The organism is Salegentibacter sp. 24, from assembly GCF_004362395.1.
Taxonomy (GTDB): domain Bacteria; phylum Bacteroidota; class Bacteroidia; order Flavobacteriales; family Flavobacteriaceae; genus Salegentibacter.
Window position 1 is genome coordinate 1 of sequence record NZ_SNWE01000021.1, and the last position, 57,671, is coordinate 57,671.

The window sequence follows — 57,671 nt, forward strand, 5'->3', positions numbered from 1 at the left end:
GGGTAAACTAAGGAACCGCCGTATACGAGAACCGTACGTACGCGTGGTGTGAGAGGACAGATAGGGAATTAATCCCTATCTTCCTACTCTATTTACATTTTATTCTCACTTGATATTTTTCAAATAGTAATTAGAAGGTTGAGAAGCTTTATACTCCAACTTTGTTACATTACATTGGATTACTTCTTTTTCTGCTGCTCAATCTCTTCATTTTTCTTGCGCATTGCTTCGCCAATCTGATTTGAAGCGGTAAATGATGCCACCATATTATTGAGCATATCGCTTCCTGCCTGGGGGGAATTTGGCAATAAGATAAGGTTACTATTGGTTTCTTCACCGATGGCCTGCAAAGTATCATAATGTTGTGTAACAACAATTAAAGCTGAAGCTTCCTGCGAATTAATCCCAACATTATTCAAAACATCTACGCTTTCTTCAAGGCCTCTAGCAATTTCTCTTCTTTGATCTGCGATACCCTGACCTTGGAGACGTTTACTTTCAGCCTCAGCTCGTGCCTTAGCTACAATACGTATTCTTTCAGCTTCACCTTCGTATTCAGCAGCCACTTTCTCACGTTCTGCTGAATTTATTCTGTTCATAGCATGTTTTACCTGCTCATCCGGATCAATGTCCGTTACAAGCGTTTTAATGATGTCGTATCCGTAATCCTGCATAGATTCATTGAGCTCACGGTTTACAGCGATGGCAATATCGTCTTTTCTTTCAAAAACATCATCTAATATCATTTTAGGAACTTCAGCTCTTACCACATCGAAAACATACGAAGTTATTTGATCTGACGGACTTTCAAGTTTATAAAATGCATCGTAAATATTAGTTCTTATAACCTGGAACTGGACAGAAATTTTCAACTTAACAAATACGTTGTCCTTGGTTTTGGTTTCTACTAGAACATCTAGTTGTTGGACTTTTAAATTGATCCTTCCTGCTATTTGATCGATTATAGGGATCTTTAAATGTAATCCGGAATTTTTGATACTTTTAAATTTCCCGAACCTCTCAAGAATCGCTGCTTTTTGTTGGCGAACCGTGAAAATTCCACTGAAGAGTATAACAAAAGATAATACTATTAAAATAGATATAATAACGTAGCTAAGCATATTTTATCGAATATGAGTTGATTGTATACCAAGATAGTGAAACTTTGCTTAGCGCTCTGCTTTACATAAAACAAAAAAGGCTATTTGAAGAGATAATTTCAACCCTTATTGAGGCTAAGAAACAATATCTGTATCAGACTGCTGCCTTGCCGGTGTAAGCCTACTTCCAAATTAAAAATAACCTGCTTTTATCAGTATAGGTCCAACAAATTAGCCTAAAGTATTTATCGCATTTTGTAGTCGGGAAATGGTTTCTTCCTTTCCAATCATTGCGGCAATTACATAAAGATCGGGACCCTGCATAGCACCCACCAGGGCTAATCTAAAAGGCTGCATAACTTTTCCAAAACCAATTCCTTTTTCCTCTATCCAGGTTTTAACTCTAACCTGCAATGCTTCGGCTTCAAAATCTTGCTGTTCCTTTAAAAGATCTATTAATTCCTGCATTATTTCGGAAGTTCCTTCTTTCCAGGATTTTTTAGCATTTTTTGGATCGTATGAAGTAGGGGCAACGAAAAAGAAATAACCCTGTTCCCAAATATCGTTTACAAAAACAGCACGCTCTTTCATTAATTTCACTACTTCTAAAACGTAGGCTGAAGAGGCTTTTATTTCTTTTTTCTGAAGAATATATTCCAGTTTTTCAGCGACTGGTTTTTCATCAGCTTCGTGCATATAATGCTGTTGGAACCACTTGGTTTTCTCAGGATCAAATTTTGCTCCACCTTTATGTACACGGCTTATTTCAAAAGCTTTAACCAGTTCGTCCAGCTTAAAAAATTCCTGTTCCGTACCAGGGTTCCAACCCAAAAAAGCAAGCATATTGATAACGGCTTCAGGAAAATATCCATCTTCCCTATATCCAGTAGAAATTTCTCCGGAACTGGGATCTTTCCATTCTAAGGGAAATACCGGAAATCCTAGTTTATCACCATCGCGTTTGCTTAATTTTCCTTTTCCCTGTGGTTTTAAAATTAGTGGCAAATGAGCAAATTTAGGAGCATCCCAACCAAAACCACGATATAACATAAAATGAAGTGCCAGTGAAGGCAACCATTCTTCTCCACGAATAACATGGGATATTTGCATTAAGTGATCGTCCACAATATTAGCCAAGTGATAGGTAGGCATTCCGTCACTTTTAAACAAAACTTTATCATCTAAGGTGCTGGTGTCAATTTCCATATCCCCGCGAATTTCATCTTTAATATGAAGCTTTTCGTCCTTAGGTGATTTAAACCTGATAACGTAATTTTCATCAGCATCTAATTTTTCTCTTACTTCATCCTCAGATAACGAAAGAGAATTTTGAAGTTTTTCCCGGTTATGCCAATTATAAATAAAGGTCTTGCCTCTTTCTTCGTGGTCTTTTCTATGGGCATCTAATTCATCAGCAGTATCAAAGGCGTAATAGGCGTGGTCAGATTTAATAAGTTGTTCGGCATATTTCCGGTACATATCTTTACGTTCACTTTGCCGGTATGGGCCATAATCTCCTTCTTTGCCGGGACCTTCATCAAAAGCGATTCCACACCATTCAAGGGATTCAATGATATAATTTTCGGCACCTTCTACATAACGGTTTTGATCCGTATCCTCTATACGCAATACAAAATCACCCTTGTGTTTCTTGGCAAACAAATAATTATATAAAGCTGTTCTTACTCCGCCAATATGCAATGGGCCTGTTGGACTTGGAGCAAAACGTACGCGAACTTTAGCAGACATATCTAATTTTATTTTTAGTGGCAAAGATACAACCTTATTAAACGAAACCTAATGTGTAGATTACCAATCCCGCAATAAATTACTCCGGTAAAATTATTGTATTTTTAATCCTCAATTATGGATAATTACCTACAGATTAAAAAACGACTGGAAGCTTTTATCAGGAAATTTCACCTGAATAAATTGCTTAAAGGGCTTGTTTTATTTTTAACCATTGGCCTTCTTTATTTGTTGGCAGTTTTGGCCATTGAATACTTTTTATGGTTGGATCCTTGGAGCCGTACTTTTCTATTCTGGATGTTTATTGGGGTAGAGGTGATGCTTTTGATATACTTTATCCTGTTCCCAATAGCCAAGCTTTTTAAAATGTCTAAGGGAATTAATGAGGAAGAGGCTTCAAAAATTATCGGTTCTCACTTTCCCGAAGTAAAAGATAAATTATTGAATATCCTTCAGCTCAAAAAGGATGGCCCAAATTCTGAATTATTACTGGCTAGTATTGAACAAAAATCGGCCGAATTAAATAATATTCCTTTTACCCGAGCGGTAGATTATAGAGAGAGCGGTAAATTTTTAAAATATGCTTTATTTCCCATAATGTTAATTTTAGGACTCTTAGTTACCGGTAAAATTAATCTGGTGGCCGCGCCCTTGGAACGTCTGACCAAATACAACATCGCTTTTGAAGCTCCGGCACCTTTTAGTTTTGTAATTATGAATGATTCTCTGAAAGCTACGGAGAATTCCGCCTTTAAAATTTTGGTGAAAACCGAAGGTAAATTAACTCCCGAGAAGGCTGAAATTTCTTATAACGGACAAACTTATTTTTTGAAAGAGATTGCTCCAGGTAATTTCGAATATGATTTTAAACGACTTCGAAATGATGTCAAATTTAACCTTGGAGCTAACGGAGTTTCTTCAAAAACATATATCCTGGAAACACTGAAAATCCCCAAGCTTTTAAACTTTACTATGGTGTTTGATTATCCTGATTATATTGGAAAAACATCCGATAGTTTGAGCGGAACTGGTAATGTGAATCTCCCGGAGGGCACAGAAATTACCTGGCGTTTTAATACCAGGAATACTGATATTATTAATTTTTCGACCAGTAATTCATCGGTAGATATTCCTGCTGAAAGCTTCGGTTCCCAGTATTCCCAGGCAGTCAATTCTCGTTTCAATTATCGTGTGAGTACTTCTAATAATACATTTAAGGATTTTGAGGCTCTTAATTATTCGGTTAGTATGATTAAAGACGAGTATCCACAAATGGAAGTTCAACAGAAACTGGATACCATAGATAATAGTACCCAATATTTCTACGGTAAAATTTCTGATGATTACGGCCTAAAGCGGTTAAACTTAGTTTATTACATTGATAGTAAACAAGATAGCATCAATAAAAAGCAAATTTCAATTACCAATGAAACTTTTGATGAGTTTCATTATACGTTTCCAGGGGATTTGAATTTAATCCCTGGAAAAACCTATAATTTCTATTTTGAGCTATGGGATAATGATGCCGTAAACGGTTCAAAAAATACTAAAAGTGTAGTTTTTAGTTTCAAAAAGAAAACTGCCGAAGATATTGAGGAAGAAAAGCTGGAAGAACAAAAGCGATCCATTGATAAATTAGGGGAAAGTTTAAGTAATATTAAATCCTCTCAAGAGGAATTGAATGAATTAAACCGCATACAAAAAGAAAACAAAAACTTCGATTATAATGAGCGCAGAAAGCTGGAGAATTACATAGACAGACAAAGGCAGCAAACTGAAATGATGCGTGAATATTCGGAAAAATTAAGAAAAACCCTTGAAAGTAAAAAAGAGTTTGATTCAAATCCTAAAGATAAGGAGCAATTGAAGATACGTTTAGAAAGAACAGAAGAACGCTTAAAAAAAGATGAGCTTTTACTGGAGGAATTACAAAAAATGGCAGAAAAGATTAAGCGGGAGGAATTAGGACAGAGGCTCGAAGAATTATCAAAAAGGAATCAAACTGAGGAGCGTAACCTGGAACAGCTTTTAGAATTGACTAAGCGTTATTATATTGAAGAAAAACTACAAAAATTAGCTGAAAATCTTAAAGGGCTGGCTGATAAGCAATTGAAATTGTCAGAATTTTCTGATAATAAATCTTTAAAGGAGCAGAAGGAGATCTCAAAGGAATTTGAGCACCTTCGAAAAGAATTGAGAATGCTTGAAAAGGAAAATGGAGAGTTGAAAAAACCTACTGAATTTCCTGTAGATAATGTAGCAGAAGAATTTATTCGAAAACAATTGGATGAAGCTGAAAAGAATCTAGAACGAGGGGACGAAAGAAGAGCAAATGAGAACCAGAAAGACGCTTCAAAGCAAATGGAAGAACTCAGTGCAAAAATGCAAAAGCGTTCAAACCAGCAAAGCCTTGAATTGTTAAAGGCTAATATTGAAAGTCTACGACAAATACTTGATAATTTAATTACATTTTCCTTCCAACAGGAAGAACTCCTTAAAGATTTTAATGAGATAGAAATCAATAATCCACGGTATGCGGTCAAACTCATTCGACAGAATGATTTGCGTAGCAATTTCAGACATATCGATGATAGTTTGTATACTCTTGCTTTAAGTAATCCAATGATTACAGAGGATATTACCAAAAGCTTAACGAACATTGAATTTAATATTGAAAAATCACTGGAGCGTCTTGCTCAAAACGAACTTCCTCAAGGTACGGCCAGCCAACAATATGTGGTAACCGGTGCCAATGATCTTGCATATATGTTGAGTAGGATTTTAACCATGATGGAACGACAGGCTAATCCAAAAATGGGAAGAGGTAAGGGGCAAAAGTCGGAATTTCAACTGCAGGATATTATAAAAGAGCAGCAGAGTATCATTAAGGAATTTCAAAAAAGAAGTAAAGAAGAACGTGTTAATCCTACTCAAGGAAAAAAACCTGGTGAAGGAATGGGAGAGGAGGAAATGAAAAATCTTTTTGAGATTTATAAAAATCAACAACAAATAAGGCAACGTTTACAAGAGTTAAATATGAAAAATTCTTCACAGGAAGATAGACAACTTGAAGAACAAATTAAAAAAGTAGAAGATCAGATGCTAAATAAAGGGTTTGATCGTTCTGTCCTTAAACAATTACACCAACTCGAACAGGAGTTGTTGGAATTTGAGAAAGCTCGTAATATGCAGGGAAAAAATAATAAACGGAATTCGAAAACCAATTATGAAATCTTTGATAACCCAGCTAAAGCTCAAAGTATTAAGGCTAAAGAATATTTCAATTCTATTGAAATTTTAAATAGACATAGCTTACCTTTGCGCGAAATTTATAAACAGAAAGTTAAATCTTATTTTGAGCGAACAAATAATTAATTTTTATTCCGAAAATGATTTTGAATTAGAAGATGAAAATTCTTTTTACAAATGGATCCTGAAAATAATTGCCTCTGAAGGGAAACACCTTGGTGAGCTGAATTATATATTTTGTGATGATCATTATTTGTACAAGATTAATTTAAAATTTCTTGAACACGATACTTATACTGATATAATTTCTTTTGATAATTCGGATGGAGATGAACTGTCTGGTGACATTTTTATTAGTATAGATCGTGTTAAGGAGAATGCTATGGATTATAATGTAGATTTTTCTGACGAACTTAAACGGGTTATGAGTCACGGAATTCTGCATTTGTGTGGATATGGTGATAAAACTGAAAGTGAAGCCAAAGAAATGCGACAGAAGGAAGAAGAAAAGATTGCATTGTTCCACGTGGAACAATAAATTAAGAAAGAAGGTTTTTATGTTCGAAAGTGAATACGATGTTATTGTAGTGGGAGCCGGTCACGCTGGTAGTGAGGCCGCTGCCGCAGCTGCAAATTTAGGTTCTAAAACCTTATTGGTAACTATGAATCTTCAAAATATTGCGCAAATGAGTTGTAATCCCGCGATGGGAGGAATTGCCAAAGGCCAGATTTTGCGTGAAATTGATGCCTTGGGGGGATATAGTGGTTTGGTAAGTGATACCAGTGCTATTCAATTTAAAATGCTTAATAAATCAAAAGGGCCGGCAATGTGGAGTCCTAGAGTTCAGAGTGATCGAATGATGTTTGCCGAGCATTGGAGGCTTAGATTGGAACAAACTCCAAATCTTGATTTCTATCAGGAAATGGTAGCAGGACTTATTATGGATGGTGACAGAATTACGGGTGTTAAAACTTCATTAGGATTAGAAATCCGAGCTAAATCCGTTATACTTACCAATGGAACTTTTTTGAATGGCTTAATTCATATTGGAGATAAAAATTTTGGAGGTGGTAGGGCAGGAGAAAGAGCTGCAACCGGAATTACCAAGGACCTAGTCGACTTAGGATTTGAGTCTGGAAGAATGAAAACAGGTACACCGCCAAGGGTTGATGGTAGGTCATTAGACTATTCTAAAATGACGGAACAACCAGGCGATGAGGAGCCATCTAAGTTTTCCTTTTTGGACCAAACCCAGGCTTTGAAGAAACAAAGGTCTTGTTATATGACCTATACATCTCCAGTGGTACATGAAATTCTGAAAGATGGGTTTGAAAGATCACCGATGTTTAATGGTAGAATCAAAAGTATTGGACCACGTTATTGTCCGAGTATTGAAGATAAAATAAATCGATTTGCCGATAAAGATCGCCATCAACTTTTTGTAGAACCAGAAGGTTGGAATACCGTTGAGGTTTATGTAAATGGTTTTTCTACCTCCTTGCCTGAAGATATTCAATTTAAAGCTTTGCGCTCAGTTTCCGGATTTGAAGGGGTTAAATTTTTCAGACCCGGCTATGCTATAGAATATGATTATTTTCCACCTACACAACTAAAGCATACTTTGGAAACCAAGTTAATTGACAATTTATATTTTGCCGGACAAATAAATGGTACAACCGGATATGAGGAAGCTGCATGCCAGGGAATAATGGCTGGAATAAATGCGGCATTAAAGGTGCAAGAGAAGGAAGAGTTTATTATAAAGCGGAATGAAGCTTATATTGGGGTGTTGATTGACGATCTTATCACTAAAGGAACGGAAGAGCCTTATAGGATGTTTACATCCCGTGCTGAGTACCGAACTTTGTTGCGCCAGGATAATGCGGATTTTAGGCTTACTGAACGTTCCTATAGAATAGGCCTGGCTGGTGAGGATCGTATGCAGAAAATGTCGGAGAAAAAAGACAAATCATCTAATTTTGTCGAATATCTACGAAATAAAAGTGTTTCTCATAAGGATTCCAATCCGGTTTTGGAAGCGAATAATTCCGCGCTGATGAAACAAAGTGATAAAATTTTTAAAATATTTTCACGTCCTAATATTTCTATGAAGGATATTAGAAAATTTCCTGGGGTGGAGGAGTATATTCAAGAGAATAATTTAAATACTGAGATTTTGGAGCAAACGGAAATTCAAATAAAATATTCGGGATATATTGAAAAGGAAAAGAATAATGCTGATAAACTCAATAGACTAGAAGATGTCAAAATACCGAAGGATTTTGATTATTCAAGAATCAAGTCCATGTCCTTTGAAGCACGTGAGAAACTGAATAAGATTCAACCCACTTCTATCTCACAGGCTTCTAGAATTAGCGGGGTAAGCCCAAATGATATTTCTGTTTTGTTAGTATATATGGGGCGATAAAATTGCAACGTTCCACGTGGAACAAAACGGTTCTATATCGCGATTTTGAATTTATTTTTTAAAATAAAACCCTACGGGTTTAGAGAAAAGATCATCTTGTGTGAAAAATTTTGACTTGTTAAAAAGCATTTCTGTGGCCTTTTAAATATGGTAATTGTGAATTCTAACAATTCATTGCCTCCACATAAATCCAACTTTTCAGTTAAAGTATGCAATCAAGTTGAATAGGTAATATATATTGATTTAATCCTTCTCAAAAATTCATCTATGCCTGATAAAGAATTTTATTTAAATTGTAAAGATCATTTGGTGTCGGGTGAGGAATTTCGTTTAGTAATGCGAAGCGATTTTGAAATTTTACAAACACTTCCGGTGCCCAAAGACCTATCAATTTACTATGATAGTGAAAACTATATTTCCCATACCGATTCCAAAAAATCTTTTACCGATAAAATATATCGAGGGGTAAAAAGGTATATGCTCGCTGAAAAGTTAAAATGGATTTCTCAAGTTTCAAGCGGAAAAAAAATTTTAGATATTGGAGCTGGGACTGGAGATTTTTTAATTGCTGCAAGGAATAAAAATTTTAAAATTTCTGGAATAGAACCAAATGCTGGTGCAAGGAAGTTGGCGTTAGAAAAAGGTATAAAATTGCAGCCAGATTTATCATTCTTTAAAGGAAATAGTTTTAATGTCATTTCTATGTGGCATGTTTTAGAACATATTCCCGATTTAGATTTTCAATTAAACGAATTATATCGGTTACTGGAACCAAATGGGATTGTGGTAATTGCCGTTCCAAATTTTAAAAGTTTTGATGCAAAATATTATAAAGAAAATTGGGCAGCTTATGATGTTCCAAGACATCTTTGGCATTTTTCCCAAAATGGTATTTCAGAATTATTTATGAAATATAATTTCAGGAAGCTTCAAACCAAACCACTTTTTTTCGATTCTTTTTACGTGAGTTTGCTTTCAGAAAAAAATAAAAATGGAAATGCTAGCCTTATAAAGGCTTTTAATATTGGTTTAAAATCAAATATAAAAGCTCGAAATACCTCAGAGTATTCTTCGCTAGTTTATTTTTTTCAAAAATGCTAAAAAACGCATTTTAAGGATATTTAAGGGAATTTCATTAGTAATATTAGCTGTTGGACTGTTCAATCTGAGAAGTGGTAGGAGAGACCTTCTAATTAAGTCAAAAATTATTGCTAAAACTTATTGAAAATTAATTTAGTATAGAATAGCGCTATTTCTGTTTTTTATTAAATTTTGCTTTACCTCGAAAATTTAACTTTCTTACATTTGTGATAAACAAACTCTAATTATGATGAAAAAACTTTTAATGATTTTTATGGTGGCTTTATTTTTAACTTCCTGCGACCAAGAAAAAACGGCTTATGTAGATACTTCTAAATTGATTCAGGAATACAAGGAAATGGAGGAGGTAGAGGCTGAGTTTTCTGCAAAATCTGATTCCGTAAAGCAACAACTGGATTCTGTAGCACGTGCTTTCCAGCAGGAAGTTCAGGCTTACCAGCAAGAAATGAATAGCCTGTCTCAGGCAGAACGCCAGGAAAAAGAACAGGCATTAATGCAACAACAACAGAGAATCCAACAGCAACAGCAAATGCAGGGTAATATGCTCAGAAAGCAAAGTGATGCTGTAATTGATTCTATTGTGAAAAAAGTAAAAGATTATGTTGCTGAATACGGTCAGGAGAAGGGTTATACCTATATTTTTGGATCCAATGAATCAGCAAATATTATGTACGCAAAAGATGGGAAGGATATTACCCAGGAAATCCTTGACAATTTAAATGAAACCTACAAGCAGAACTAATTGCATTTTATTTTCTGTTTCAAAATAAGCTTTTTCAAAATCGATTTGAAAAAGCTTATCTTTTTTTAGGACATTAAATAAACACCAAAAATTACCACAATAAAATATCCGGTTAATGTAAAAGCTCCCGCGTAATCTTTGGCAATTCTTTGCCCGAATAATAACATTAGAAGCGTCACAGCTGCCAAAATGCAAGTATAGAGTGCCATTGTCGGATCATTATAACCAAGTAACCAGATTATTCCTAGAATTGCTCCAATTCCTGTTATTATTTCAATTATCATGATAATACCAACCATTAAGGGCACTTGCCCTGCAAGAATGGTTTGTGAAAAATGATCTTTTAACCAGCCAATATTTCCTTTCCAATCCCCGGCTTTGTCTATTCCAGATTGTAAAAAAGTGATAAGAATAAAAAGCAAGATTAAGATTTCAGTAATATTTGCGTAGAGGTTTTCCATAATTTTATGCGGCTTTTTTATGTAAATATCGGGTTAATCTAATGGAAAGATCGGTAAGAATTATTTTCGCATTTCCATTTCGTTCAATATGGTAAATAGCTTCTTCAAGTGCATTAATAATATCCTGAATATTATTCCCGTGAACAAAGGGCGCGAATTTTTCCAGCTTAAATCCCGGCGTTACTGGTTCAAGATATACCAGGTTTTCTGCCTTATAATTGAGCATTAAAGCCTGCCTGAAAAACTCAATACAATACAATAAAAAGCTTTTTTGAGTTTCTCGTCCCATGGCGGCTATTTCCTCACTCCAGGAAATAAGCTTCAGAACCGTAGCTCGATTCCCTTTTGCCTTAAATGCTGTACGCACCCAGTTAATAAACCATGTTTCAAATTGTTGGTCTCCACTATCTTTTTGTAATAAATGCAAAGCGCGAGTATAACTTCCGTTCGCTTGGTGGGCAATTTTTAAAGCTTCTGACTGACTACAATTTTGATTTTTTTCTAAAAATGCTGCAATTTCATCTTCCGGTAGAGGTGGAAAATGGAGTTTCTGACAACGTGATCTAATGGTTTGTATAATTTGCTCTTCATCTTCGGTTATGAGAAGAAACAGCGTATTATTAGGTGGTTCCTCTATTAATTTTAATAGTTTATTGGCGGCGGCGGTGTTCATTTTCTCAGCCATCCAGATAATCATAATTTTAAAACCACCTTCATACGATTTCAAAGAGAGAGATTTCACCACTTCCTGCGCTTCATCCACTCCAATTTGACCTTGTTTATTTTCGATTCCCAATTTTTGGTACCATTCAAATAAACTTCCGTAGGGCGTGTTTTTTATAAATTGTCGCCATTCTTCTAAAAAGTGAGAAGAAACTGGGTGTTTTTTAATTTTCTGATTTGCAGCCACCGGGAAAGCAAAATGAAGGTCGGGATGTGCCAGTTTTTTAAATCGTTCATTACAATTTTTGTTTTCAGCTATATTCTCTCCCTGCTTGTTTTTACAAAGTACGTATTGCGCATAAGCGATTGCAAGTGGCAAAGTGCCACTACCGCTTTTCCCGATAAATAACTGTGCATGTGGCACTCGACCATTGTCGGCAGTAGTTATTAGGTGTTTCTTTAAATGCTGTAATCCTATTATTTCTTCAAAAAGCATAAGCAAATATAAAATTTATATACATCTTAATGTCTTCGGAAAAATTTATATTTGTAAATAGCGTATACTTAATAAACGCCGATAGAGCTTAAACTTAACCAACTAAACCAGATTTTGGTTTTAAAAAATGAAATGAAAATGAAGACTTTAAACGATTTTAATTTTAAAGACAAGCAGGCATTAATAAGAGTTGATTTTAATGTGCCTTTGGATAAGGACTTAAAGGTGACAGATGCCAGTAGAATTGAAGCTGCCAAACCAACAATAATCAAAATACTGGAAGACGGTGGGAGTGTAGTGTTAATGTCTCACCTTGGAAGACCCGAAGGTAGCGAAGATAAATACTCTTTAAAAAATATAGTAAAGAAAGTTTCAGAAGTTATTGGGGTAGAGCCGAAATTTGTGAATGATTGCGTTGGGGAAGAAGTTAAAAACGCAGCTGATAATTTAAAACCCGGGGAAATATTATTGTTGGAAAACCTTAGATTTCATAAGGAAGAAAAAGCGGGCGATGAAGATTTTGCAAAACAACTTTCGGAACTTGGCGACATTTATGTAAATGATGCGTTTGGTACTGCTCATCGCGCCCATGCTTCTACCACTATAGTAGCCAATTATTTTGAGAATAAATGTTTCGGATACTTATTGGAAAAAGAAATTAAAAACCTTGATAAAGTTCTTCATAGTAAAGAAAAACCTGTGACCGCGGTTTTAGGAGGTGCTAAGGTTTCATCTAAAATTACAGTAATTGAAAATATTCTGGATAAGGTAGATCACTTAATTATTGGTGGTGGAATGGCTTATACTTTTATACTTGCTAAAGGCGGAAAAATAGGAACTTCCATCGTAGAAGAAGATAAACAGGAATTAGCTTTAGAAATTCTTAAACAAGCTAAAGTTAAAAATGTAGAGGTACACCTGCCAGTGGATTCTATCATTGCAGATAGCTTTTCCGAGGAAGCTACTACCGATACTACTAAAATAACCGAAATTCCTGATGGTTGGATGGGACTTGATGCAGGCCCAGAAAGCATCAAAAATTTTGATGCGGTGATACAGAAATCAAAAATTATACTTTGGAATGGACCATTGGGAGTTTTTGAAATGGATAAATTTTCTAAAGGAACTATTGCTTTAGGAAATTCTATTGCTAAAGCAACTAGCAATGGCGCCTTTTCCTTAGTTGGCGGAGGAGATTCTGTGGCAGCCGTTAAGAAATTCGGTTTTGAAAATAAAGTAAGCTATGTTTCTACCGGTGGAGGTGCCATGCTGGAAATGTTAGAAGGAAAATCATTGCCGGGGATTGATGCCATCGGTAAATAAAACGTACTAAAATCTTAGATTATACGTTCTTTTTTAAATCTTGAATATTATGGGTAGGTATATAATTTTATCGCTGGTTTTTCTTTTTGGAATAAACCTTCATGCGCAGAAAGACACTGAGGAGAAGCAGGTCGAAAAGGCTAATTTTAGAGTTCAGATCTTCCAAAAGGTAGACAGTAGTGAAATTATTCTTACTCATCCAGATCCAGAATTTAAAGACAAATTACCAATTTCGGCTGTGATTAGGGATTCTGCCGCTGTCTCGTTGCAGGATATGCCTCGTGCAGCCGAAATTGATTCAGTTTGGAGAGCACAGCTTACCGATTCTGATCTTTTTGAGACGATGTATAAAAGTATCAGGGAGCAAGATTACAAGGAGGAAGTTTATAAAGAACTTCCTACAGATACATTAAAAGCGCGACTGGCTAAATTAAACGCCAGAACTCCATTTAATGTAGAATACCACCCGATACTTGAAAAGGTAATCAATTCCTACCTAAATAGAAATAAGAAGGCAATGGAGCGCCTTATGGCAATAAGTGAATATTATTTTCCGATGTTTGAACAGCAGTTGGATCGTTATGATATTCCTTTAGAAATAAAATATCTTGCTATTGTAGAATCGGCTTTAAATCCTCGTGCCAAATCCTGGGTGGGTGCTACCGGGCTCTGGCAGTTTATGTATAGAACTGGAAAAGCACACGGACTTGATGTAAGCAGTTATGTCGACGAGCGTATGGATCCACAAATGTCTACCGAGGCTGCCGCGAAATATTTGGCCACCCTATATCGGACTTTTGAAGACTGGGATTTGGTGTTAGCTTCCTATAACTCGGGCCCCGGTAATGTTTCTAAGGCAATTCGCCGGAGCGGCGGCTCTCACAATTACTGGGAATTAAGAAGATTTTTACCCAGGGAAACTGCAGGTTATGTTCCTGCATTCCTGGCGACACTTTATCTTTTTGAGTATGCCGAGGAACACAACTTTCAGCCACAACGGCCCGAAATCGCATTTTTCGAAACCGATACTATTAAAGTTAAACAGTTGATTACTTTCGAACAAATTTCTGAAGTAACCGGTGTAGAAAAGGAAATGCTTCAATTTTTAAATCCCAGTTATAAACTAGATGTAATTCCTTTTATAGAAGATGAGAATTATATGATTAGGCTTCCTACCACCGTTAGTGGGGCTTTTGTAAGTAATGAGGATGCTATATATAATTTTGCTGAGAAGGATATTCAAAAGGAAGAAAAGGCCTTCCCCGAATTTGTGAAAGCTGAAGAGAAATTACGATATAGGGTAAGAAGTGGTGATTATTTGGGAAGGATAGCCCAGCGTTATGGCGTTGGAGTTAGCAGCATTAAACGTTGGAATAATCTTAGGAGTAATAATTTGCGCATAGGCCAGTATCTAACTATTTATCCTAGAAAACCCGGTGTAGTTGCACAAAATAAAAAAGATACAAGTGAAGAAATTAGTAGTACAAAAACCTATACGGTAAAGAAGGGAGATTCGCTTTGGAGTATTTCCCGAAAGTTTCCCGGAATTACGGTACAAAATTTGAGGTCTTGGAATGATATGGGCAGTAACAGCCTTAAACCCGGTATGGAACTTAAACTTTTCAAGGGTTAATTATTGCAAACCAAACTAAAAACAATGAAAAAAACTTTAATTCTAATCTTCAGTGTATTTTTTCTGATCTCCTGTAATGAAAATGGCGATAAAAAAGCGGAACGTATCCTTTCTGATTCTTCAGGAAATATTAATCAAATTACCGTTGTTATGGAGAACAACCTATGGGAAGGCGCTGTGGGGGAAGCCGTAAGAAATAATTTTGCTGAAGCGGTAAAAGGACTTCCGCAGGAAGAACCTATGTTTTCTTTAAGTCAGATTCCACCTGAAACATTTAGCGGATTTGTACGTAGAAATCGTTCTTTTATCTCGGTTCAAGAAGGTAAAGAGGCTGATGCGCGCATCATCAAAGATCTTTATGCAAGACCCCAAACTGGTGTGATAATTTCTGGTGAAGATCCAGAGGATTTAATTAGGGTAATAAATGAGAGTTCTGAAAAATTAATTTCTGCTTTTAAAGAAACCGAAATGAAGGAGAAACAACGCCGAATGAGAAAATCGCTGAAGAGTGATGAAAAGTTAGAGGAGAAATTTGGCTTGTCTCTTGATTTTCCTACGGCTTATAGATACGCACTAGAAAAGGAAGATTTCATGTGGATAAGGAAAGAAATTCCAAAAGGGAATATGGAAATTCTTATTTATGAGGTACCAATTAGTCAGATTGAATCTGATACCAATACTATAGGGAACATAATTAAGATGCGTGATTCAATAGGAAAAGCTCATATACCTGGACCAACAGAAGGTAGTTATATGATTACTGAGGAAGCCTATGCACCATATCTGTTTGAAACCGAAATTGATGGTTTTCCGGCTTATGAGACGCGCGGGACCTGGGAAGTGAAAAATGCTTTCATGGCGGGACCTTTTGTAAACTACGCCATCAAAGATGAAGCAAATGAACGTTTTTTAGTTTTAGAAGGCTTTGTTTTTTCGCCATCCAAAAGTAAACGAGACAATATTTTTGAGTTAGATGCAATACTGCAAACGGCAGAAATTCAATAAGACTTAATTCAAATAAAAAAGCCCAAACTTTTAAGTTCGGGCTCTTTTATTATAGGTAGCTATCTTTTCTATTTCTTTTCCTCAGAGAAATTCTTATCATCAGAAGGAACTGTCTTTTCGCCATTCTCATCCTTAGAGGCATCTTTAAATTCTTTAATTCCACTACCTAAACCTCTCATCAATTCCGGAATTTTGCGACCTCCAAATAATAGCAATATTACCACAACAATTAATATAATTTGTGGAGCACCAATGGCTAATGGTAAAATAAATGCGTTCATAATGTATGTTTTAATATTACAAACTTAACAAGAATAAAGTAATTACAACGTTAATATAGCTTAAATTTAAGTTATACTTAAGGGATTTTTTGATTCCTGATAAGCCTTATTTATTTAAAAGTTTTGCTTGTTTTTCCGACGACCCAAGTAAGAACTAAGTTTGAGAACTTAAATATCAAGCTAAAATTTTAATTTATCTTTGTAACCGAATTATGGCTGAAAATAAAAAAGACAAAAAAAAATTCACCAAAAAGCTACTTCATAAATACCGTATGGTAGTTTTAAATGAAGATACCTTTGAGGAAAAACTTTCTTTTAAATTAACCCGGCTTAATGTATTTGTTACCCTCACCTTAAGCGTAATAATTCTTATCGCAGCCACAACATATATAATCGCTTTTACGCCGCTTAAGGAATATATTCCTGGCTATTCTTCAGCCCAATTGAAGCAAAAGGCTTCCCAACTGGCTTATAAAACTGATTCGTTACAACAGGTTTTAAAGCTTAATAATCAGTATTTGGGGGCTATTAAAAATGTATTGACTGGCAAGGCCGATACTGCTATGCTACATAGGGATTCTTTAATTGAGGATCCAGTAATGGGGCAAGAAATTGAACCCATAGAGCCTTCCCGGGCCGATTCCCTGTTGCGGGAAGAAGTTGCTCAGGAGGATAAATACAATGTATTGCCATCGGCTACGGATAATATAGATTTTTCTTTATTCCCACCGGTAAAAGGATCTATATCAGCAGGTTATGATGCCAAGGAAAAGCATTATGCTGTAGATATTGTGGTTCCTAAAAATACTCCGGTTAAATCGGTTGCAGATGGCCGCGTGATTTTCTCAGAATGGACTACGGAAACCGGTTATGTCATTATTGTTAAGCATAATTATGGTTTATTATCAGTTTACAAACATAATGCTTCCCTTGCCAAAGAACAGGGGGAAAATGTTAGAAGGGGAGAGGTTATTGCCACGGCTGGTTCTACCGGAGAGTATAGTACCGGCCCACATGTTCATTTTGAACTTTGGAACGAGGCCGTCCCGGTAGACCCTACAGATTATATTGATTTTGACTAATAAATCACGACCTTTACAGCCTTAAAGGTTATGCTGAAGTCAATAGTTAGCCTTATAATTTCAAATAAGATTATGTCTTTAAAGTCGTTTGGAGCAAAAATTTTTGCTAAGAATATTCGTAGAAAAATAGATACTTGGGCTTCTAAACCTGAAGCTACACAAAAAAAGGTCTTCCAGGAGCTTATAGAAAAGGCCAAAGACACAAAATTTGGAAGGGACCATGGTTTTAAGAATATTAGATCTCATACCCAATTTGTTGAAAGGGTACCTGTGCGTGATTATGAAGAACTTCGTTTTTATGTAGATAAAATGGTCGCCGGGGAGACCGATGTTTTATGGCCGGGAAAACCTTTGTATTATGCAAAAACTTCCGGAACCACCAGTGGCGCCAAATATATTCCACTTACTAAGGATTCTATGCCATCTCATATAAATGCGGCAAGAAACGCTATTCTATGTTATATCGCCGAAACTGGTAATGCCAGATTTGTTGACGGGAAAATGATCTTTCTACAGGGTAGTCCTGAAATGGAAGAAATGAACGGTGTAAAAATGGGTCGTTTATCCGGTATCGTAGCACATTATGTACCTTCTTACCTTCAAAAAAATAGAATGCCTAGCTGGGAGACAAATTGCATTGAAGACTGGGAAACCAAAGTTGATGCAATCGTTCAAGAAACCCGAAATGAGAATATGAGCGTAATTAGCGGTATTCCTTCCTGGGTTCAAATGTATTTTGAGAGGCTTCAACAGAAATCCGGAATGAAAATCGGTGAGCTTTTTCCAAACTTCGATTTGTTTATTTATGGCGGCGTAAATTATGAGCCGTACCGTAAAAAGTTTGAAAACCTAATCGGCAGAAAAGTTGATAGTATTGAACTTTATCCAGCTTCAGAAGGTTTTTTCGCTTTTCAGGATAAACAAACTGAAAAAGGAATGTTACTCCAACTGGATTCAGGAATGTTTTACGAGTTTATAAAGGCCGATGAATTTGGTGAGGAGAACTCAAAGCGTCTTACGATCGGCCAGGTAGAAACTGGTGTGAATTATGTGATGCTTGTTTCTTCTAATGCAGGACTTTGGGCTTATAATATTGGGGATACGATTCAATTTACCAGTACAAAACCTTACCGTGTTATAGTTTCAGGTAGAATTAAACATTTTATTTCTGCTTTCGGAGAGCACGTGATTGCCAAGGAAGTGGAAGAGGCGATTCAGCAAGCAACTTCAGCTACTAATGCGCGTATAAGTGAGTTTACCGTGGCTCCGCAAATAACTACTGTAAATGCAGAATTACCATATCACGAATGGTTTATAGAGTTTGAAAAGGAGCCTGATGATTTAAAGAAATTCGGAGCATTACTCGATAAAAGTCTTCGGGAGCAAAATTCTTATTATTTTGACCTTATTGAAGGCAAAATTCTCCAACCCTTAAAAATTTCGAAAGTTCCGGTAAATGGTTTTCAGGAATATATGAAATCAATAGGTAAATTAGGTGGACAAAACAAGCTACCGCGTCTTTCTAACGACCGGAAAATAGCCGAAGTTCTGGAAAAAATTATAAAAGCATAGCAAAAAATGATAAATCTAAAATTACTCGGTCGTACCCGTGCTCAAGAAAGTACCCACGCTATAGAACGCATGTATATAACGATGCGTCATCTTTTTAACCGTGGATTTTATAAACCTATGGGGGTTTCGGGAGAAACGCTTCGAGAAGCATTATTAATTCTTCGCCCCGAAATCTACGGTTCAATTGCCGATGATAAGGCAGAATTAAGTGGGTTACTCTACGTGGTAGATCGATTACCAAAAGGAATTGAAGAATGTCGGTTTATTAATCTTACCAGCGATGAAGGTTATGGAAATTCACATTTTAAGCCCATTGTTCCGCCCAAACGTCGTCGTAATTGCTACAGGATTGACAATGAACAAATGAATATCGAAATCACGCGTGGCCGTTCTGAGATCTATGATATTCTTACCCATCTTACATTTTTATTTGTAGAATCACATAAAATAATGCGTCGGGTTATAATAGATGAAGAAGGTAGTGTGACCCGTGACTGGCAGAAACTGGAAAAAGCTGTGTTGCAGGAGGAACCTCTAGACCAGGCGCAAAGGGAAATCGCTTTAACCCATACAGCCAATATTTTAGGCCGGACGTTTTATGAGGTTCAGGATATCTATCCAAAATTTTCTTTACCTGGGAATCCAGAACGCTTTTTAAATATAATTTACTGGTTAGGAAAACTTGCCATTGCAGAAACAGTTGAGAATAATAAAAGGATTATCACTTTTAGTCCGGTTCTACGTGAACGTTTGGGTCACCATATTCACGGTGAGATCTGGGCCGATAATATTAAGCAACATCTCATTAAAGAAAATTTAATGCACCGCCCGCTGCATATTATTAGTGCGAACATGCATAGTGTAATGAATACCCTTTATACTCCTTTAGCCTTAAAGGCCGATCTTAAAAAGAAGAAACCGCTGGAGATTTACGAAACCCTTAGTAATAGTGTTAACGGAGATTTACGAAGTAAAGTAATGAAGTCGGCTTTGGATAACGGGATGACGTTTTTGGAAGACAAAAGTGGTACCAATATAGATGTCCAAATTTTTGATACTGCTAAATTAAACGGTAAATATGGCACATGGGATATTAAAACCGAAGAAAAAGCACCCGTAATTATCGTGATGGATTATGCATTTGGAGAACAGGCTTACGAAACCATGGATGAGCTGCTAAAGCCATACAATTTTGAAGGTAATGAGATTAAGATGAACGTGGAATCGATTTCCATTATGGGAAAAGCGGGTATTCTGGAAGGAGGGAAAGGCGATATTATGATCCCCTCTGCTCATTTGTTTGAAGGGACTGCAGATAACTATCCATTTAAAAATGAACTTAGCCGTGCCGATCTGGAAGGTAGTGGAATTGATATTGTAGACGGTGCCATGATCACTGTGTTGGGAACCTCACTTCAAAACCGCGATATTCTTAAATTTTTTCACGATTCTACCTGGAATGTTAGCGGACTTGAAATGGAAGGTGCGCATTATCAGAAAGCCATCCAGGCCGCTTCCAAATTAAGGGGTAGTATTAATAGCGAGGTAAAAGTGAGGTATGCTTATTACGCCTCTGATAATCCGCTAGAAACCGGTAGTACACTGGCCTCTGGCGGTTTGGGAACTACTGGTGTAAAGCCTACTTATTTAATTACCGAAAAAATTCTTGAACAAATTTTTAAATCTTAGTTTATGCACATTGAAGAATCTCCTCTACAAGACTGTTTTATTATTAAACCCGATATTTTTAGGGATAAACGCGGTCTTTTCCTGGAGAGCTATCACAAGAAGAAATTTATTGAATTGACAGGAATCGAAAAAGAATTTGTCCAGGATAATCAGTCAATTTCAAAACGTGGGGTTATACGCGGGTTGCATTATCAAATAGGAGAATTGGCACAAACAAAACTGGTGCGTGCAATTTATGGAAAAGTGCTGGATGTGGTTGTAGACCTGCGACCTGAATCCCCCTCTTTTAAGCAAAGTTTTAAGATAATTTTGGACGATGAGAATCTATATCAACTTTATATTCCTAAGGGTTTTGGCCACGGTTTTGTAACCCTTTCAGAAACTTCTGTTTTCGCCTATAAGTGTGACCAGTATTATTACCCAGGTTCTGAAGCTGGAATTCTTTACAACGATCCTGATTTGGCGATCGACTGGGAGTTTCCGGAGGAAGAAATGATAATTTCTGATAAAGATTTAAAACAACCTCGACTAAAAGAAGTTTTTGGATGAAGAATATTCTAGTTACCGGTGCTAAAGGACAGTTGGGAACTTGTTTTAAAATGGGTTCCGGGAATTATCCTGATTTCAATTTTGACTTTAAGTCTTCATCGGAAGCCGATATTACCAATAAGCCTCAGTTGAAAGAACTTTTTTCCGAAATAAAATACGATTGGGTAATTAACTGCGCAGCATACACAAATGTAGATAAAGCCGAATCTGATAGAGAAAAAGCTTTTGAAATAAATACAAAAGGCGCTAAAAATATTGCCGAGGTATGTAATGAAAACAAAGCAAAATTAGTGCATTTTTCCACCGATTATGTGTTTGATGGAAAAGCTGAGGAGCCTTATAAAGAAAGTGACCCTACAAATCCTATTAATGTCTATGGTTTATCAAAATTTAAAGGAGAGCAAGCTATCACTGAAGTTTTAAAAGGGCATTATATCTTCAGAACCTCCTGGTTGTATTCAGAATTCGGACATAATTTTTACAAAACTATACTTAGAAAAATAAGTGAAAAAGCGGATTTAAACATTATTACTTCACAAGTTGGAACACCAACTAATGCTAATGATCTCACAGATTTAGTTTTGAAAATAATCGCATCGGGAAAGAAAGATTTCGGACTATATCATTTTAGCAATCTTGGAGCAGCTACTTGGTACGATTTTGCTAAAGCAATACTGGAATTTTCAAGGAATTTACATACAACTCAATTACACAAAAGCAATGATTTTAGAAGCATTGCCAATCGGCCAGCATACAGCGTGCTGGACAAAACTAAAGTTCAACAAATATTCTCAACACCAATATTGCATTGGAAAGAGAGCCTAAAAGGATTGATAAATACTTAATTCTGTAAGAATTTTATTAATTTCAGATCAAACTTACCCAATGGCAAAAAGAATACTTATTACCGGTGCAGCTGGATTTCTGGGCTCCCATTTATGTGATCGATTTATTAAAGATGGTTACGATGTTATTGCCATGGACAACCTGATTACCGGCGATGTAAAAAATATTCAGCATCTGTTTAAACTTGATAATTTTGAATTTTTTCATCATGATATCACTAAATTTATTCATGTCCCCGGTCAATTAGATTATATTTTACATTTTGCTTCTCCTGCCAGCCCGATAGATTATTTAAAGATTCCTATTCAAACCTTAAAAGTTGGTTCAGTAGGGACTTTACATTGTTTAGGTTTGGCTAAAGAAAAGAATGCCAGAATTTTAATTGCTTCCACTTCTGAAGTTTATGGGGATCCCCAGGTACATCCACAAAGTGAAGAGTATTACGGAAATGTGAACACTATTGGTCCGCGTGGGGTGTATGATGAAGCCAAGCGTTTTCAGGAGTCTATTACGATGGCATATCATCGTTTTCATGGTTTGGAAACCAGAATTGCACGTATTTTTAATACCTATGGTCCCAGAATGCGTTTAAATGATGGACGAGTGATCCCCGCATTTATTGGTCAGGCGCTCCGTGGAGAGGATCTTACCATTTTTGGAGATGGTTTGCAAACACGTTCCTTCTGTTTTGTAGACGATCAAATTGAAGGAATTCACCGTTTGTTGTTGAGCGATTATTCCGATCCTGTGAATATTGGTAATCCAGATGAAATTACCATCAAAGATTTTGCACAAGAAATCCTGATGCTCACAGGAACCAACCAAAAGATTGTTTACCAAAGACTTCCGGAAGACGATCCGCTAAAAAGACAGCCTGATATTAGCCGGGCAAAAAAAGTTTTGGGATGGGAACCCAAAATTTCACGAAGTCAGGGCATGAAAATCACCTACGATTATTTTAAAAACCTGAGTCCTGAAGAACTGGAGAAAAGCGAGCACAAAGATTTTTCAAATCATATTAGGCGTTAAACTGAGTTTATGGAAAAACCATTGGTTTCAGTAATAATGCCTGCTTATAATGCGGAAAAATTTATTGAGGTTGCTGTAAATTCTATTATTGCACAAACATATTCCAACTGGGAATTGTTTATAATTGATGATTCTTCTTCGGATTCCACCCTTTACAAAGCGAAAAATCTGGCAAAACTAGATTCACGAATTAAAATAATTCAGAATATAAGTAATTTAGGCGCGGGGATAAGCCGGAATAAGGCCATTAAAGAAGCGCAGGGCGATTTTATTGCATTTTTGGATGCAGATGACCAATGGAAGCCAAAAAAGCTGGAAATTCATCTTGAAGTAATGCTAGGGCAAGGTTATGCAGTTTCTTTTTCCAGTTATTTGCAAATAGATGAAAACGGCAATTCTCGTAAAGAAATCATAGAAGCTTTACCCATTTTATCCTACCATAAATTGTTGAAATCAAATTATCTGGGCAACTTAACTGGTATTTATAATGCTAAGAAACTGGGGAAAATTTATGCTCCGGAACTCAGAAAGCGCCAAGATTGGGGCCTTTGGCTGAAAGCTTTAAAAAAGGGAGGGCCGGCCATAGGAATTCAGAGATGTTTGGCGAAATACCGGGTCAGAAAAGGATCGATTTCAGGAAATAAGTTTGAAATGATAAAATACAATTTCCAAGTCTATCATAAGGTTCTAGACTTTAGTGTATTCAAAAGTACTTGTTTTATGCTTATTTTTCTAAAAGAACAATTTTTCGTGAAGTCAAAACAGGTAAAAAGAATTTGAAAAATTCTTCAAAGTATTACCCAAGCCTTTCACAGTAGTTTGGGAAATTTTCCATCTTATTTGCACACTTCAGTGATTAAAGATTATTTAGAATTATTAAAGAATTGGAATAATTCCTATATATCTGAAGTAAACTGCTTTAATTTTCCGCTTTTACTTCGTATAAGCCGGTCTTTTCTTTGAAACACAACTGTTAAGTTTTTACCCACATAGGTTTCAATGGCGCGCAATATTTTCTGTTGCTGGTTTTCGGAAAATTTCTTTTGGCTCACATATTCAATTTTAAAAGAATCGGGAGCGGTTTGATTTATAATAAACTCTTTAATACTTCCGGTGTCTTCAATAATGCTTTTCGTTACATAATAAAATGTAAGGCCGGGGACTACTTTTCCACCGGGAAGTATAGCCACATCATTAGCACGTCCAATTAATTTTTTCAAAACTGGCTTTTTGGCAGTACTTTGTTCTGAAAGAATTCCGGTATCGCCAATATCGTAGCGAATCATTGGATGAGCCTTGTTATAAAGTGAAGTAATTACGATTCGGCCTTCAGTACCGTTTGGGACGCAATTACAATTTTCGTCAAGAATTTCTACCAAGAGATCCTCGGCATTAACGATCCATTCATTTTTTAAGTTTTCGAAAGCGATAAGTCCGACTTCACTGGCGCCATATTCGTTCACTACAGTAACACCGAAAACCGCTTCCATCAAGCTTTTGTCCTCTTCAAACAATCTTTCAGAAGTAACAATACAGAGTTGCAAGCTGGGACAGACCTCTTTCAAAATTAAATTCCTATAGTCCAGAAATTTCGCAAAAAGTAAAACCGCGCTGGTATATCCATTAATATAACTGAAATTAGAATTTTGAAAACGTTTCAGAAAATTCTCCATTTTCTGTTCGCTAAGGTCAAAAATGGGAAACCTGCGACGTAGACTAATTCGGTCTTTTATTCTTTCCTGCATGTTTCCGTAGAAATCCAGGGGGATACCATAGAACCTGGCTTGCAAAGATTTGTTAAGATCAATACCGTGCCAGTGGTAGCGATCCTGAAACCCAGCCCAACTCATCGCATGAGCAAATTTATCTTTGGCAAAAACAAATGGTGTACCACTACTGCCAGAAGTCTTTCCTATATAAGCGTTGGATTTTGAAAAACCTTTGCTTAGACGATTCTGAAGTTTTTGTTGTAAATCGGTTTTGCTCATCAGAGGCACCTCACTCCAATTGGTGAATTCCTTTTTTCCAAAGTAGTTTTTATAAAATTGATTATTATGTATGTGAAATTCAACAATGTTCTTCCGCTTTTCGAAGATGTAATCCTTATAATTTTCTTCAGGGATTTCCTGTATTACCTTTAATGTTTTTTGCGCCCTGGTTATGGGAAATTTGTTAAGTTGCAACGAGAGTTTAAACCAGTCCAAGGGCAAAAAAGCTTTTTTATCAGAAATAATTGGTGCTTCAATTTACAAACAATTATTTTTGGTGCATAACTAAAATAACTTCAGGATGAAAATTTTAATTCTTGGTGCCGGTGGACGCGAACATACTTTTGCCTATAAACTTGGCCAGAGCCCAAAATGTTCTCAACTTTTTGTTGCGCCAGGTAACGCTGGAACTGCACAAATTGCAGAAAATATCGATCTTAAAGTCACTGATTTTAAATCTATTAAAGATTTTGTACTGAAAGAAGAAATTGAAATGCTGGTAGTAGGTCCTGAAGATCCACTGGTAGATGGGATTACTGATTATTTTAATGAAGATGAGGCTTTAAAGCAAGTAAAAGTGATTGGTCCTTCAAAACGCGGAGCACTTTTAGAAGGAAGTAAAGAAAGGGCCAAAGAGTTTATGGCTATGCACAAAATTCCTACCGCGGCTTACGAGAGTTTTACCGAGAAAAGCCTGGAGGCTGGAAAAAAATTCCTGGAAACCCTAAAACCGCCATATGTTTTAAAGGCCGATGGACTAGCTGCCGGCAAGGGTGTTTTAATTTTAAACGATCTTGAAGAGGCAAAACACGAACTTCAAAATATGCTAGCCGAAAAGAAATTTGGTGCGGCCAGCGCTAAAGTCGTAATCGAAGAATTTTTAAACGGTATTGAACTTAGTGTTTTTGTATTAACTGATGGGAAGAATTATAAAATTTTACCCACGGCAAAGGATTACAAGCGAATTGGTGAGGGCGATACCGGTTTGAATACTGGCGGAATGGGTGCGATTTCACCAGTCCCATTCACCGACGAAATATTGATGCGAAAGATTGAAGAACGTATTGTGAAACCTACGGTTAATGGTCTACAGGAGGAGAATATAGATTATAAGGGATTTATTTTTATAGGTCTTATTATGGTAAATAACGAACCCTATGTGATAGAATATAATGTACGAATGGGTGATCCAGAAACTGAAGTTGTGCTACCAAGAATTAAATCAGATCTGGTTGAAGTCTTCGAAAAAGTTGCACACGGAAAATTAGACGAAATAACTTTAGAAATCGATGAGCGTGCGGCGACAACTGTAATGCTTGTATCGGGAGGTTATCCTGAAGCGTATGAGAAATATAAGGAAATTACCGGATTTGATAAGGTCGAAGACGCCATTATATTTCATGCAGGAACAATAAAAGAAGGAGATAAAATTGTGACCAATGGAGGCCGCGTAATTGCGGTAACTTCCTTAGGAACTGATTATAAAGAGGCACTAAAAAAATCTTATCAAAATGCCAAAAAAATACATTTTGATAAGATGTATTATAGAAAAGATCTCGGGTTCGATTTATCCTAAAAACGAATGCGCGGTAGGGTCGCGATCTTCATCGTTGAGTTCGTTGTATTGCTTGAGTTGCTTCATCCAGTAGGCAAAGGCAGCCATACCGACTAAAACAAAAATGAAGTTGAGGGCATTTGCCGCCCACCAAGAATCTAATTCTAATTCCCTTAGAAGATCTAATGGATAGAAAAGTATCTCTTCAAATAAATAGGCGATACCTTCAAATATATCTCTTAACATTTTTAATGAATTTAAGTTCAAATTATTTAAAGCTAGAGTAAAATACCTTTTCAGGTGTACATTAACTAACTTTGTTATTTCAGATTACAAAAATATAAAAAACCATAATGCTAACAAGCTTTTTTAGCAAATCAAAACCGGTTAACGGTGTTTTGATTACCGTTTACTTGATCGTTTTTTTTATAATCGCTAATTTTAGGGAATGGTTTATTGTTTTTAATCCATTATATTTCTTGGAGAAATTAGCGGTTTTACTATGTCTTGTTCTAAGTGTTTTCACTCTTAACTTTATCGCTAAGAAGAATGAACTTACCTACCGCAGTGCCTATAAAATATTACTATTCGTAGTTTTTTCAGCTTCATTTTTTAGCCTTTTAAAAAATCATCAGGTTATATTTGCCAACTTATGTGTGCTTTTTGCCTTTAGAAGAATCATTAGTTTAAAATCAAAAAAAGTGATGCAGAAGAAGGTTTTTGATGCTACTTTCTGGATTTGTATCGCATCCCTATTTTATTTTTGGTCTATTTTATTCCTGATTGTGGTTTATGCCGGAATTCTATATTATTTACCCAAAGGTAAAAACTGGTTAATCCCGCCAATTGCAGCTTTAACGGTAGCTGCCTTAACGCTTAGTTTTCATATTTTAGTTTACGATCAATTTTATTTTTTTTCACAATGGTTTGAGGGGAATAATTTTGACTATTCAAACTATCAAAACCTTAAAATACTCATTCCAGTGAGTATTATTTTAACCTTAACTCTCTGGACGCTCGTAAGGTTTCTTGCCGTAATTAATAAAGCCAGCGTTTCCCTGAAACCCTCCCTAAACTTAGTTTTACTCAGCTTGGTTACTGCAGTGTCTGTGGCTATTTTGGCCCCAACCAAAGATGGTAGTGAACTAATTTTCTTTTTTGTGCCCCTTAGTATTATTACCTCCATCTATTTTGATCAAAAGCAGGATAAAGTCTTTAGAGAAGTCTTGCTCATATTGCTTATCTTAATGCCTATATGTTTACCAATGATTTTCTAGAAAATGCCTTCCTTCCTTTTTGATTTATTCTACTTTCGTTGGCTCAAAAACGTTAACAAAAAGAAACTAAAAGCCGGATTTTTTTTTTGAAGGACTCAATTGAAAAATATGTTGCTATTTTTGATATGATCAATTAAAAAAATCAGTTTAAGCAGTTCAAAATGAATGTGGTTTGAAATGATCTCGCGGATATAATGAATTATATAGGTTCCAAACATAAGCTTGGCGATTTTATAAAGTCTACGGTAAAAGGTGTGGTTAGCGAAGATCTATCTCAGATGGTTTTTTGCGATCTTTTTGCAGGCACTGGCAGGGTAGGCAGGAATTTTAAAACTTCTGTAAAATCCGTTATCGCAAATGATGTAGAATATTACAGCTATGTTTTGCTTAAAAATTATATTGAAAATTATCAACAACTAGATATCGAATATTTTCTTTCAGAATTAAATAAGCTGAAAGGTGAACCAGGTTTTATTTCCGAACAATACAGTGAAAACGGTAAGGGTAACCGATTATATTTTTCTGAAGGAAACGGAAGGAAAATAGACGCGATTCGGCGAAAAATAGAGAGTTGGAGGTTGAGTGAGCAAATATTGGAAGACCAATATTTTTATCTTTTAGCTTCTTTACTTGAAAGCGCTGATAAAGTTGCTAATACTGCATCCGTGTATGGTGCGTTTCTCAAAAAGGTGAAACTTTCGGCAAGAAAAGAATTAAAACTCAAACCGGCAAAATTTGAATTTACTGAAAATTCACACAAGGTTTTTCAACAAGACGCTAACCTTTTAATAAAGGAGATCAAAGGCGATATTTTATATTTAGATCCCCCATACAATGCTCGACAGTATGGGGCTAATTACCATATTTTAAATACTATCGCAAAATATGATACCTTTGCACCACAGGGCAAAACCGGTCTTCGTGATTATTATCGTTCTAATTACTGCAAGCGAGGGGGAGTTGTAAATTCATTTAAGGATTTACTCGAGAATGCAAATTTCAGGTATATATTTTTCAGTTATAACAACGAGGGTTTATTGCCTAGTGAAGAAATAAAAAAAATAATGAGCTGTTTTGGAAAATACGATTTAGTCACAAAAAATTATCAGCGCTTCAAAGCGGATAAATCTAAAAATCGTAACCATACAGCCAATAAAACCATAGAATACCTTCATATTTTAGAAAAAATATAATTTATGTTTTCAGATAAAGCGAATAAAATCTTTCAGGAAGTAATACAAAAATACCACGAAAAGGACACGGTTGATCAGCCGTTTTTAAACCCTTATAATAGCGAAAATGAATTGATTGAACATCTGTTGTATCGAAAATGTTGGATAGATACGGTACAATGGCATTATGAAGATATAATTCGTGATAAACACATAAATCCTGTAGATGCGTTAGCACTAAAACGCCAAATAGATGCTTCAAACCAGGACCGCACAGATACCGTGGAATATATTGATAGTTATTTTTTGGACAAATTTAAAAATATTGAGCCTGATGCCAACGCAACAATTAATTCTGAGAGCCCGGCCTGGGCTGTCGATCGGCTTTCAATCCTGGCCTTAAAGATCTATCATATGCATCAAGAGGCCAACCGCAAAGATGCTTCAAAGGAACATCAGATGAAGTGTAATGCGAAACTTGATGTTTTGCTAGAACAACGTGTAGATCTTTCTCTTGCAATAAATCAATTGTTAGAAGATATCGCTGCTGGGATAAAATACATGAAGGTCTACAGACAAATGAAAATGTATAACGATGATGAACTGAACCCGGTTTTACGTAAAAATAACCCTTAAAATATGAATCAAACCAGTCAAAATACGAGCGATCTTTCTGTATCTGAAAAGAATGAGAAATCTCATATTTTGATTATTCGATTTTCAGCAATGGGCGATGTTGCCATGACGGTTCCAGTAGTAAGGGTTTTAACAGCTACCTACCCCGATTTAAAAGTAACCGTTTTAACCCGTGGTTTTTTTGAACCCTTGTTCAATGGAATTCCAAGGGTTTCGGTTTACAAGGCCGATGTTAATGGAGTACATAGCGGTGTAATAGGACTTTGCCGGTTAGCAAAAGATTTAAGGGATCTTGGCATTGATAAAGTAGCAGATCTCCACGATGTTTTGCGTACCAATATATTGAATTCGGTGTTCTATATGTTTGGAATAACGGTGAAGCAAATTGATAAAGGCAGAAGCGAAAAGAAGGCGCTTACTCGAAAAAACAATAAAATTTATAAGCAGTTAAAAACTACTGTACAGCGCTATGCTGATGTTTTGGATGCTTTAGGTTATCCTTTAGCGATTGACACACATAGATTCCCTCCTAAAGCTAAACTTTCAGATAAAACAAGGATTCTGGTAGGTGCTGAGCCTAAAAAATGGCTGGGAATAGCCCCTTTTGCGCAGCATAATTCTAAAGTTTATCCAACAGATTTAATGGAAACTGTTTTACAGGAATTAAGCAACAACCCAAACATTAAAATCTTACTTTTCGGCGGTGGGAAAGAGGAAAAACAACAACTGGAAATCTGGGCGGCGAAATTTAAAAATACTATTAGTATCGCGGGAAAACTGAACTTCTCGGAAGAACTTGTTTTGATTTCAAATCTTGATGCCATGCTTTCTATGGATAGCGGAAATGGTCATATTGCGGCTTTGTATGGAGTTCCTGTTATTAGTATCTGGGGTGTTACACATCCTTATGCTGGATTTAGACCGTTTAACCAACCCGATGAAAACAGTTTAATTCCTGATCTTACCCGATTTCCCAATATACCAACTTCCGTTTACGGAAATAAATTTCCCGACGGCTATCAGAATGCCATTAGAAGTATTTCTCCAAAAATGGTTTTAAATAAGATTCAGGAGGTTTTATTTTAAAGCTCTAGAATCATTGATGTTGATAAAATAAGAAGTTTTAATAAACTTTATGCTGCAATTTGAATCTACTTTAAGATATGCTAATTGAAGCTAAATCAGTTACGGATTGTCTGTAACATTGGACCGTACATAAATCCTCATCTCAAATAGTTTGTGTTTTTATAAATACTTTTTATGCAAGTGGTACAGTACTTTTAAATCATAAGAATTAAAAGGCTGGTTTAAATTTTCCTGTATAAAATGTAGTTTAAAAGCAGCTTTAGCCGCTTGAAGATCCGAGGTGTTGTAACCTATTATTCTCAGTGCTTTTTCAACATTAAAACCTGCCGGTATTACTTCGGGGAATACTAATTTATCAATAAAGGGGATTCGAGTGTTGAGCCTAGAATTAAGATCAATAATTAAAGGGTTTGGTTTAAAGAATTCAGCTTCAAGCTTTAATTTCTCAATTTCAGATTCATCATACCATAATCCAAAACCTTCTTGGGCTAAATGTTCCCAGGGGAAATTAGCGTTAGGATCAACTTTTCGGGCGGGTGCAATATCAGAATGACCAATAAAATTTTCGGCAGGAATATTATATTTTTCTTTAATTTCCTTTAGCAGTTCAATTAAACTTAAAATCTGAACCTCGGTAAATTCTTCTTTACCATTGTTGTCAATTTCAATTCCAAGAGAAGAAGAATTTAAATCAGTATTATTCCCCCATTTTCCTACTCCACCGTGCCATGCACGATAATAATCGTTCAACATATGATATATTTCTCCGTTTTTGGAAATTACATAATGTGAACTGACCTGTGTTTTTGGCAAGGTAAACGTGTTTAAAGTTTGCCGAACTGAATCTTGGGCGGTATGATGAATTATAACATAGTTAGGCTTGCGAAGGTTAAAATTAGTAGTTCCCACCCAGTAATCACCATAGTCGAGTGCGGATTCTTTCTGGTTTTCCGGGGTGGGTAACTGCTGCAATTCTTTACTATAAGCTTTTGCCTGTTTTTTATACATTTTGTTGGTCTTCGCATATGGATTACTCCCACATGAGAAAATAAAAAATGTCATTGCTAAGTAGAAAAAAGGTATTATTTTTTTTGCTGAAATCATCAGGTTGATAATTTTAATCAAATTTCCATTTAACAAAAGCTTCCATAGCTTCATAGTTTGCCAAACCTAATGAATGGTAACTCTCCGCGGTTTCACGATTTCTTTCTTCGGCCCTAACCCAGAACTCACGTTCATCATCTCCTGGGAAGACGGGATGGTCCTTTTGGGATTGGTGCTGGAATATCGCTTGTCTTTTGCGTTGAACCTCTTGTGGGGAAAGAGGAACAGCCATCTCTATTTCATGAATATCAAATTCCTGCCAGGCGCCACGGTACATCCATAACCAGCAATCTTTAATCCAGGTTTCAGTTTTTCTGAGCCTTTTCATCGCTTCAAGAATAATTCTGAAACAAACGATATGCGTCCCGTGAGGATCGGCAAAATCTCCAGCAGCAAATACCTGGTGCGGTTTAATTTTTTTCAGTAATTCCATGGTAAGTTCTACATCTTTATCGGTCACCGGATTTTTTATTTTTTTTCCGGTTTCATAAAATGGAAGTGCCATAAAATGGATGTTATTATCTTTTAATCCAGCAAAACGCGCACCAGCGATGGCTTCTGATTTTCTAATAAACGCTTTTACATCTCTAATTTCATCAAGATCAATGTCATTTGGCTCTTTCTTATCAATAAAAGCACGCATTTTTTCATATGTAGCCTCTAGCTTTTGTGTGTCTTCACCTATGCTTTTTTTAAAATCTATGGCAAATTCTACATAACGTAAAACATCGGTGTCCCAAACCGCGGTATTTCCTGAAGTTTGATAAGCCACATGAACCTGGTGACCTTGATCAACAAGCCTAATGAAAGTTCCCCCCATGGAAATCACATCATCATCGGGATGTGGCGAGAAAATTAAAGATCGCTTTTTAGCCGGATTCTTGCGCTCTGGTCGTTGTGAATCGTCCGCATTTGGTTTCCCACCTGGCCAACCGGTAATACTGTGCTGCAACTGGTTAAAAACATCTATATTAATATCGTATGCTGGGCCTTGCTCGGTTGCGAGTTGAGCCATACCGTTGTTATTGTAATCCTCATCGGTAAGTTTTAGGATTGGTTTTGTTACCTGGGAAGAAAGCCAGATAACGGCCTTTTTAATAAGGTTTTTATTCCAACTACAATCTTTTACCAGCCAGGGCGTATCGAACCTTGTCAACTCTGAAGCAGCATCTTCATCCAAAATAAATTCAACACTATCTGAGAGCTGAAGGTAGGTGGCCGGCACGTTTCCAGACATGGCACCTTCAACCGCTTTCTTGATAATCGGAGCTTTTTTCTTACTCCAGGCCATCAAGATAATTTCACGTGCTTTAAAAATGGTGCCAATTCCCATTGTAATGGCTTTGGTAGGCACATTCTCCTTTCCTCCAAAATCTCGTGAGGCATCCCGGCGGGTCAAATCATCTAAGGTTACCAGGCGTGTACCTGAATTGGGAGCAGATCCAGGTTCGTTAAAGCCGATGTGCCCTGTTCTTCCAATTCCCAGCAGTTGCAGGTCTAATCCGCCAACCGCACCTATTTTGTTTTCGTACGACAGGCAGTAATCAGTTATATCTTCTTTGGCAAGTGTACCATCAGGAATATGAATATTGTCTCTTTTTATATCAATATGATTAAAAAGATTTTCATCCATAAATTTAACATAACTCTGCTTTGCATCAGGCTGCATGGGGTAATATTCATCCAGATTAAAAGTCACTACGTTTTTAAAACTCAAACCTTCTTTTTTATGCAGTCGAATTAACTCTTCATAAACACCTACAGGAGTGGCCCCGGTAGCAAGACCTAACACGGCGTTTTCGTGGTTTTCTTGCTTGCGTTTAATCAAGTCAGCGATTCGTTTTGCTACTTTTTTTGAGGCTATTTGTTCATTTTCATAAACTTTAACTGGCAGCTTTTCAAAGCGTGTTTCTTCTAAAAGGTTTAATCTGGCCATAATTTCTTTAGCTGATTTCTAAATTTTTATTTAACTGATATACGATTTAACCAGGCTTACCTGATCTTTAAATATATCGTCCATTACTGCAATGGTGCCTCCGTATAGGCTGGAATTGGACCCAAGGGTAGAAAGTTGGATTTTTGTACGTTCTTTAAGTTGCATCATACAATAAGTATTCATTGATTGCTGAATTGGCGTTGTAATAAATTGTTTTGCTTGAGCAATCTTGCCTTCCAGAATCACCAATTCTGGATTAAATATTTGAATAAGAATTGCGATTCCTTTCCCTAGATTAATGCCTATTTCAGATAAAACATTTATCGCAAACTGGTCGCCCTTGTTGGCAGCATCAATAATGGTTTCTGGTTCGAGTTTTTCTAGTTCTTCCTTTGTGAGGTTGTTTAAAACTGAAGTTTGCCCGTCTTCTAAACCTTCTTTGGCTTTCCTGACCAGGGCAAGGCCGGAAGCTTCTGTTTCTAGGCAACCGCGTTTTCCGCAGTGACAAAGTAATCCGTCTTCTGTCATTGGAATATGGCCGAATTCTCCCGCAAATCCAGATTCTCCCGAATGCATTCTGCCGCCCATAATAATTCCAAGACCAATACCCCAGTCCATAGAAATGACCAGCACATTGCTTTTATTTTTTGCTGATCCAAAACGGAATTCAGCCAAACATGCACTCTTTGCATCGTTTAAAATAGCGACGGGCTTCTTGAATTTTTTCTCAAATTTTATTTTAAGGGATTCAGGTTCCTGTTCGCTTAAATAATAAGTAAAGTTTTTCCCGGCTTCAGCCGAAACCAGTCCGGGCATACTAATGCCTACACCCATAACCTGGTCTAACTTAATATTGGATTCTTTCAGTATTTCCATGCTCCACTCAAATAAAATGTCCACAATATTAGAGCCTGAAGAAATTTCTGCAGGCCAGGCTCTTTCGTGAAGTATTGTATGATTGTTATCGATTATCGCCAACTTAATACTATAGCGTTCTATATGTATGCTTATTACGAAAAAAGAATTTTCTTCAAGCCCATAAAGATCAGGTTTGCGACCACCTTCAGATTTCCCCCGGCCTTTTTTTACTACTATACCTTCTTCAACAAGCTGATTTAGCAGAGACATAGAGGTTGGAAGACTTACATTAAATCGCTGGCAGACTTCCGCATTAGAGGTCTCGCCATTGAGAAAAAGGTGCTTGATGATCTTTAGTTTTTGTAGATATTTTTTTCGCTCTACATTATTGACCTTAGCTAGTTTTTTTTCATCTATAAAAAAGTCATGGAGATCTGAGGGCATGGTTTGAGATGTCATAGTTTATGATAAAAGCATTAAGATTGGTTTTAAGCTTTTGAAAAAAAGAATTTATTTTGAATTTAAAAGTATATAAAAAAATTATTTTTAAAAATACTTTCTCTATTTTTTTATAAAAGATTAATTATTTAATCGAAATTTATATTTTTATGTGTAAGTTATATATTTGAATTTTCAAAGGTAAAATCTGATCCTATGCTGATGTTAAGGAAAATTATTCTTCGTTAACAAGCCGGACTTTAACCCTGGCTTTGTGAAAACTTATATCTTAGCTTGCCAAATAAGTTATATCGCTTCGTTGCTTGTTGCTATTTTTGTATCCACAAAGGTTGCTGGATGGCAATTCGTTATCGAAAAAAATAACCATATTAAAGTTTAAACCAAAATTTATAAAATGAGGAATAAAATTTTATTCTTATTCACAGTCACTTTTTTTAGTCTTTCACTCCAGGCTCAGAAGGACACTGTAAAGGCTCCGGAATTTCTCCGATTCACCAATAGTAAATGGGTTGATTCTATAATGAAAAAGCTTACGCCGAAAGAAAGAATCGCACAGTTAATCATGGTGGCGGCATATTCGAACCGGGATAAGGAGCATAAGGAAGAGATCCTGAAATTAATCAAGGAACAAAAAATTGGGGGATTGATCTTTTTCCAGGGTGACCCTGAGTCCCAGTTAAGGTTGATCAACGATTACCAGTTAGCTTCTGAAGTTCCATTGTTGGGAGCTATAGATGCGGAATGGGGACTGGGAATGCGACTGGATAATACGATAAGTTACCCCTTTCAGATGGCTCTTGGAGCTATTCGCGATGATAGTTTGATTTATGATCTTGGAAAGGAAGTTGCCCGACAAATAAAGCGCACTGGGCTTCATCTGAATTTTGCCCCGGTAGTAGATGTAAATAATAACCCAAATAACCCCGTAATTAATTATCGCTCTTTTGGAGAAAATAAAAAGAACGTTTCCCTGAAAGGGATTGCCTATATGCAGGGAATGCAGGACGCGAATTTGCTTACTACGGCTAAACATTTTCCTGGTCATGGCGATACCGATACGGATTCTCATTATGCACTTCCGCAAATAAATCATCCTTTTGAAAGGTTGGATTCCCTGGAAATGTATCCTTTTAAGGAATTGATAAAATCCGGGATTGGAGGCGTAATGGTCGCTCATTTAAATATTCCTGCTTTAGATTCAACCGGTGTCCCTTCAACTTTATCAAAACCAATTATAACTGGAATTCTTAAAGATAGTTTAGGTTTTGAAGGTTTGATTGTGACCGATGCTATGAATATGAAAGGCGTTACCAAAGGTAATGAACCCGGTATTGTAGATAAGGATGCAATTTTAGCCGGGAATGATCTTTTAGAGTTTACCGAGGATGTTCCTAAGGCTATTGATGAAATTAGTAAAGCAGTTCAACAGGGTTTAATTACTCAAAAACAGCTAGATGATAGAGTAAGAAAGATCCTGGCGGTTAAGCAATGGGTGGGGTTAAATAAATATAAAAGCCAAAGTCCTAAAAATATCCTCAAGGAAATTAATACCGCTGAAGCTAAATTTCTTAACAGAAAACTAGTAGAAGCCTCGCTTACCGTCCTGAAAAACGAAAACAGTATTTTACCATTAAGAAGGCTGGACACTTTAAAGATTGCCTCCATTTCTTTTGGGGCTTCAAAACAAACCGAATTTCAGAAAACCCTAAATTTATACACTGAAGTAAGAAACTTTCAGTTAAAACCAGATGCAAAGTCTTCAGAAATTGAAAAGCTCAAAGAAAAACTTTCAGAATTTAACGTGGTAATCGGGGGAATTCATGATGACAGCCGATTTCCACGAAATACAATGAAATTTTCTGAATCTGTTCGGAATTTTATAGCATATCTTGCCGAGAAAGAGCATACTGTTTTCAGCTATTTTAAAAATCCTTATTCGATTAATAAACTCAATAAAATTGAAAATGCTGCCGGGTTAATATTAACTTATCAAGATAGCGAAACCACACAAAATATGGCAGGGCAACTTATTTTTGGCGGGGTGGGAGCAAATGGGCGACTGCCTGTGAGTATTGGTGATAAATTCAAATCGGGACAGGGATTGGATGTGAAAGGAAAGATAAGGTTTAAATATACCCTGCCCGAGGATGCTGGGATGAATTCCGAAGTACTTTTTGATGGTGTGGATTCTTTAATGCAGGAAGCTATTAAAAAAAAAGCGATACCAGGAGGGCAGATTTTAGTCGCCAGGAATGGGAAAATCGTTTTACATAAAGCTTACGGATATCATCAATACAGTGATACTGTAAAAGTGAAAAAAACCGATTTGTACGATTTGGCTTCGGTAACTAAAATTTCATCGGCCTTACCAGCCTTAATGAAGTTGCAGGACCAGAATAAATTCAGTTTAAATGCTTCCATAGACGATTACTTACCTTATTTTAAAAACTCGAATAAGGAGGGAATTCCTTTTAAGGAGATTCTTACACACCAGGCACGTTTTAAGCCTTGGATTCCTTACTGGAAGAACACACTTCGCAAAAATGGAAGTTTTAAATGGTTCACCTTCAAGAAAGATTCCTCTGCTAGATTTCCCACCAAAGTCACTGAAGATTTGTGGTTACATCGTAATTATCAAAAGAAAATTTTTAGAGCCATTAAAAAATCGGAATTAGAAAAGGATGCTAAATATAAATATTCGGGGTTAGCTTTTTATCTCCTTCCTGCAATTGTAGAGAAAATTTCTGGACAAGATTTTAGAAAGTATATTAATGAGAATTTTTACGATAAACTTGGATCAACAACCTTAGGTTATAAACCCTTGGAGCGCTTTGAAAAAAGTCGTATTGTGCCTACGGAACACGATTATTTGTTTCGTGAAAAACCGATTCACGGCATGGTGCACGACGAAGGTGCGGTAATGATGGGGGGCGTTTCGGCCAATGCTGGACTTTTTTCTACAGCAAACGATTTGGCAAAACTAATGCAGATGTACCTGAATATGGGTGAATATGCCGGAGAACGTTACATTGAGGAAGAAACTCTTAAAAATTGGAGTAGCACGCAGTTTTCCGAAAACGATAACCATCGCGCAATCGGATTTGATAAACCTTATTTAATCTATAAAGGTGAAAGTAGTAATACAGCTAAAGACGCGAGTAGGGCGAGTTTTGGTCACACGGGTTTTACAGGAATTTACGCCTGGGTAGATCCTGAAGAAGATTTGCTTTATCTGTTCCTTTCTAATCGTGTTTTGCCGAGTCGAAGCAATACAAGATTATATCAATTAAACACCAGGACTAATATTCAACAGGTTTTATATGACGCTATAGAAGAATGAAAGAGATAGACTTTCGCAGTATTGTTTAAAATTATTCTGAAATAAAGAATAGATTCCCTAAATATTTTACCGCTTATTTAAGAAAGTATATATTTGTTTGATTTTTCCATAAAAAGCCATCCGAAATATATGACCAGAAATTACAATCCAATTCTGATTACCCTACTATTATTAATTTCTAATTTTCTATTTGCACAACATTCTTTAAAGGGGAAATTGGTAACCGAATCCAGTGAGCCTGTTGCTTTTGCAAACGTTATTTTATTAAATGCAGAAGATTCTACATCGGTTTATAAAGGAGCTATTTCTGAGGACAATGGTGAGTTTTTGCTAAAGGATATTTCTTCAAATAATTATTTGCTAAAAGTGAGTTTTGTAGGTTATGAAGAATATCTTCAAAAAATCACAGTTAATTCAAATGAAAAAATAGGAAAAATAACTTTAAAAGAAGGTTCTTCAAATTTAGATGAAGTTACGATCCACGCCCGCAAACCAAAAATTACACGAAGCATAGACCGAATAACTTTTGATGTTGAAAATTCTACGCTATCCAGTGGAAGCAGTTGGGATATTTTAAGACAAACACCTGGTGTAATAATGGCACAAGGCCAATTACAGGTTAGAAATTCTGGAGTAACGGTTTATATTAATGACCGTAAAGTGCAACTTAGCAATGATGAATTACAGGCGCTTTTGAAAAGTTATTCTGCAGAAAATATCAAATCGGTTGAAGTTATCACGAATCCTCCTGCGAAGTATGACGCTGAAGGAGGCGCAATTTTAAATATTAACACTAATGCTGCAATATCACCTGGTTATAAAGGAAGTGTTGAAGGCACATATACTCAGGGAATTGTTCCTAAGTATCGGTTAGGAACAAGTCACTTTTGGAAAGGAAACAAACTTAATATTTTTACAAATTATTCTTTCAGCCCGCGCAAAGAGATAAAGCGGGACAATAGTTACATCAATTTCAATCCTAATTCAGATTTATCCCAGCTGTGGCAAAGCAACTTTGAACGGATAACCCGTTCTCAGCTGCATAATGCGAATTTTATTCTAGATTACGAATTTGATAAAAAAAACAAACTTAGTTTTTCTTCAAACCTGTTTTTTTCACCCGATAAAACTTTTGATAATTCGGTACGAACGGATATTTTAACTATGGCGAGTAATCCATTTTCACGCTTTATTACTGATAGTGATGTAAATACTGATGATAGCAATATTGCAGTGGATCTGAGTTATACCCATGATTTTGAAAATGGAGGAAATATTTCTGCCGGTGCGCATTATACTAAATTTGACCAGGAACGTCACCAAAGGGTTAACACCGATTATTTTTCTGGAAATGGGGAAGCTGTGAATAATATTGCCTTTGGTACCGAGGCTGTTCAAGATATAAATATTCTTACAGCTCAAATAGACTTAACTTCAAGCCTGGGAAAAACCTCTTTTGAAAGCGGATTAAAATTATCCAGTATAGATTCTGAAAGTGGCATCGATTTTTTTGATGCAGAAAGCCTTCAAAACTTGTATGACAACCTATCTGATGAATTTCATTATGATGAAAAGGTTTATGCTATTTATGCCAGCGCATCCAGAGATTGGGAAAAGTGGAGTGCAAAAGCTGGATTAAGAGGGGAATATACAGATCTTTTAGGAATGTCATTTTCAACAAATCAATTGAATAGTCAAGAATATTTTGAAATTTTTCCAACTGTTTATCTACAATATAGAGCTACAGATAACCATAGTTTTACTGTGGATTACAGCCGAAGAATTGAACGCCCGAGATATGAAAGCCTGAACCCATTTAGATACTTCTTAAATGAAAATGATTTTAATGCCGGAAACCCGAATTTAAGAGCGGCAATTAGTAATAATTTCAACTTAAATTATACGCTTATGGGAAAATATTTTTTCGATGTATATTATCGTGATAATGGGAGATCATCGGCAAGTTTGGCATTTCAGGATAATCAAAATTTTACCATTAGAAGGTTACAGGCCAATTTATTGGAAAGTAAAGGTTATGGATTGGATATTTTGCACGGTCGTTCGATAAGCGGATGGTGGTATGCCCAATTGTACGCTTCACTTTTTCACGAAGAAAATACTTTTTTAGCGGTAGAAAGCGATAATGTAGAAGTTACCAATGAAATTGATGCTGTATTTGCTCAATTGTATAATTCTTTTACACTTTCAGAAGATGGCACTTTTTCCGGAAATCTTAGTTTCACTTATGTTTCAGATTACATCTCTGGTTCTTATAATTTTGATCCTTTTTCAACTTTGAGCCTTGGTTTCAGGAAAACACTTTGGAATAATCGAGCTGAAGTTAGCCTTAATTTCAACGATATTTTTAACCAAACCAATACGAGACTGACTTCGAAGTATCTCAATCAGGATAATTCATTTTTCGCTCGGGAAGAAATGCGATATGTGCGGGTGGGTTTTAAATATAACTTCGGGAACTTTAGGCTGGAAGATAACCAACGCAGCATTGAAGCCTCTGAAAGAGACAGAATTTAAAAACCAATATACCTTTATTTTCTCAAAATACCTTCTTTGGGGGTTTGGGGGCTTTTTGTACTTTTGCACTCCAAAATAATCCGAAGTGGCCAGAATAGGAAATATAGATGTAGGAGACTTCCCGTTGCTTTTAGCACCGATGGAAGATGTGAGCGATCCGCCATTCCGGGCGCTTTGCAAAGAGCAGGGTGCAGATGTGGTTTACACTGAATTTATCTCTTCCGAAGGACTTATTCGCGACGCTGCGAAAAGTACCATGAAACTTGATATTTACGAAAAAGAAAGACCAGTAGGCATTCAAATTTTTGGAGCTGAACTGGATTCTATGCTAAAATCGATAGAAATTGTAGAGAAATCAAATCCGGATATTATTGACATTAATTTTGGTTGCCCAGTTAAAAAAGTGGTTTCAAAAGGAGCAGGAGCAGGAATTTTAAAGGATATCGATTTGATGGTTTCTTTAACGGAAGCAATGGTTAAACATACCAACTTACCTATCACTGTAAAAACCCGTTTAGGCTGGGATAATGATTCCATAAGAATTGTTGAGGTGGCAGAAAGACTTCAGGATGTCGGATGCAAAGCCATCTCCATTCACGGGAGAACCCGTGTTCAGATGTATAAGGGTGAAGCAAATTGGGCACCAATTGCTGAGGTAAAAAACAATCCAAGAATGCATATTCCGGTTTTTGGGAATGGTGATGTAGACACTCCTGAAAAGGCTGTTGAGATGCGTGATGATTACGGACTTGATGGTGCGATGATTGGTCGCGCCAGTATTGGTTATCCTTGGTTTTTCAGGGAAGTAAAACATTATTTTGAAACCGGTCACCACTTAGCGCCTCCGACAATGTTGGAGCGACTTGATGCTGCAAGACGTCATTTACAAATGGCGATTGACTGGAAAGGGGAGAAATTGGGTGTTTTTGAAACCCGTCGCCATTATACAAATTACTTCAAGGGAATCCCTCATTTTAAGGAATACCGAATGAAAATGGTAACCAGCGATGATGCTGCGGATGTTTTCGTCGCTTTTGATGAAGTAGAACGTGATTTTTCTGATTTTCAGTTCGCTTAGTTTATAAGGCTAGGTCACCTATCTTTTTATCAATCCTATTATTCTCCGAACATATTTCCATTGAAGAATCATAGTTCTGTAGGCCTCAAATACTTGTTGAAAACATATGAAATCAAAGGGTGATTAATTATAGAGCCCAGGGTTTAAATTGCTTTTAATGCTTGTCTGCTGCTTCCAGCTGCGATAAAAGAAGCAATAAGACCGAGAATTCCTATTGTAAAGATTACAATAAGAATGTTGTCAATAGTAATAGCTACCGGATAGGGTAAGCTCGGGGTTATCATTACAAGATCAAATTGCAGTTGCATGTAAACCAGTAAAATTGCGGCTGATAATCCTATAGCGCCCCCAATAATGGTCATAAGCATTCCCTGGGTAAAGAATATTTTTTTTATTTGCCTTTCTGAAGCACCTAAACTAAATAAAGTTTTGATATTATTCCGTTTATCAAGAATTACCATAATAATAGAACCAGCTACATTGAATAAGGCGATAATTAATACCAGGGTAAAAATAAGGTAGACCGCTAGGTTTTCCGTATTAAGCATTTTATATAGCACTTCGTTAAGCTGGGCTCTGTTTTTTATAATAACCTCGTTTCCAAAAAGTTTTTCGATTTCGGTCGTAACTGCATCCGCATCCGCGTTGGGTGTTATTTTAATTTCTATACTCGAATATGTGTTTTCATCTAATTCTAAAAGATTTTGAGCGAAATTCAGATTCGAAAAAACATATTTATCATCCAATTCTTCATTTATACTGTATATTCCGCTAACAATTACTTTCTCCTGGTTAAAAGCCTGTCCTGGATTTAAACCAGTAATTTGACCTTTTCCGGGGCGTGGAACCATCACGTTAAGTAAACTTTGATAGTTAAAAATACTAAGTCCTAATTTTCGAGAAATCGTATTTCCCACCACCACTTGTGCTTCACTATTGGTTAACCACGAACCGGAAACCGCACTGTCTATTTGGTTAACCTGTCGGTAATTCTTGTCCACGCCTTTTATAAAAGCAGTATGATTTTTATTACGGAAATCAAGAAAAATACGTTCTTCAATAATTTTACTAAACTCTGAAACTCCTTCAATGTCGGACAGTTTTTCTGCTTTGTTTTCGGGAAATTGAAAAGTTTTACCACTTATTGGAAGTATTTTTAAATCAGGATCAAATTTATTGGAAAATGATAGACTAAAATCTTTTAAACCAGCAAATCCCGAGAGTACAATAAATAACGAAAAAGCTCCTGCAAAAACTCCAATAGCCGCAATAATGGTGATAATATTTATTGCATTATTACTGCTTTTGCTAAAAAGATAGCGACTGGCGATGTAGAAGGGAAATTTCAAATTATGACTTTTTCCGGCGTTCCAGTAAGTCGGGATCGGCTATGGGATTTTCTTCGCCTTTAATTGATTTTTCAATATTCTCTATATATTCCAACGAATCATCGAGATAGTAATTAATTTCGGGCATTTTTCTAAGTTGATTTTTTGTTCGTTGAGCCATTTCATGCTTTATTTTAGACTTGCCCAGGTTTATTTCCTCTATTACTTCTTGTGCATGTTTCTGTGGAAAAATACTAATATATGCCTTAGCAATAGAAAGATCTGTAGTCACTTTTACTTTAGAGACTGAAATGATTACTCCTGTTCTTCCTGCATCTTTAAGGTTTTTTTGCAGAATATCAGCAAGATCACGCTGTAAAACCCCTCCTATTTTCTTTTGTCTGTTTGTCTCTTCCATACGGCAAAAATACTATAATAAATTTGTTATGTACCTAAGATGTGAAATCGATGCTAGAATCTGGTTTATTTTGTTTATATAAAAATAGAAGTTTACTTTGCCGAAAACAAGAAGTGAGATGAAGAAAATTGAACATATTGGTATTGCAGTAAAAGATCTGGATGTGGCCAATGCCACCTACCAAGCAGTTTTAGGTAGTGAAAATTATAAAACCGAAACTGTAGAAAGTGAAGGAGTAAGAACTTCTTTTTTTAAAATTGGCGACAGTAAAATTGAATTATTAGCAGCTACAAATCCTGACAGTCCAATAGCCAAATTTATTGATAAACGGGGCGAGGGAATTCATCACCTAGCGTTTGCTGTAGATGATATTAGAGCTGAAATCGCCCGCCTGGAAAATGAGGGTTTTAAGATGATAAATGCCGAGCCTAAAAAAGGTGCCGATAACAAGTTGATAGCTTTTATGCATCCAAAAAGTGTAAACGGCGTTTTGGTAGAATTATGCCAGGAAAGAGCTCCGATTACAAACAGTTCGGATTCGTAGTGAGAAGTGATTAAGGAAAATCACGTTTAGTCTTGCAGAGCTTGAAAATATGTACTAATATTGCACACCTAAAATTCAGGTATTAATCAAATGCTTGAATTGGTCCTATAGCTCAGCTGGTTAGAGCACTTGACTCATAATCAAGGGGTCCCTGGTTCGAGCCCAGGTGGGACCACCAATAAAATCAAGCCTTACAGAGATGTAAGGCTTTTTTGTTTCTTCTTGGGTACAACATATGTACAACATTTGGAGGATCAATCGCAATTGTTGTATTTAGGTAAAAAAATTGTGATTAATCTATACAAGTAGGGTTCTATTTTTTTTGACTCCTCTAAACTTCGCTGGAACTACCCTTAAACCCTACTGGTATTTTACAATTCACGCTTTTTAAAAAAATCTTAAATTTTCTTTGTCCCGTTGATTCTTGCTTTTATATTTGCCTTTATTTTTAATAAATCTAAATAATAATAATGAGATATTTTACGTTAATGGCATTGTTTCTTTTTAGCCTAACTCTGTATTCCCAATCTGGTTTAAAAGGGGAAATTAAAAATGAATTAAATACACCTATTGCAGGAGCTACTATTTACCTGGAGGAATTAGGAAAAGGAACCACTACAAATTTTGATGGTTTTTATAATTTAAAAGCCATTCCTGAAGGCACCTATACAGTAACTATAAGAATGTTAGGCTATCAAACCAAAATAGAAAAAATAGCATTTACTTCTAATACTATAGAAATATATAATACAGCCTTAAAAGAGGATTACGGCAGTTTGGATGAGGTAGTAATTTCTGCCAGCAGAAATCCGGAATACCTTTCTGAAATTCCAGCTTCTGTTACCGTTGTAAATTCAGCCAAACTAAAAGAATTTACAAAATTAACCTCTAACGTAAATGAAATCTTAGCCTTCACCGTTCCCGGTCTTGCGGTAAGCACAGGTACTTTTTCCAATTGGGGACAAACCTTAAGGGGACGATCTTTATTGGTAATGGTAGATGGAGTTCCTCAATCTACCCCTTTGCGAAATGGGCAATTGGGAATTAAAAGCGTTAATCCTCAAGATATACAAAGGGTTGAGGTTATAAAAGGAGCTACTTCCATTTTTGGTAATGGAGGAAATGGTGGCTTTATCAATTATATTACTAAACAACCCAACACAAAAGGAAAAATAACCGGAACTACCGAGATCTGGGGTACTACTCAGCTATCTGATACAGAAGATGCACAGGGATATGGTGTTTATCAATCTTTTACCGGGCAGTTAGACAAATTTAATTATTACGTTAGTGGAAGTTTAGAACAAACTGGAAATAAATATGATGCGAATGGCGATCCCCTTCTTCCCACCTATGGTTTTGACAATACGAACATTTATAGCATGTATGGTAAACTGGAATATTTACTTTCAGAAAATCAGAAATTAACACTTAATGGAAACCTTTATAAATCGCTTCAAGACTCCCCTTTTATTCCAGTCTTTGCAGATATACAGGTATTGAATGAGGAAGGAGATTACTCCTTAGAACCAGGATATGGCATCCAGGGTTCAGTTCCTGGACAACAACCTACCGGTTCCCAACTGATAAATGGAAGATTAAAATATAATTTGAACAGTATTTTTTCTGAAACTACTGATTTTGAAACTGACTTATATTATTCGAAAGCCAAGAGCATTTTCTTTTATTCTGATAAATTCGAAAATGGTGGACAATCTGTGATCAATTCAGAAAAATATGGCTTACGTCCAAATTTTAATACGCATATTAATCAGTATCGTGATATAGACATCTCACTGATCTATGGGTTGGATCTATTAAAGGATAAAACCAATCAGGGTCTGTTAGACGGAAGACTATGGGTGCCCAATATTGAATTAATGAGCATCGCACCTTATTTACAAACCACCGTGAAACTGCACCAAAAGTGGGCATTCAAAGCAGGATTGCGGTATGATGACTTAAAAATGGATATTGCTGATTATAATACTCTCCCCTATTCCCCTAAAGGAGATGATAACTTTAACCCTTCCATAGCTGTTCAGGGGGGAGAGCTTGCATTCGATAACCTTGCATTCAATTTAGGATTAAGATATATTGAGCATCAGGAATTTATTCCATACATCAGTTATTCTCAAGGATTTTCCATTGCCGATTTAGGATCTATTTTAAGATCTGCAAGAGCTGAGAGCATAGATAATATTCAATTAGAACCAGCTGTCACCAATAATTATGAATTCGGATTTATTTCAAAATTCAACAATTTCCGATTGGAAGCAGTAGGATATTATAGCACCTCAAATTTGGGCACCGGAGTTGTATTTAGTGACGAGCTAAATTCATTTATACCTTCTGAGCAACCGCAAAAAATATTTGGTGGGGAGTTGGTATTGGATTACGCCTTTTCTAATAAAAAAGTATTTCTGGGAGCATCTTATTCCTATGTAGAAGGACTTAAACACCCTAAAGACAATGAAAATAATTTAAGTTATGTAGGAAGTGATGTTATTTCCGCTCCAAAATTAACAGCTCATGTTACCTGGAAACCAACAGAAAAGATAAGTACCTCATTGAAGGTGCTAAATTTGGGAGATCGAAAGCGGTTTAACACGTTTCAGGATGCGGAAGGTAATTTTGCTTACAGACATACTGAGTTTCCTGTAAATGGATATACATTGGTCAATTTATCTGCGACTTACAAAATAGAACCTAATCTTGGTATTTCCTTAGGTATTAATAACCTTATGAATGAATACTATTTACCCGCGAGATCTCAGTGGGCAGCACCATTAAGGTCTTTTACTGTAGCGGGAGAAGGAGCTAATGCACGTCTTGGGGTAACTTATAATTTTTAAATATTGGTCGCCGTTGCTTATAAATTATAAGTAGCGGCACCTCTCAATTACTAAAACATATTACTTGAAACCATTTTTAAAAATAGTTAAGAAAGTACATCTTTATTTAGGACTGTCTTGTGGTATATTAGCATCCATTTCTGGGCTCACCGGTTCTATGTATGTATGGCAACCAGAAATAACTGCGGCCTTAAATCCATCATTACTCCAGGTAGAGACCATTAATAATACTTCGGAAGAAACCCTTTTAAGAACCTCCCGGTCTCTTTATGAAAAACATAAGGATACCGTTTCTAAAATTTTCCTTCCATACCGGGAGCAACAAACGATTTCTATTGCTTATACTAACGGTGAAACACTTTATTATCATCCAGATAATGGAATGCTTCTAGGACAAAAATCAACTTCTATATCATTTTTTGAGGAGTTGTTGAAGATTCATCGCAGCCTTGGGATTCCAGAATTTGGTAAATTTATTGTAGGTGGAAGTGCCGTTTTGTTTTTTCTTTTTCTCTTAACATCCGGGTTCTTATTATGGTGGAAGAAATATAAGTTCAATTTTAAAAAAGGGATTAAAATTAAATGGAAACGAAATAGAAAAAGGTTTAACTACGATGTTCATAAATCATTAGGATTGTTTTTTCTTCTTCCTTTGCTTTTAATAGCTTTTTCGGGAGGGTATTTTACTTATAATATCTATTACAAAGAGGCCTTTAAGTTGGTTGATAACTTTACTGAAAACTCCAAACCTGAGAAAAAGATAAATCCAGGTACTTCATTGGATATACTGAACATATTACAGGCTCCAGATGAAACATATTCCCTCCGTGCAATTTACTTTCCTAAAAATCCAAATGAAGTATATCAATTTAGATATATAAAGGACCGATTTATTGTTCCCGGATTTAGAAAAACAAAAGAATTAAAAGTAAATCAAAATGGTAAAATCATGAATACTACCTCCTTTGAAAGTGATCGTCTTAGTGAAAAAATAGCAGCACAAATGTATCCAATTCATATTGGAGAAATAGCGGGGTTTTTAGGAAGGATTTTAGTTTTTATCTCAGGCTTTATTCCTGTAATTCTATTTATTACCGGCCTCAGGTTTTATTATTTTAGAACAGTAAGATGATCAACAATATTAAGGTTTATTATCTTAGTTAAATTGTCTCATGGCAAGACCACGCGGCATTAAATGCAACAATTTTTAGATTTCGAGGCAAACCTCGGAGCATTAAATCTCGAATATCGAGTAAATTGCCATCTCCGTAAATAGGTTAAATATCTTTTCTATATTATTAATGGTTACTCTTATAGAATTTATACTAAATTACCACAAAGGGGATATAGCCCTAATTGTAATAAGTATTTATAAGCATAGGTTAAAGCTAAAAAATATAAAAATGCCAATAGAAAACATTCCTGAAATTTATATTCAAAATAAAAAAACTCCTCAAGATATATTTGTATATGACTTTAGGATGACTAGTGATGTTGTAAAAAGTAAAGTTAATTTAAGCATGAATATGTTTAGTTTTTTACAAGTTGGTAAAAAGCAAGTACATTTTGCCGGCACATCGGTTGCGGTAAATAAAGCTCAATCTTTATTGCTTAAAAAAGGAAATTGGCTTTGGACTGAATTATTAGATACTGAAGCTATTTATTACTGCAAGCTTTTTTTCTTTTCTGAAAAAAAACTAACTGATTTCTTAAGTAAGTATACTAACAATGTTAAACCTTACCAAGAGGAGGTGCCCTATTTTGTAATTGAAAACGATGATTATATTGCTACATTTATCAACTCTTTATCATCTGGCACCTTTACAAGTCATAGGTATAGCGATGCTTTATTGGTTTTAAAGTTTGAAGAAATAATGTTGTATCTGCTCAATAAATATGGTAATAAGTTTGAATATTACTTACACTCATTAATATCAAAAGAAATTTCTCCATTTAAAAACGTAATAGATAGCAATGTGTATTCAAATTTAAAACTAGAAGAAATTGCCTTTCTCTGTAATATGAGTTTATCTACCTTCAAACGGCATTTTATAAATGAATACAATGAACCACCTGGAAAATGGTTACAAGACAGGCGTCTTCAAAAAGCAAAAGAATTATTGCAGAGTAGCGAATTGAAAGCATCTGATATTTATTTGGAAATTGGCTATAATAACCTGTCTAACTTTAGTATAGCTTTTAAAAACAAGTTTGGAATTAGTCCAACAGATATTTCTAATTTAAAATAAATTGCTTAATTATCTGTTTTTAAGACGTTTGCATTTAAAGTAAATTGTACGCATATATTAAATGTTTTACATTGACCTTTTTTCATAAGTTAATGAACTGTATCAATAAATAAGAAACTAAGAACCCAACATATATTTGCCCTGTAATTACACGATGCTTGTTTTGGCAAGCATAATTAAAGTTTTAAAATTAAATATATAATTATGGCAAATGTAACTAAACCTGTATTTAAAGAAAGATACGGGAACTTTATTGGCGGTAAATTCGTAGCTCCTGTAAAAGGTGAGTATTTCGACAATGTATCTCCAGTAGACGGTAAAGTATTTACGCAAGCGGCGCGTTCAACTCAAGAAGATATTGATTTGGCTCTTGATGCTGCTCACCAAGCGTTCCCAGCTTGGAGCACCTCTTCAGCTACAGAACGCAGTAATGCGTTATTAAAAATTGCTCAAGTAATGGAAGACAACTTCGAATACTTAGCAACTTTAGAAACTATTGACAATGGGAAACCAATCCGTGAGTCACGTGCAGCAGATATCCCTTACTGTATTGATCATTTTCGTTATTTCGCAGGTGTTATTCGTGCAGACGAAGGAAGTATTTCTGAACATGACAAAGACACTGTTAGTATCGTTTTAAACGAACCTATTGGTGTTGTAGGTGAAATTATCCCTTGGAACTTCCCAATGTTAATGCTAGCTTGGAAAATAGCTCCGGCTTTAGCAGCAGGATGTACAGCGGTTGTTAAACCAGCTGAACAAACCCCTACTAGTGTCATGGCATTAATGGAACTTATTGGTGACATTCTTCCTGAAGGTGTATTGAACATCGTAAGCGGTTTTGGTGCTGAAGCTGGTGCTGCATTAGCTACCTCTAAGCGCATTGCCAAACTTTCTTTTACGGGTTCTACCGAAACAGGTCGTAAAGTATTGCATAACGCAGCTGAAAATATTATTCCTGTAACTATGGAACTAGGCGGTAAGTCTCCAAACATTTTCTTCCCGTCGGTGGCAGATCAAGACGATGAATTCTATAGCAAAGCTATTGAAGGTGCGTTAATGTTCGCTCTTAATCAGGGAGAAATTTGTACAGCGCCAACACGTATTTTAGTGCACAAAGATATCGCTGATGATTTTATCGTAAAAATGCAAGAACGTTTAAGAGGTATCAAAACAGGAAATCCGTTAGATCCTGAAACAATGATTGGCTCTCAAGTTTCTAAAGCGCAATACGAAAAAATCTTGGGATACATCAATATTGGTAAAGAAGAAGGTGCTGAAGTATTAGCCGGTGGTGACGCTGGTAATTACGAAGGTGAACTTTCAGAAGGATATTACATCCAACCTACAGTATTAAAAGGTGATAACAACATGCGTGTTTTCCAAGAAGAAATTTTTGGCCCAGTTGTAGCTTTAACAACTTTCAGTTCTACTGAAGAAGCTATCAAAATTGCCAACGATACTCCGTATGGATTAGGTGCTGGTGTTTGGTCTCGTGACGCTCACGAATTATTCCAGGTTCCTCGTGCTATACAGGCTGGTAGAGTTTGGGTAAACCAATATCATACTTATCCTGCACACGCTCCTTTTGGTGGAGTTAAAGAATCAGGTTTTGGTCGTGAAAACCACAAAATGGCTTTAGATCATTACCGTGTAGTAAAAAACATGTTGATCTCTTACGATAAGAAACCAATGGGCTTATTCTAATTGATTAATTGGGATTAAAATTCAAGTAAATTACCTCGAGGCATTAAAAGAAAAATTTTTGGATTTCCAGGCAAGCCTCGGTGCATTAAATCTCGATTATCCAGTAAATCCCCAGAATATTCTGGGGATTTACTTTTTTAGCCCTATATTAAAAACTTTTAAAGATTTAGGATTATGAAAAAAACCTTCTACCTATTCCGGCATATAAGCTGGATTGCCATTGTTTGTTCACTTCTGGGATCGCTACTACTTTTTATTGTTGGTGCGTTAAAAACTATTAATGCCTTTAGAGTTGTTATCTTTAATTATATCCCAGAAGACAAAGCACATTTACATAAGGCAGATATAGCTACAACATATCTCATAAAATCTTTAGATACCTTTTTAATTGCTTTGGTACTCTTCATATTTGCACATGGTGTCTTTACGCTATTTATTTCTAATAAAAAATATGATGATGGAAAAAACGTCTTAAAATGGATTAGAACACCAAACATTGGTCATTTAAAAAATGTGCTTGCCGAAGTTATTGTTATAATCCTTTTTGTAAAATTTCTTGAAGTCGTTTTTGTGAATATTGATAACCTTAAATGGGAAATAATCATTCTTCCTATTTCTATTCTTTTACTAGCTGTTGGTTTAAAATTTTTAAGCCTAAATAAAGAAGAAACTGATAGTTCAAAATGAAATACGCTTTGATGTCTTTGATAACACTAAAAACCGTAAATGAAATAAAATTTTTTATATCCGTTTAGTGTCCTATTGATGTAATGCTTGCTATCACTAACCTGTTAAATATTTTGTTCTCCAATATATCGTCTATTTAACTTGTAAACGAACTCATTAAGATATAATTGCAGGTATTTTTTCTGGATTTTATGGTAGGTTCCAGCGAAATTCCGTTTTGCATTACTAATGGTAATGTGTACCCACTTAAGTATTTCTTTAGTGGTTGTCTCATTGGATTTCTCAGTGATATGTAGTAAACATTAGAAACCCTACAGACACTACGTTTGTAGGTTTTTTTATTGTGTGTCGTGCGTGACGTATAACTCGACGGTGAATTTTTTCAACACATTACGGAAAACCATAAGGAGACACCTTTTAAAGATCTTAGCTTTGCTAAAATTTTTAAAACCTCATTTATGAAATTTAAATTACTTTACATTCTTACCCTGGTATTTGTTTTGACCTCTTGCAGTAGTACCTACTATCAGGTTTATAAAGCCGAAACAGGCGAAAATATTAAGAATACTAGCAATGGTTTAATTTATGAAGATGACAATTGCCGTATTAGCTATGATTTTTGGAAAAATGGCGGATCAGCTGACTTTATGATTGAAAATAAAACGGAAAAGGATTTACATCTACATCTTGAAGAAAGTTATTTTATTCTAAATGGTATTGCCTACGATTATTTCCAGGACCGCATTTTTATGAGCTCTAAGGGAACTGCTGCTTCGCGGGTAAAGCGGTCAAGCAATAAAACCTCTCTAAGCGGGATGAATATTTTCAATATTTGGCAAACAAATAGTAAAACTTTAGAGGATGGGGCCGAAGTGGCAATATCGTCAGGTGCCGGTGTAAGTTATCGTGAAAAGGAAATAGTTACTATTCCAGCAGGAACCGCCAAGATTTTTAATGAGTTTCAAATAAATAATCAGCTTTTTAGAGATTGTGATCTTTATAAATATCCAAATAAAAGACAAATAAATACTAAGAACTATTCAGAAGCCAAAAGTCCTTTTGTTTTTGGTAATCTTTTAGCTTATTCTGTAGGAGAAGAAGAGGCCCTAAGGCAAATTGAAAATCAATTTTATGTCTCGGCCATTACCAACTATCCAGAAAAAGAATTTGTTGAGGCCGAAAGAGAAGAATTCTGTGGAGATAAGGGAAGCAGTGAAGTGAAGTACTTCAAGAAATCCTCTGCCGATGCATTTTATATAAAATATACTAAGAAGGATAGAGATCCTTTTCAGCATTAGTTATCGCATTAAACATACAAAATAAAGCCCTGTAAATGCCACGTTTGTGGGGCTTTTTTCATCACTGTGTAAATATTAGAGGCCTGGATTTCCAAGCAAGATTAAAAAATTTAGGGGTTTGCAAACCCCTAAATTTTCTTATATTTTATAGTTTTAAAGTTCCTTGGATTGTCCCTTTTTGTAAATTTATTTTAGCTAAAAAGGGCTAAATATTTCTTGAAAGCATAAATCTTTCCCCTTTTACTTCCAGTTACTTCTGTTAAAATTTCTAGCTCTTCTAAATCGCTTATTAAATTGTAAGCTGTTCTATTGGATACACCGGCAACCTCTTCAACCTTTTTAGGATCAATCACAGGTCTTGTTAATAAGTACTGTAAGATTTTTTGAGCATTATTTGCTCTCGATCCAAGGGTTTGAATTTTTAATTCAGATTGCTGTTTTAATTTTAGTATTTCGTCAAAAGTATCAACACCCTTTTTCGCTGTTTCGATAATCCCTACTAGGAAGAATTTAAGCCATTGTTTTAGATCATTATTAGACCTTACGCGCATTAAATTATCGTAGTATAAATTTTTATTTCTTTCAAAAAAGTCTGATAAATATAAAATAGGCTTTTTAAGAATTTCCTTATCAACTAAATAAAGGGTTATTAATAATCTCCCTACTCGACCATTTCCATCTAAAAAAGGGTGAATTGTTTCAAACTGATAATGAATAATTCCTATTTTCAAAAGATCTGGAAAAAATAGGTCTTGATTGTGGGTAAACTTTTCTAAATCACTCATTAGTCCCCCCAATGTTGTGTGAACTGGAGGAATAAAAGTAGCATCATTAATTGAAGCTCCTCCGATCCAATTTTGACTTTTTCTAAATTCACCAGGTTGTTTATGTTCACCCCTTACTCCTTGTAATAAAATTTTGTGAGTCTCTTTAATAAGCCTACTAGAAAAGGGAATCTCATTCAACATATCAATAGCTCTACTCATAGCGGAAATATAGTTTTGTACTTCTTCCCAGTCATCTCTCTTCTCATTACTTACGTCTTCTTTGTCTAGTAAAGCTTCTTCCATATTAGTTTGTGTACCTTCTATTTTACTACTTTGTGTAGCTTCTTTCAGTACGTGCATGCTAATAAAAAGATCTATGTCGGGAATATGTTCGCTATACATATCAAGTCTGCCTAATTGCCTATCCGCCTTAGATAACAAACTTAGAATTTCCATATCTTCAAGTAACCATTCTTTATTTATAGGATTAGGTTGAAAGCTTTTATAATGTCCTTGATTTATATACTTGCCCGATTTGAAATTTTGCATAAAAAAGATAAGAATTACAATTTGAAAAACACTATTGCAAAATATGCATTTTTATTGCAATAAGATATACGCTATTGTAAAAAAGCGTGTTTTTTTACAATAACAAAATTGTAATTGCAGATACTGCCTTTATAATTCATCAATTACACTTACCCTTACATATACTACTCTTTTCCTTTATTAAGATTTTTGTGAAAAATGTTAGAAGAGTTAGATGCATGAATCTATTATTTTTCTTTTAGCTATATTTAATAGCCTGAAGCGTTATTAATTATGGAAAAATTTATTCTTGAATCTGGAAAAGCACTGGCTAGATTAAGATCTGGAATAAATGATTTCATTGAGGACAAAATAGAGGGAAATGTCACCAACCTAATTCTTTTTATCCTGTCTTTTTTTATTCTCTTCGTCACCAGCTTCAGTTTAATTTTTGGTGTCAAAACCATAATAGATGGTTATGTCTATTTTCTAATACTTCTTATAGTGCTGGCGGTAGTTTTGGTTTGGCTGGCCATATTCTATGAATCAGATAAACACCTGGAGACCGACCGACATAATTTTAAGGTGGAGCCAATTAATAAATACCGGATAAGGTTTGAATACATCAACCTTGATAAAAACGCTAAAGAGCAGTTCTTTAGATTGCTTAAAGGCCGAAAGGTTCAGGAGAAGATCAATTTCACCGTTGGGAATAAAAGCGGAGACTCCGCAAACCACAGAATTTTGTTTGTTTTATTTGATGAATTGTTAGTTGGTGGAATTCAAGATTGCTCCGGAGAAAGGAAACGTGACTTTTTCCAGTTGCTGATGAATTCCTTTTTGATGAACAACGAACCGCTCAAAGAAAACACTTTAAAAACCAGTTTTTCCGCCTGGAAAAACGAACAGGAAAAAATTAATTCCCGAAACCAGCGCAAATTCATCCGACAGATGTTGAATAAAGAATAATTATAGCATAATTCCCTTCTTGTTTGAATTACTCTATTGATTTATAGGTATTTGCTTTCCTAAGTTTGTCCTGTACAAAATCGTAAAAGGCCTTTTACTCATTTCTAATTTTAACCATATAGTTATGAATGAGCAGGAACAAGTAGTGGGTTTATTGGAGGATATTAAAGTGCTTCTTTCCCACACCAAGAAAGTAATGAACGTGGAAGACCTGGCACAATATACGGGTCTCTCCAAAAGTAAGATCTATAAGCTTACCCATTTAAAGCTTATCCCAATGGGGAATAATCCGAACATCCGTCAGAAGTTTTTCGACAAGGAAAAAATCGATGCCTGGCTCCTGGGAGAACCGGACCTATCCGATGCCTACCTTGAGGATCAGTTCAACAAGAACCTATTGAAGAACCGCAAGTAATCACTTGCTATTTACTCAACCTTAAAAAAACATTATGATGAAAAATTCATCTTATATCCGTGTGGGTACGAGTTACTATAAAATAGTAGTAATGCCCACAATTGCCGGGAACTTCAACGAAGTTTTGATTCCCTGGAATATCGAGACCTTACGACAGGACCACGGTAAAGGCTTTGTTGGAAGTATTAAAAAATATGAAGGCTTTACCTGTATCCCGAGCCACCTGGATTTTAAACAGGTACATCACGGTTTTTATAATACTTACGCTCCCTTATCTACTTTGCCCAGTAGCGGTAAAGTAGATTATTCACTGCTGTTCGTTAAGCACATTTTCGGCAACCAATTCGAATTAGGCCTTGATTATTTGCAACTCTTGTATACAAAGCCCATTCAGATGTTACCCATACTATGCCTGGTTTCTAAAGAACGGGTGACTGGAAAAACTACTTTTCTTAAATGGCTCAAAGCTATCTTCGAAAATAACCTGACTTATCTCACCAATGATAGTTTCAGCAGTCAGTTTAATACTGATTGGACGCATAAACTCCTTATCTGTATTGACGAGGTTTTATTTAATAGGGAGGAACTCACCGAACGAATTAAATACCTCAGTACTACCGATTTTAATAAACTGGAGGCTAAAGGTAAAGATAAGCGGGAAGTTGAGTTTTTCGGAAAGTTTATCCTCTGTAGTAATAATGAAGATAACTTCATTAAGATCGATAGCGAAGAAACCCGCTTTTGGGTTTTGAAAGTTCCATCCCTACAAAAGGAGGAAACTCATTTTTTAGACCATCTGAAGGCAGAAATCCCCGCTTTTTTATATTACCTCCAGCAGCGGGAATTAGCTACAACTCATAAAACCAGAATGTGGTTTGCTCCAGTGCAGATAAGAACCAATGCACTAGAGAACCTGATGCAAAACAACCGGAATCGGGTGGAAAAAGAATTAGCAAACATGATGCTGGATGCTATGGAAAATTTTGATCTTGAGGAAGTTGAAATTTGTCCTTTAGATGCTTTGCAGATTTTAAATAGAACCCGGGTTAAAACCGATTTAACCCAACTACGGCAGATATTAAAGAAGGACTGGAAATTAAATAACCAGGATAATTCCCTAAAATATCGAAAGCTATATATGTGGCAGGAGGGTGGCCTCGGACTTATCGATGGGAAGGGACGCTATTACACGGTTAAAAAATCGTTTTTATTACAGAATTTCAGGGAAGATATAAAGTGATGAATTGATGCGTAAATGATGATACCGAAAAGCTGCTAATTCAGGGGTTTTAGGAGTGATTAGCCCTGAATTTAGTGAGAACAGTAAACAAACCCTCTAGGAATATACTTTTATTATTTATTCTTTTTTTGATGAATGATGACAGATAGTAAAATAGCCCAGTGATAGCAATGGTTTTGCCCAGCATCGTTTTGTCATCACTTTGTCATCAAAAATAAAACGATACTGAAATTTGAATGGATTTGATGGAATTTGAAACGAAAACAGCAAAAAAATGGAAAACATAGAAACATCAAAAAGCTGGGAAAAAGCTCGTAATATTTGCATCGTAAAAACGCTTGCAAAATTAGGGCACTTTCCCAGCAGGAAAACGGAAAAAGAAGCTTGGTTTCTGAGTCCCCTGCGGTCAGAAACGCAAGCCTCTTTTAGCGTCTCTCTACACAAGAACCTATGGTATGACTTCGGAATGGGCAAAGGTGGTTCCATCATTGACCTTATTATGGAAATGAAATCCTGCACTATAAATGAAGCGCTGGAATACTTGATGAACGATAGGACTGCATTTTCCTTCAGACCACTAAAAACTGAAGGTCGTTGGAAGCAAGCAGAAATTCGAATTCTGGATGTAGAAGATATCTACCTG

General features: G+C 35.8%; 47 protein-coding genes, 1 tRNA gene and 1 pseudogene (1 of these 49 running past the window's edge). 35 read left to right on the forward strand and 14 right to left on the reverse strand.

The annotated features are described in order from the left end of the window. Nucleotides 1–179: 179 nt before the first annotated feature. Together DET49_RS14105 and gltX are read right to left on the reverse strand one after the other, a co-directional pair. Entirely contained in the window at nt 180–1,121 is a 942-nt protein-coding gene (locus tag DET49_RS14105; protein WP_133548781.1) for an SPFH domain-containing protein, read from the reverse strand. Nucleotides 1,122–1,331: 210 nt separating this feature from the next. Beyond that, entirely contained in the window at nt 1,332–2,849 is a 1,518-nt protein-coding gene (gene gltX, locus DET49_RS14110; RefSeq protein ID WP_133548783.1) for a glutamate--tRNA ligase, read from the reverse strand. A 117-nt stretch (nt 2,850–2,966) separates the two neighbouring features. Between gltX and DET49_RS14115 the strand changes: the two genes are divergently transcribed. The 5 genes from DET49_RS14115 to DET49_RS14135 all read left to right on the forward strand — a co-directional run bounded on the left by DET49_RS14115 (nt 2,967) and on the right by DET49_RS14135 (nt 10,370). Next, nucleotides 2,967–6,224 carry a hypothetical protein gene (locus tag DET49_RS14115; RefSeq protein WP_133548785.1) on the forward strand — a complete coding sequence of 1,086 codons (3,258 nt, stop codon included), beginning with the start codon at nt 2,967–2,969 and terminating at the stop codon, nt 6,222–6,224. After that, nucleotides 6,217–6,636 (forward strand): rRNA maturation RNase YbeY, encoded by a 420-nt coding sequence (gene ybeY / locus DET49_RS14120; protein WP_133548901.1) that lies wholly within the window; start codon nt 6,217–6,219, stop codon nt 6,634–6,636. Before DET49_RS14115 ends, ybeY begins: the two co-directional genes overlap by 8 nt. Nucleotides 6,637–6,655: 19 nt before the next feature. Next, nucleotides 6,656–8,527, forward strand: coding sequence for a tRNA uridine-5-carboxymethylaminomethyl(34) synthesis enzyme MnmG (gene mnmG, locus DET49_RS14125; protein WP_133548786.1), 1,872 nt, complete (start codon nt 6,656–6,658; stop codon nt 8,525–8,527). Nucleotides 8,528–8,794: 267 nt separating this feature from the next. Further along, the gene (locus DET49_RS14130) at nt 8,795–9,628 is read left to right on the forward strand and encodes a class I SAM-dependent methyltransferase (RefSeq protein ID WP_133548788.1); all 834 of its coding nucleotides are present in this window, start codon (nt 8,795–8,797) and stop codon (nt 9,626–9,628) included. Between the two features lie 226 nt (nt 9,629–9,854). Continuing rightward, complete coding sequence (locus tag DET49_RS14135) at nt 9,855–10,370, forward strand: OmpH family outer membrane protein (protein WP_317130328.1); 516 nt, start codon at nt 9,855–9,857, stop codon at nt 10,368–10,370. Nucleotides 10,371–10,435: 65 nt separating this feature from the next. Here DET49_RS14135 and DET49_RS14140 read toward each other — a convergent pair whose 3' ends face one another. After that, nucleotides 10,436–10,831, reverse strand: coding sequence for a DoxX family protein (locus DET49_RS14140; protein WP_133548790.1), 396 nt, complete (start codon nt 10,829–10,831; stop codon nt 10,436–10,438). A gap of 4 nt (nt 10,832–10,835) precedes the next feature. Beyond that, complete coding sequence (locus DET49_RS14145; protein WP_133548792.1) at nt 10,836–11,990, reverse strand: ATP-binding protein; 1,155 nt, start codon at nt 11,988–11,990, stop codon at nt 10,836–10,838. Between the two features lie 138 nt (nt 11,991–12,128). Here DET49_RS14145 and DET49_RS14150 point away from each other — a divergent pair, with 138 nt between their 5' ends. Genes DET49_RS14150 through DET49_RS14160 form a run of 3 tightly spaced genes read left to right on the forward strand, consistent with a single transcriptional unit; the run spans nt 12,129 to nt 15,951 of the window. Next, nucleotides 12,129–13,313 (forward strand): phosphoglycerate kinase, encoded by a 1,185-nt coding sequence (locus DET49_RS14150; RefSeq protein ID WP_133548794.1) that lies wholly within the window; start codon nt 12,129–12,131, stop codon nt 13,311–13,313. Nucleotides 13,314–13,362: 49 nt separating this feature from the next. Then, on the forward strand, nt 13,363–14,946 hold the full coding sequence (locus tag DET49_RS14155) for a LysM peptidoglycan-binding domain-containing protein (protein ID WP_133548796.1): 1,584 nt from the start codon (nt 13,363–13,365) through the stop codon (nt 14,944–14,946). Nucleotides 14,947–14,970: 24 nt separating this feature from the next. Continuing rightward, the gene (locus DET49_RS14160; protein ID WP_133548798.1) at nt 14,971–15,951 is read left to right on the forward strand and encodes a DUF4837 family protein; all 981 of its coding nucleotides are present in this window, start codon (nt 14,971–14,973) and stop codon (nt 15,949–15,951) included. A gap of 68 nt (nt 15,952–16,019) precedes the next feature. On the opposite strand, the gene tatA is transcribed toward DET49_RS14160, so the two are convergent. Beyond that, entirely contained in the window at nt 16,020–16,232 is a 213-nt protein-coding gene (gene tatA / locus DET49_RS14165; protein WP_079735411.1) for a twin-arginine translocase TatA/TatE family subunit, read from the reverse strand. A gap of 212 nt (nt 16,233–16,444) precedes the next feature. Here tatA and DET49_RS14170 point away from each other — a divergent pair, with 212 nt between their 5' ends. The 7 genes from DET49_RS14170 (at nt 16,445) to DET49_RS14200 (ending at nt 23,779) form a co-directional block, all read left to right on the forward strand. Then, nucleotides 16,445–17,314 carry a M23 family metallopeptidase gene (locus DET49_RS14170; protein ID WP_133548800.1) on the forward strand — a complete coding sequence of 290 codons (870 nt, stop codon included), beginning with the start codon at nt 16,445–16,447 and terminating at the stop codon, nt 17,312–17,314. 72 nt (nt 17,315–17,386) lie between these two features. Continuing rightward, the gene (locus DET49_RS14175) at nt 17,387–18,886 is read left to right on the forward strand and encodes a GH3 auxin-responsive promoter family protein (RefSeq protein ID WP_133548802.1); all 1,500 of its coding nucleotides are present in this window, start codon (nt 17,387–17,389) and stop codon (nt 18,884–18,886) included. A gap of 6 nt (nt 18,887–18,892) precedes the next feature. Next, nucleotides 18,893–20,575 carry a DUF6909 family protein gene (locus tag DET49_RS14180; protein WP_133548804.1) on the forward strand — a complete coding sequence of 561 codons (1,683 nt, stop codon included), beginning with the start codon at nt 18,893–18,895 and terminating at the stop codon, nt 20,573–20,575. A gap of 3 nt (nt 20,576–20,578) precedes the next feature. Further along, nucleotides 20,579–21,124, forward strand: coding sequence for a dTDP-4-dehydrorhamnose 3,5-epimerase (rfbC, locus tag DET49_RS14185; protein ID WP_133548806.1), 546 nt, complete (start codon nt 20,579–20,581; stop codon nt 21,122–21,124). After that, nucleotides 21,121–21,969 carry a dTDP-4-dehydrorhamnose reductase gene (gene rfbD / locus DET49_RS14190; RefSeq protein WP_133548808.1) on the forward strand — a complete coding sequence of 283 codons (849 nt, stop codon included), beginning with the start codon at nt 21,121–21,123 and terminating at the stop codon, nt 21,967–21,969. Before rfbC ends, rfbD begins: the two co-directional genes overlap by 4 nt. Before the next feature lie 40 nt (nt 21,970–22,009). Beyond that, nucleotides 22,010–22,999 (forward strand): UDP-glucuronic acid decarboxylase family protein, encoded by a 990-nt coding sequence (locus tag DET49_RS14195; RefSeq protein WP_133548810.1) that lies wholly within the window; start codon nt 22,010–22,012, stop codon nt 22,997–22,999. Nucleotides 23,000–23,008: 9 nt separating this feature from the next. Then, entirely contained in the window at nt 23,009–23,779 is a 771-nt protein-coding gene (locus DET49_RS14200) for a glycosyltransferase family 2 protein (protein ID WP_133548812.1), read from the forward strand. Between the two features lie 116 nt (nt 23,780–23,895). Here the strand turns inward: DET49_RS14200 and DET49_RS14205 are convergent, their stop codons facing one another. After that, nucleotides 23,896–25,203: a phenylacetate--CoA ligase family protein gene (locus DET49_RS14205; protein ID WP_133548905.1), complete on the reverse strand. Its 1,308-nt coding sequence runs from the start codon at nt 25,201–25,203 to the stop codon at nt 23,896–23,898. Between the two features lie 85 nt (nt 25,204–25,288). Here DET49_RS14205 and purD point away from each other — a divergent pair, with 85 nt between their 5' ends. Then, complete coding sequence (purD, locus tag DET49_RS14210; protein ID WP_133548814.1) at nt 25,289–26,563, forward strand: phosphoribosylamine--glycine ligase; 1,275 nt, start codon at nt 25,289–25,291, stop codon at nt 26,561–26,563. Here purD and DET49_RS14215 read toward each other — a convergent pair. Then, entirely contained in the window at nt 26,555–26,788 is a 234-nt protein-coding gene (locus DET49_RS14215) for a DUF6341 family protein (protein WP_133548816.1), read from the reverse strand. The genes purD and DET49_RS14215 overlap by 9 nt on opposite strands. Nucleotides 26,789–26,895: 107 nt before the next feature. Here DET49_RS14215 and DET49_RS14220 point away from each other — a divergent pair, with 107 nt between their 5' ends. The 4 genes from DET49_RS14220 (at nt 26,896) to DET49_RS14235 (ending at nt 30,713) form a co-directional block, all read left to right on the forward strand. Next, the gene (locus DET49_RS14220) at nt 26,896–27,819 is read left to right on the forward strand and encodes a DUF6427 family protein (protein ID WP_133548818.1); all 924 of its coding nucleotides are present in this window, start codon (nt 26,896–26,898) and stop codon (nt 27,817–27,819) included. A gap of 194 nt (nt 27,820–28,013) precedes the next feature. Then, nucleotides 28,014–29,012 (forward strand): DNA adenine methylase, encoded by a 999-nt coding sequence (locus tag DET49_RS14225; RefSeq protein WP_133548820.1) that lies wholly within the window; start codon nt 28,014–28,016, stop codon nt 29,010–29,012. 3 nt (nt 29,013–29,015) lie between these two features. Further along, nucleotides 29,016–29,627 carry a DUF4254 domain-containing protein gene (locus DET49_RS14230; RefSeq protein WP_133548822.1) on the forward strand — a complete coding sequence of 204 codons (612 nt, stop codon included), beginning with the start codon at nt 29,016–29,018 and terminating at the stop codon, nt 29,625–29,627. Nucleotides 29,628–29,630: 3 nt separating this feature from the next. Next, nucleotides 29,631–30,713 carry a glycosyltransferase family 9 protein gene (locus DET49_RS14235; protein ID WP_133548824.1) on the forward strand — a complete coding sequence of 361 codons (1,083 nt, stop codon included), beginning with the start codon at nt 29,631–29,633 and terminating at the stop codon, nt 30,711–30,713. Nucleotides 30,714–30,872: 159 nt separating this feature from the next. Here the strand turns inward: DET49_RS14235 and DET49_RS14240 are convergent, their stop codons facing one another. From DET49_RS14240 to DET49_RS14250, 3 genes are all read right to left on the reverse strand, one after another. Further along, entirely contained in the window at nt 30,873–31,721 is an 849-nt protein-coding gene (locus DET49_RS14240) for an N-acetylmuramoyl-L-alanine amidase (RefSeq protein WP_243729683.1), read from the reverse strand. Nucleotides 31,722–31,830: 109 nt separating this feature from the next. Beyond that, entirely contained in the window at nt 31,831–33,753 is a 1,923-nt protein-coding gene (nagB, locus tag DET49_RS14245) for a glucosamine-6-phosphate deaminase (RefSeq protein WP_133548826.1), read from the reverse strand. 30 nt (nt 33,754–33,783) lie between these two features. Continuing rightward, the gene (locus tag DET49_RS14250) at nt 33,784–35,070 is read right to left on the reverse strand and encodes an ROK family transcriptional regulator (RefSeq protein WP_243729685.1); all 1,287 of its coding nucleotides are present in this window, start codon (nt 35,068–35,070) and stop codon (nt 33,784–33,786) included. A gap of 394 nt (nt 35,071–35,464) precedes the next feature. Between DET49_RS14250 and DET49_RS14255 the strand changes: the two genes are divergently transcribed. From DET49_RS14255 to dusB, 3 genes are all read left to right on the forward strand, one after another. Beyond that, nucleotides 35,465–38,410 carry a glycoside hydrolase family 3 N-terminal domain-containing protein gene (locus tag DET49_RS14255; protein ID WP_133548828.1) on the forward strand — a complete coding sequence of 982 codons (2,946 nt, stop codon included), beginning with the start codon at nt 35,465–35,467 and terminating at the stop codon, nt 38,408–38,410. Between the two features lie 129 nt (nt 38,411–38,539). Further along, complete coding sequence (locus tag DET49_RS14260) at nt 38,540–40,945, forward strand: outer membrane beta-barrel family protein (protein ID WP_133548830.1); 2,406 nt, start codon at nt 38,540–38,542, stop codon at nt 40,943–40,945. Between the two features lie 85 nt (nt 40,946–41,030). Then, nucleotides 41,031–42,023 (forward strand): tRNA dihydrouridine synthase DusB, encoded by a 993-nt coding sequence (gene dusB / locus DET49_RS14265; RefSeq protein ID WP_133548832.1) that lies wholly within the window; start codon nt 41,031–41,033, stop codon nt 42,021–42,023. A gap of 143 nt (nt 42,024–42,166) precedes the next feature. On the opposite strand, the gene DET49_RS14270 is transcribed toward dusB, so the two are convergent. Both DET49_RS14270 and rbfA read right to left on the reverse strand, forming a co-directional pair. Beyond that, nucleotides 42,167–43,372: an ABC transporter permease gene (locus tag DET49_RS14270; RefSeq protein WP_133548834.1), complete on the reverse strand. Its 1,206-nt coding sequence runs from the start codon at nt 43,370–43,372 to the stop codon at nt 42,167–42,169. Between the two features lies 1 nt (nt 43,373). Further along, the gene (rbfA, locus tag DET49_RS14275) at nt 43,374–43,769 is read right to left on the reverse strand and encodes a 30S ribosome-binding factor RbfA (RefSeq protein ID WP_133548836.1); all 396 of its coding nucleotides are present in this window, start codon (nt 43,767–43,769) and stop codon (nt 43,374–43,376) included. Nucleotides 43,770–43,887: 118 nt separating this feature from the next. On the opposite strand from rbfA, the gene mce reads away from it, so the two are divergent. The 7 genes from mce to DET49_RS14310 all read left to right on the forward strand — a co-directional run bounded on the left by mce (nt 43,888) and on the right by DET49_RS14310 (nt 51,811). Next, complete coding sequence (mce, locus tag DET49_RS14280) at nt 43,888–44,313, forward strand: methylmalonyl-CoA epimerase (RefSeq protein WP_133548838.1); 426 nt, start codon at nt 43,888–43,890, stop codon at nt 44,311–44,313. A 101-nt stretch (nt 44,314–44,414) separates the two neighbouring features. Next, nucleotides 44,415–44,491 (forward strand) — tRNA-Ile (locus DET49_RS14285). Between the two features lie 292 nt (nt 44,492–44,783). Next, complete coding sequence (locus DET49_RS14290) at nt 44,784–47,168, forward strand: TonB-dependent receptor (RefSeq protein WP_133548845.1); 2,385 nt, start codon at nt 44,784–44,786, stop codon at nt 47,166–47,168. Nucleotides 47,169–47,232: 64 nt separating this feature from the next. Continuing rightward, a complete protein-coding gene (locus tag DET49_RS14295; RefSeq protein WP_133548847.1) occupies nt 47,233–48,300 on the forward strand; it encodes a PepSY-associated TM helix domain-containing protein in 1,068 nt (355 codons plus the stop codon). A 271-nt stretch (nt 48,301–48,571) separates the two neighbouring features. Then, nucleotides 48,572–49,417, forward strand: a complete 846-nt coding sequence (locus DET49_RS14300; RefSeq protein ID WP_133548849.1) for a helix-turn-helix domain-containing protein — start codon at nt 48,572–48,574, stop codon at nt 49,415–49,417. A gap of 204 nt (nt 49,418–49,621) precedes the next feature. Further along, nucleotides 49,622–51,124: an aldehyde dehydrogenase family protein gene (locus tag DET49_RS14305; RefSeq protein WP_133548851.1), complete on the forward strand. Its 1,503-nt coding sequence runs from the start codon at nt 49,622–49,624 to the stop codon at nt 51,122–51,124. A gap of 174 nt (nt 51,125–51,298) precedes the next feature. Next, nucleotides 51,299–51,811, forward strand: a complete 513-nt coding sequence (locus tag DET49_RS14310) for a YqhA family protein (protein ID WP_133548853.1) — start codon at nt 51,299–51,301, stop codon at nt 51,809–51,811. 64 nt (nt 51,812–51,875) lie between these two features. Here the strand turns inward: DET49_RS14310 and DET49_RS14315 are convergent. After that, a pseudogene (locus tag DET49_RS14315) lies at nt 51,876–52,107 on the reverse strand (transposase); the annotation flags it as partial. A 162-nt stretch (nt 52,108–52,269) separates the two neighbouring features. Between DET49_RS14315 and DET49_RS14320 the strand changes: the two are divergent. Further along, complete coding sequence (locus DET49_RS14320) at nt 52,270–53,109, forward strand: hypothetical protein (protein ID WP_133548854.1); 840 nt, start codon at nt 52,270–52,272, stop codon at nt 53,107–53,109. Between the two features lie 191 nt (nt 53,110–53,300). On the opposite strand, the gene DET49_RS14325 is transcribed toward DET49_RS14320, so the two are convergent. Continuing rightward, nucleotides 53,301–54,425, reverse strand: coding sequence for a Fic family protein (locus tag DET49_RS14325; protein ID WP_133548856.1), 1,125 nt, complete (start codon nt 54,423–54,425; stop codon nt 53,301–53,303). Between the two features lie 273 nt (nt 54,426–54,698). On the opposite strand from DET49_RS14325, the gene DET49_RS14330 reads away from it, so the two are divergent. From DET49_RS14330 to DET49_RS14345, 4 genes are all read left to right on the forward strand, one after another. Beyond that, complete coding sequence (locus DET49_RS14330; RefSeq protein WP_133548858.1) at nt 54,699–55,373, forward strand: hypothetical protein; 675 nt, start codon at nt 54,699–54,701, stop codon at nt 55,371–55,373. 124 nt (nt 55,374–55,497) lie between these two features. After that, a complete protein-coding gene (locus DET49_RS14335) occupies nt 55,498–55,788 on the forward strand; it encodes a helix-turn-helix transcriptional regulator (RefSeq protein ID WP_093306600.1) in 291 nt (96 codons plus the stop codon). 34 nt (nt 55,789–55,822) lie between these two features. Next, nucleotides 55,823–57,028 (forward strand): primase-helicase family protein, encoded by a 1,206-nt coding sequence (locus DET49_RS14340; RefSeq protein ID WP_317130329.1) that lies wholly within the window; start codon nt 55,823–55,825, stop codon nt 57,026–57,028. Between the two features lie 274 nt (nt 57,029–57,302). Then, a protein-coding gene (locus DET49_RS14345; RefSeq protein WP_133548860.1) for a toprim domain-containing protein crosses the window boundary here: on the forward strand, nt 57,303–57,671 show its start. 504 nt of this gene lie beyond the right edge of the window; the window shows 369 of its 873 coding nt (coding positions 1–369); the start codon lies at nt 57,303–57,305; the stop codon falls past the right edge of the window.

Coding starts and splice junctions, on each gene's coding strand:
- DET49_RS14105 (WP_133548781.1), bottom strand. CDS start 1,121: ATGCTTAGCTACGTTATTATATCTATTTTAATAGTATTATCTTTTGTT.
- gltX (WP_133548783.1), bottom strand. CDS start 2,849: ATGTCTGCTAAAGTTCGCGTACGTTTTGCTCCAAGTCCAACAGGCCCA.
- DET49_RS14115 (WP_133548785.1), top strand. CDS start 2,967: ATGGATAATTACCTACAGATTAAAAAACGACTGGAAGCTTTTATCAGG.
- mnmG (WP_133548786.1), top strand. CDS start 6,656: ATGTTCGAAAGTGAATACGATGTTATTGTAGTGGGAGCCGGTCACGCT.
- DET49_RS14130 (WP_133548788.1), top strand. CDS start 8,795: ATGCCTGATAAAGAATTTTATTTAAATTGTAAAGATCATTTGGTGTCG.
- DET49_RS14135 (WP_317130328.1), top strand. CDS start 9,855: ATGATGAAAAAACTTTTAATGATTTTTATGGTGGCTTTATTTTTAACT.
- DET49_RS14140 (WP_133548790.1), bottom strand. CDS start 10,831: ATGGAAAACCTCTACGCAAATATTACTGAAATCTTAATCTTGCTTTTT.
- DET49_RS14145 (WP_133548792.1), bottom strand. CDS start 11,990: ATGCTTTTTGAAGAAATAATAGGATTACAGCATTTAAAGAAACACCTA.
- DET49_RS14150 (WP_133548794.1), top strand. CDS start 12,129: ATGAAGACTTTAAACGATTTTAATTTTAAAGACAAGCAGGCATTAATA.
- DET49_RS14155 (WP_133548796.1), top strand. CDS start 13,363: ATGGGTAGGTATATAATTTTATCGCTGGTTTTTCTTTTTGGAATAAAC.
- DET49_RS14160 (WP_133548798.1), top strand. CDS start 14,971: ATGAAAAAAACTTTAATTCTAATCTTCAGTGTATTTTTTCTGATCTCC.
- tatA (WP_079735411.1), bottom strand. CDS start 16,232: ATGAACGCATTTATTTTACCATTAGCCATTGGTGCTCCACAAATTATA.
- DET49_RS14170 (WP_133548800.1), top strand. CDS start 16,445: ATGGCTGAAAATAAAAAAGACAAAAAAAAATTCACCAAAAAGCTACTT.
- DET49_RS14175 (WP_133548802.1), top strand. CDS start 17,387: ATGTCTTTAAAGTCGTTTGGAGCAAAAATTTTTGCTAAGAATATTCGT.
- DET49_RS14180 (WP_133548804.1), top strand. CDS start 18,893: ATGATAAATCTAAAATTACTCGGTCGTACCCGTGCTCAAGAAAGTACC.
- rfbC (WP_133548806.1), top strand. CDS start 20,579: ATGCACATTGAAGAATCTCCTCTACAAGACTGTTTTATTATTAAACCC.
- rfbD (WP_133548808.1), top strand. CDS start 21,121: ATGAAGAATATTCTAGTTACCGGTGCTAAAGGACAGTTGGGAACTTGT.
- DET49_RS14195 (WP_133548810.1), top strand. CDS start 22,010: ATGGCAAAAAGAATACTTATTACCGGTGCAGCTGGATTTCTGGGCTCC.
- DET49_RS14200 (WP_133548812.1), top strand. CDS start 23,009: ATGGAAAAACCATTGGTTTCAGTAATAATGCCTGCTTATAATGCGGAA.
- purD (WP_133548814.1), top strand. CDS start 25,289: ATGAAAATTTTAATTCTTGGTGCCGGTGGACGCGAACATACTTTTGCC.
- DET49_RS14215 (WP_133548816.1), bottom strand. CDS start 26,788: ATGTTAAGAGATATATTTGAAGGTATCGCCTATTTATTTGAAGAGATA.
- DET49_RS14220 (WP_133548818.1), top strand. CDS start 26,896: ATGCTAACAAGCTTTTTTAGCAAATCAAAACCGGTTAACGGTGTTTTG.
- DET49_RS14225 (WP_133548820.1), top strand. CDS start 28,014: ATGAATTATATAGGTTCCAAACATAAGCTTGGCGATTTTATAAAGTCT.
- DET49_RS14230 (WP_133548822.1), top strand. CDS start 29,016: ATGTTTTCAGATAAAGCGAATAAAATCTTTCAGGAAGTAATACAAAAA.
- DET49_RS14235 (WP_133548824.1), top strand. CDS start 29,631: ATGAATCAAACCAGTCAAAATACGAGCGATCTTTCTGTATCTGAAAAG.
- DET49_RS14240 (WP_243729683.1), bottom strand. CDS start 31,721: ATGTATAAAAAACAGGCAAAAGCTTATAGTAAAGAATTGCAGCAGTTA.
- nagB (WP_133548826.1), bottom strand. CDS start 33,753: ATGGCCAGATTAAACCTTTTAGAAGAAACACGCTTTGAAAAGCTGCCA.
- DET49_RS14250 (WP_243729685.1), bottom strand. CDS start 35,070: ATGACATCTCAAACCATGCCCTCAGATCTCCATGACTTTTTTATAGAT.
- DET49_RS14255 (WP_133548828.1), top strand. CDS start 35,465: ATGAGGAATAAAATTTTATTCTTATTCACAGTCACTTTTTTTAGTCTT.
- DET49_RS14260 (WP_133548830.1), top strand. CDS start 38,540: ATGACCAGAAATTACAATCCAATTCTGATTACCCTACTATTATTAATT.
- rbfA (WP_133548836.1), bottom strand. CDS start 43,769: ATGGAAGAGACAAACAGACAAAAGAAAATAGGAGGGGTTTTACAGCGT.
- mce (WP_133548838.1), top strand. CDS start 43,888: ATGAAGAAAATTGAACATATTGGTATTGCAGTAAAAGATCTGGATGTG.
- DET49_RS14290 (WP_133548845.1), top strand. CDS start 44,784: ATGAGATATTTTACGTTAATGGCATTGTTTCTTTTTAGCCTAACTCTG.
- DET49_RS14300 (WP_133548849.1), top strand. CDS start 48,572: ATGCCAATAGAAAACATTCCTGAAATTTATATTCAAAATAAAAAAACT.
- DET49_RS14305 (WP_133548851.1), top strand. CDS start 49,622: ATGGCAAATGTAACTAAACCTGTATTTAAAGAAAGATACGGGAACTTT.
- DET49_RS14310 (WP_133548853.1), top strand. CDS start 51,299: ATGAAAAAAACCTTCTACCTATTCCGGCATATAAGCTGGATTGCCATT.
- DET49_RS14320 (WP_133548854.1), top strand. CDS start 52,270: ATGAAATTTAAATTACTTTACATTCTTACCCTGGTATTTGTTTTGACC.
- DET49_RS14325 (WP_133548856.1), bottom strand. CDS start 54,425: ATGCAAAATTTCAAATCGGGCAAGTATATAAATCAAGGACATTATAAA.
- DET49_RS14330 (WP_133548858.1), top strand. CDS start 54,699: ATGGAAAAATTTATTCTTGAATCTGGAAAAGCACTGGCTAGATTAAGA.
- DET49_RS14335 (WP_093306600.1), top strand. CDS start 55,498: ATGAATGAGCAGGAACAAGTAGTGGGTTTATTGGAGGATATTAAAGTG.
- DET49_RS14340 (WP_317130329.1), top strand. CDS start 55,823: ATGATGAAAAATTCATCTTATATCCGTGTGGGTACGAGTTACTATAAA.